At 70.2% G+C, this 55,061-nt stretch carries 56 protein-coding genes, 4 pseudogenes and 1 riboswitch (2 of these 61 running past the window's edge); of the genes and pseudogenes, 36 read left to right on the top strand and 24 right to left on the bottom strand.

What is annotated here, in order from left to right; genetic code table 11:
• From OG595_RS37605 to OG595_RS37590, 4 genes are all read right to left on the bottom strand, one after another.
• A protein-coding gene (locus OG595_RS37605; RefSeq protein ID WP_329280048.1) for an urease subunit alpha crosses the window boundary here: on the bottom strand, positions 1-220 show its 5' portion. 1,502 nt of this gene lie to the left of the window's left edge; the window shows 220 of its 1,722 coding nt (coding positions 1-220); the start codon lies at positions 218-220; the stop codon falls past the left edge of the window.
• Positions 213-524 carry an urease subunit beta gene (locus tag OG595_RS37600; protein WP_329280047.1) on the bottom strand — a complete coding sequence of 104 codons (312 nt, stop codon included), beginning with the start codon at positions 522-524 and terminating at the stop codon, positions 213-215. The genes OG595_RS37605 and OG595_RS37600 overlap by 8 nt, the downstream gene beginning before the upstream one ends.
• 14 nt (positions 525-538) lie before the next feature.
• Positions 539-841, bottom strand: a complete 303-nt coding sequence (locus OG595_RS37595; protein WP_055535472.1) for an urease subunit gamma — start codon at positions 839-841, stop codon at positions 539-541.
• Between the two features lie 111 nt (positions 842-952).
• Complete coding sequence (locus OG595_RS37590; protein WP_329280045.1) at positions 953-1,603, bottom strand: TetR/AcrR family transcriptional regulator; 651 nt, start codon at positions 1,601-1,603, stop codon at positions 953-955.
• Between the two features lie 108 nt (positions 1,604-1,711).
• On the opposite strand from OG595_RS37590, the gene OG595_RS37585 reads away from it, so the two are divergent.
• Positions 1,712-2,749: an ABC transporter permease gene (locus tag OG595_RS37585; RefSeq protein ID WP_329280043.1), complete on the top strand. Its 1,038-nt coding sequence runs from the start codon at positions 1,712-1,714 to the stop codon at positions 2,747-2,749.
• Between the two features lie 114 nt (positions 2,750-2,863).
• Here OG595_RS37585 and OG595_RS37580 read toward each other — a convergent pair whose 3' ends face one another.
• Positions 2,864-3,139, bottom strand: a complete 276-nt coding sequence (locus OG595_RS37580) for a type II toxin-antitoxin system Phd/YefM family antitoxin (RefSeq protein ID WP_329280041.1) — start codon at positions 3,137-3,139, stop codon at positions 2,864-2,866.
• A gap of 310 nt (positions 3,140-3,449) precedes the next feature.
• Between OG595_RS37580 and OG595_RS37575 the strand changes: the two genes are divergently transcribed.
• The 3 genes from OG595_RS37575 (at position 3,450) to OG595_RS37565 (ending at position 5,450) form a co-directional block, all read left to right on the top strand.
• Positions 3,450-4,094, top strand: a complete 645-nt coding sequence (locus OG595_RS37575; protein ID WP_329280039.1) for an ATP-dependent Clp protease proteolytic subunit — start codon at positions 3,450-3,452, stop codon at positions 4,092-4,094.
• Between the two features lie 7 nt (positions 4,095-4,101).
• Positions 4,102-4,410, top strand: coding sequence for a hypothetical protein (locus OG595_RS37570; RefSeq protein WP_006374491.1), 309 nt, complete (start codon positions 4,102-4,104; stop codon positions 4,408-4,410).
• A gap of 383 nt (positions 4,411-4,793) precedes the next feature.
• Positions 4,794-4,973, top strand: a riboswitch (cyclic di-AMP (ydaO/yuaA leader).
• Positions 4,974-4,976: 3 nt separating this feature from the next.
• Positions 4,977-5,450, top strand: a complete 474-nt coding sequence (locus OG595_RS37565; protein WP_329280034.1) for a C40 family peptidase — start codon at positions 4,977-4,979, stop codon at positions 5,448-5,450.
• A gap of 56 nt (positions 5,451-5,506) precedes the next feature.
• Here the strand turns inward: OG595_RS37565 and OG595_RS37560 are convergent, their stop codons facing one another.
• Entirely contained in the window at positions 5,507-6,136 is a 630-nt protein-coding gene (locus tag OG595_RS37560) for a LysE family translocator (protein WP_329280032.1), read from the bottom strand.
• Between the two features lie 116 nt (positions 6,137-6,252).
• Here OG595_RS37560 and OG595_RS37555 point away from each other — a divergent pair, with 116 nt between their 5' ends.
• Entirely contained in the window at positions 6,253-7,185 is a 933-nt protein-coding gene (locus tag OG595_RS37555) for a LysR family transcriptional regulator (RefSeq protein ID WP_329280029.1), read from the top strand.
• A gap of 10 nt (positions 7,186-7,195) precedes the next feature.
• Here the strand turns inward: OG595_RS37555 and OG595_RS37550 are convergent, their stop codons facing one another.
• Positions 7,196-7,657 (bottom strand): ATP-binding protein, encoded by a 462-nt coding sequence (locus OG595_RS37550; RefSeq protein WP_329280027.1) that lies wholly within the window; start codon positions 7,655-7,657, stop codon positions 7,196-7,198.
• A 212-nt stretch (positions 7,658-7,869) separates the two neighbouring features.
• Here OG595_RS37550 and OG595_RS37545 point away from each other — a divergent pair, with 212 nt between their 5' ends.
• Both OG595_RS37545 and OG595_RS37540 read left to right on the top strand, forming a co-directional pair.
• Positions 7,870-8,727: a helix-turn-helix domain-containing protein gene (locus OG595_RS37545; protein ID WP_329280025.1), complete on the top strand. Its 858-nt coding sequence runs from the start codon at positions 7,870-7,872 to the stop codon at positions 8,725-8,727.
• Positions 8,728-8,736: 9 nt separating this feature from the next.
• Positions 8,737-8,961 (top strand): DUF397 domain-containing protein, encoded by a 225-nt coding sequence (locus OG595_RS37540; RefSeq protein ID WP_329280023.1) that lies wholly within the window; start codon positions 8,737-8,739, stop codon positions 8,959-8,961.
• Between the two features lie 121 nt (positions 8,962-9,082).
• On the opposite strand, the gene OG595_RS37535 is transcribed toward OG595_RS37540, so the two are convergent.
• Positions 9,083-10,210: an 8-amino-7-oxononanoate synthase gene (locus OG595_RS37535; protein ID WP_329280021.1), complete on the bottom strand. Its 1,128-nt coding sequence runs from the start codon at positions 10,208-10,210 to the stop codon at positions 9,083-9,085.
• Between the two features lie 197 nt (positions 10,211-10,407).
• Positions 10,408-10,506: pseudogene (locus OG595_RS37530) on the bottom strand (ECF transporter S component); the annotation flags it as partial.
• Between the two features lie 257 nt (positions 10,507-10,763).
• Here OG595_RS37530 and OG595_RS37525 point away from each other — a divergent pair.
• The 9 genes and pseudogenes from OG595_RS37525 to bioD all read left to right on the top strand — a co-directional run bounded on the left by OG595_RS37525 (position 10,764) and on the right by bioD (position 17,259).
• Positions 10,764-11,396 (top strand): glyoxalase, encoded by a 633-nt coding sequence (locus OG595_RS37525; RefSeq protein ID WP_329280019.1) that lies wholly within the window; start codon positions 10,764-10,766, stop codon positions 11,394-11,396.
• A gap of 226 nt (positions 11,397-11,622) precedes the next feature.
• The gene (locus tag OG595_RS37520) at positions 11,623-11,838 is read left to right on the top strand and encodes a hypothetical protein (RefSeq protein WP_329280017.1); all 216 of its coding nucleotides are present in this window, start codon (positions 11,623-11,625) and stop codon (positions 11,836-11,838) included.
• 196 nt (positions 11,839-12,034) lie between these two features.
• Positions 12,035-12,349, top strand: a pseudogene (locus OG595_RS45485) (transposase); the annotation flags it as partial.
• A 117-nt stretch (positions 12,350-12,466) separates the two neighbouring features.
• A pseudogene (locus OG595_RS37510) lies at positions 12,467-12,748 on the top strand (PIN domain-containing protein); the annotation flags it as partial.
• A 50-nt stretch (positions 12,749-12,798) separates the two neighbouring features.
• A complete protein-coding gene (locus OG595_RS37505; protein ID WP_329280015.1) occupies positions 12,799-13,062 on the top strand; it encodes a hypothetical protein in 264 nt (87 codons plus the stop codon).
• A 167-nt stretch (positions 13,063-13,229) separates the two neighbouring features.
• Positions 13,230-13,658 (top strand): annotated as a pseudogene (locus OG595_RS37500) (transposase family protein); the annotation flags it as partial.
• A gap of 427 nt (positions 13,659-14,085) precedes the next feature.
• Positions 14,086-15,267 (top strand): biotin synthase BioB, encoded by a 1,182-nt coding sequence (bioB, locus tag OG595_RS37495; RefSeq protein WP_329280013.1) that lies wholly within the window; start codon positions 14,086-14,088, stop codon positions 15,265-15,267.
• Positions 15,260-16,543 (top strand): adenosylmethionine--8-amino-7-oxononanoate transaminase, encoded by a 1,284-nt coding sequence (locus OG595_RS37490; RefSeq protein WP_329280011.1) that lies wholly within the window; start codon positions 15,260-15,262, stop codon positions 16,541-16,543. Before bioB ends, OG595_RS37490 begins: the two co-directional genes overlap by 8 nt.
• Positions 16,544-16,545: 2 nt before the next feature.
• Complete coding sequence (bioD, locus tag OG595_RS37485; RefSeq protein WP_329283505.1) at positions 16,546-17,259, top strand: dethiobiotin synthase; 714 nt, start codon at positions 16,546-16,548, stop codon at positions 17,257-17,259.
• A gap of 47 nt (positions 17,260-17,306) precedes the next feature.
• Here the strand turns inward: bioD and OG595_RS37480 are convergent, their stop codons facing one another.
• Entirely contained in the window at positions 17,307-19,673 is a 2,367-nt protein-coding gene (locus tag OG595_RS37480; RefSeq protein WP_329280009.1) for a helix-turn-helix transcriptional regulator, read from the bottom strand.
• Positions 19,674-19,788: 115 nt separating this feature from the next.
• On the opposite strand from OG595_RS37480, the gene OG595_RS37475 reads away from it, so the two are divergent.
• The gene (locus OG595_RS37475) at positions 19,789-20,475 is read left to right on the top strand and encodes an esterase/lipase family protein (RefSeq protein ID WP_329280007.1); all 687 of its coding nucleotides are present in this window, start codon (positions 19,789-19,791) and stop codon (positions 20,473-20,475) included.
• A gap of 107 nt (positions 20,476-20,582) precedes the next feature.
• Positions 20,583-21,332 carry a class I SAM-dependent methyltransferase gene (locus OG595_RS37470; RefSeq protein ID WP_329280005.1) on the top strand — a complete coding sequence of 250 codons (750 nt, stop codon included), beginning with the start codon at positions 20,583-20,585 and terminating at the stop codon, positions 21,330-21,332.
• Here OG595_RS37470 and OG595_RS37465 read toward each other — a convergent pair.
• Positions 21,327-21,665 carry a fic family toxin-antitoxin system, toxin component gene (locus OG595_RS37465; RefSeq protein ID WP_329283504.1) on the bottom strand — a complete coding sequence of 113 codons (339 nt, stop codon included), beginning with the start codon at positions 21,663-21,665 and terminating at the stop codon, positions 21,327-21,329. The two genes, OG595_RS37470 and OG595_RS37465, sit on opposite strands and share 6 nt — an antisense overlap.
• Positions 21,666-21,702: 37 nt before the next feature.
• Positions 21,703-21,954, bottom strand: coding sequence for a toxin-antitoxin system HicB family antitoxin (locus tag OG595_RS37460; RefSeq protein ID WP_329280003.1), 252 nt, complete (start codon positions 21,952-21,954; stop codon positions 21,703-21,705).
• A 166-nt stretch (positions 21,955-22,120) separates the two neighbouring features.
• Here OG595_RS37460 and OG595_RS37455 point away from each other — a divergent pair, with 166 nt between their 5' ends.
• The 6 genes from OG595_RS37455 (at position 22,121) to OG595_RS37430 (ending at position 29,492) form a co-directional block, all read left to right on the top strand.
• Entirely contained in the window at positions 22,121-22,981 is an 861-nt protein-coding gene (locus OG595_RS37455; RefSeq protein WP_329280000.1) for an ABC transporter ATP-binding protein, read from the top strand.
• A 6-nt stretch (positions 22,982-22,987) separates the two neighbouring features.
• The gene (locus tag OG595_RS37450) at positions 22,988-25,555 is read left to right on the top strand and encodes an ABC transporter permease (protein ID WP_329279997.1); all 2,568 of its coding nucleotides are present in this window, start codon (positions 22,988-22,990) and stop codon (positions 25,553-25,555) included.
• Between the two features lie 306 nt (positions 25,556-25,861).
• Complete coding sequence (locus tag OG595_RS37445; protein WP_329279995.1) at positions 25,862-26,356, top strand: hypothetical protein; 495 nt, start codon at positions 25,862-25,864, stop codon at positions 26,354-26,356.
• A 142-nt stretch (positions 26,357-26,498) separates the two neighbouring features.
• Entirely contained in the window at positions 26,499-27,182 is a 684-nt protein-coding gene (locus tag OG595_RS37440; protein ID WP_329279993.1) for a class F sortase, read from the top strand.
• Between the two features lie 76 nt (positions 27,183-27,258).
• Positions 27,259-28,353, top strand: coding sequence for a right-handed parallel beta-helix repeat-containing protein (locus OG595_RS37435; RefSeq protein WP_329279991.1), 1,095 nt, complete (start codon positions 27,259-27,261; stop codon positions 28,351-28,353).
• A gap of 71 nt (positions 28,354-28,424) precedes the next feature.
• On the top strand, positions 28,425-29,492 hold the full coding sequence (locus OG595_RS37430; protein ID WP_329279989.1) for a methyltransferase: 1,068 nt from the start codon (positions 28,425-28,427) through the stop codon (positions 29,490-29,492).
• A 71-nt stretch (positions 29,493-29,563) separates the two neighbouring features.
• Here the strand turns inward: OG595_RS37430 and OG595_RS37425 are convergent, their stop codons facing one another.
• The 7 genes from OG595_RS37425 to OG595_RS37395 form a co-directional block, all read right to left on the bottom strand.
• Entirely contained in the window at positions 29,564-29,899 is a 336-nt protein-coding gene (locus tag OG595_RS37425) for a TcmI family type II polyketide cyclase (RefSeq protein ID WP_329279988.1), read from the bottom strand.
• 25 nt (positions 29,900-29,924) lie between these two features.
• On the bottom strand, positions 29,925-30,401 hold the full coding sequence (locus OG595_RS37420; RefSeq protein ID WP_329279986.1) for an SRPBCC family protein: 477 nt from the start codon (positions 30,399-30,401) through the stop codon (positions 29,925-29,927).
• Positions 30,402-30,403: 2 nt separating this feature from the next.
• A complete protein-coding gene (locus OG595_RS37415) occupies positions 30,404-30,664 on the bottom strand; it encodes a phosphopantetheine-binding protein (RefSeq protein WP_164323487.1) in 261 nt (86 codons plus the stop codon).
• Positions 30,665-30,690: 26 nt separating this feature from the next.
• Entirely contained in the window at positions 30,691-31,974 is a 1,284-nt protein-coding gene (locus OG595_RS37410; RefSeq protein ID WP_329279982.1) for a beta-ketoacyl synthase N-terminal-like domain-containing protein, read from the bottom strand.
• Entirely contained in the window at positions 31,971-33,239 is a 1,269-nt protein-coding gene (locus OG595_RS37405) for a beta-ketoacyl-[acyl-carrier-protein] synthase family protein (protein ID WP_329279981.1), read from the bottom strand. Before OG595_RS37405 ends, OG595_RS37410 begins: the two co-directional genes overlap by 4 nt.
• Entirely contained in the window at positions 33,236-33,718 is a 483-nt protein-coding gene (locus OG595_RS37400) for a cupin domain-containing protein (protein WP_329279978.1), read from the bottom strand. The genes OG595_RS37405 and OG595_RS37400 overlap by 4 nt, the downstream gene beginning before the upstream one ends.
• Positions 33,719-33,804: 86 nt before the next feature.
• Positions 33,805-34,929, bottom strand: a complete 1,125-nt coding sequence (locus OG595_RS37395; RefSeq protein WP_329279976.1) for a SchA/CurD-like domain-containing protein — start codon at positions 34,927-34,929, stop codon at positions 33,805-33,807.
• A 305-nt stretch (positions 34,930-35,234) separates the two neighbouring features.
• On the opposite strand from OG595_RS37395, the gene OG595_RS37390 reads away from it, so the two are divergent.
• Both OG595_RS37390 and OG595_RS37385 read left to right on the top strand, forming a co-directional pair.
• Positions 35,235-36,914 (top strand): FAD-dependent oxidoreductase, encoded by a 1,680-nt coding sequence (locus tag OG595_RS37390; RefSeq protein ID WP_329279975.1) that lies wholly within the window; start codon positions 35,235-35,237, stop codon positions 36,912-36,914.
• 381 nt (positions 36,915-37,295) lie between these two features.
• The gene (locus OG595_RS37385; protein ID WP_329279973.1) at positions 37,296-37,481 is read left to right on the top strand and encodes a hypothetical protein; all 186 of its coding nucleotides are present in this window, start codon (positions 37,296-37,298) and stop codon (positions 37,479-37,481) included.
• A 973-nt stretch (positions 37,482-38,454) separates the two neighbouring features.
• Here the strand turns inward: OG595_RS37385 and OG595_RS37380 are convergent.
• Complete coding sequence (locus tag OG595_RS37380) at positions 38,455-38,733, bottom strand: GlsB/YeaQ/YmgE family stress response membrane protein (protein WP_329279971.1); 279 nt, start codon at positions 38,731-38,733, stop codon at positions 38,455-38,457.
• Between the two features lie 913 nt (positions 38,734-39,646).
• Between OG595_RS37380 and OG595_RS37375 the strand changes: the two genes are divergently transcribed.
• From OG595_RS37375 to OG595_RS37355, 5 genes are read left to right on the top strand one after another with little or no spacing between them, the layout of a single operon-like run.
• Positions 39,647-40,939: a helix-turn-helix domain-containing protein gene (locus OG595_RS37375; RefSeq protein WP_329283503.1), complete on the top strand. Its 1,293-nt coding sequence runs from the start codon at positions 39,647-39,649 to the stop codon at positions 40,937-40,939.
• Between the two features lie 13 nt (positions 40,940-40,952).
• The gene (locus tag OG595_RS37370) at positions 40,953-41,708 is read left to right on the top strand and encodes a toll/interleukin-1 receptor domain-containing protein (RefSeq protein ID WP_329279969.1); all 756 of its coding nucleotides are present in this window, start codon (positions 40,953-40,955) and stop codon (positions 41,706-41,708) included.
• Positions 41,705-43,699 carry a hypothetical protein gene (locus OG595_RS37365; protein WP_329279967.1) on the top strand — a complete coding sequence of 665 codons (1,995 nt, stop codon included), beginning with the start codon at positions 41,705-41,707 and terminating at the stop codon, positions 43,697-43,699. The genes OG595_RS37370 and OG595_RS37365 overlap by 4 nt, the downstream gene beginning before the upstream one ends.
• On the top strand, positions 43,696-44,784 hold the full coding sequence (locus tag OG595_RS37360) for a hypothetical protein (protein WP_329279966.1): 1,089 nt from the start codon (positions 43,696-43,698) through the stop codon (positions 44,782-44,784). The genes OG595_RS37365 and OG595_RS37360 overlap by 4 nt, the downstream gene beginning before the upstream one ends.
• A 9-nt stretch (positions 44,785-44,793) precedes the next feature.
• A complete protein-coding gene (locus OG595_RS37355; RefSeq protein ID WP_329279963.1) occupies positions 44,794-45,243 on the top strand; it encodes a hypothetical protein in 450 nt (149 codons plus the stop codon).
• A 187-nt stretch (positions 45,244-45,430) separates the two neighbouring features.
• Here the strand turns inward: OG595_RS37355 and OG595_RS37350 are convergent, their stop codons facing one another.
• Positions 45,431-45,979: a GNAT family N-acetyltransferase gene (locus tag OG595_RS37350; RefSeq protein ID WP_329283501.1), complete on the bottom strand. Its 549-nt coding sequence runs from the start codon at positions 45,977-45,979 to the stop codon at positions 45,431-45,433.
• Positions 45,980-46,737: 758 nt separating this feature from the next.
• Between OG595_RS37350 and OG595_RS37345 the strand changes: the two genes are divergently transcribed.
• From OG595_RS37345 to OG595_RS37330, 4 genes are all read left to right on the top strand, one after another.
• On the top strand, positions 46,738-47,157 hold the full coding sequence (locus OG595_RS37345; protein ID WP_329279961.1) for a GNAT family N-acetyltransferase: 420 nt from the start codon (positions 46,738-46,740) through the stop codon (positions 47,155-47,157).
• 453 nt (positions 47,158-47,610) lie between these two features.
• Positions 47,611-48,972 carry a hemolysin family protein gene (locus OG595_RS37340; RefSeq protein ID WP_329279958.1) on the top strand — a complete coding sequence of 454 codons (1,362 nt, stop codon included), beginning with the start codon at positions 47,611-47,613 and terminating at the stop codon, positions 48,970-48,972.
• A complete protein-coding gene (locus OG595_RS37335) occupies positions 48,969-50,015 on the top strand; it encodes a hemolysin family protein (protein WP_329279956.1) in 1,047 nt (348 codons plus the stop codon). Before OG595_RS37340 ends, OG595_RS37335 begins: the two co-directional genes overlap by 4 nt.
• 70 nt (positions 50,016-50,085) lie before the next feature.
• Positions 50,086-50,865 (top strand): SGNH/GDSL hydrolase family protein, encoded by a 780-nt coding sequence (locus tag OG595_RS37330; RefSeq protein ID WP_329279954.1) that lies wholly within the window; start codon positions 50,086-50,088, stop codon positions 50,863-50,865.
• 82 nt (positions 50,866-50,947) lie between these two features.
• On the opposite strand, the gene OG595_RS37325 is transcribed toward OG595_RS37330, so the two are convergent.
• The 3 genes from OG595_RS37325 to OG595_RS37315 form a co-directional block, all read right to left on the bottom strand.
• Positions 50,948-51,415 carry a hypothetical protein gene (locus OG595_RS37325; protein ID WP_329279952.1) on the bottom strand — a complete coding sequence of 156 codons (468 nt, stop codon included), beginning with the start codon at positions 51,413-51,415 and terminating at the stop codon, positions 50,948-50,950.
• Between the two features lie 240 nt (positions 51,416-51,655).
• The gene (locus OG595_RS37320) at positions 51,656-52,885 is read right to left on the bottom strand and encodes a GNAT family N-acetyltransferase (protein WP_329279949.1); all 1,230 of its coding nucleotides are present in this window, start codon (positions 52,883-52,885) and stop codon (positions 51,656-51,658) included.
• Between the two features lie 606 nt (positions 52,886-53,491).
• Positions 53,492-54,046, bottom strand: a complete 555-nt coding sequence (locus tag OG595_RS37315) for a hypothetical protein (protein WP_329279947.1) — start codon at positions 54,044-54,046, stop codon at positions 53,492-53,494.
• A 112-nt stretch (positions 54,047-54,158) separates the two neighbouring features.
• Between OG595_RS37315 and OG595_RS37310 the strand changes: the two genes are divergently transcribed.
• Positions 54,159-55,061, top strand: the 5' portion of a protein-coding gene (locus OG595_RS37310; protein WP_329279946.1) for a hypothetical protein. It continues 177 nt past the right edge of the window; 903 of the gene's 1,080 nt are visible here — the first part of the coding sequence; the start codon lies at positions 54,159-54,161; the stop codon falls past the right edge of the window.

Here is a 55,061-nt window from a genome sequence, read left to right as displayed (position 1 = left end):
CCGTGTCCGGGGTGCCGTCTGCGCGCGTAGCGCGGGCCTGGCCCATGGATTCACGGATGACCTTGCCGCCGCCGAACACCGCCTCGTCACCGGCGAGTCCGGGGCCGCCGCTGCGGTCCTCCTCGATCTCGATCAGCAGGTCGGTGTCGGCGAGCCGGATGCGGTCGCCGGTGGTGGGGCCGAACAGGTCGGCGTACGCGGCACGCGAGATCTCAGGCATCGAGGGCACCTCCGGTCTCCCCGCGCAGTCCGGGCACGATGCGCGCGCCGGCGAGCGGAACGAGTTCTACGTCGACGGGGATCCCGGGTTCGAAGCGCACGGCGGTGCCGGCGGCGATGTTGAGCCGCTTGCCGCACGCTGCGGCGCGGTCGAACTCCAGGCCCGGGTTGGCCTCGGCGAAATGGTAGTGGGAGCCGACCTGGACGGGCCGGTCGGCGGCGTTCAGCACGGTCATGGACGTGACCTCGCGGCCCTCGTTGTACACGACGGGCCCGTCGGCGAACAGGATCTCTCCGGGAATCACGGCAGCCCCTCCCCTCAGACGATCGGGTCGTGGACGGTGACGAGCTTGGTGCCGTCCGGGAAGGTCGCCTCGACCTGGACGTCGTGGATCATCTCGGGGATGCCCTCCATGACGTCCTCCCTGGTCAGCAGCTTCCGTCCGGAGGACATCAGCTCGGCGACCGTACGTCCGTCACGGGCGCCCTCAAGGATGTGCGAGGTGATCAGCGCGACCGCCTCGGGATGGTTCAGCCTGAGCCCGCGGGCCCGGCGCTTCTCGGCCACGTCCGCCGCCACATGGATCAGCAGCCTCTCCTGCTCGTGCGGGGTCAGTTGCACGGCTTCCCACCTCACATCCTCGCTCCGGACCGTGCGGGGTCCGGTTGCCCGATGCCACCAAAACCGCTGGTGGCGAGATGGGCACGCTAGTTGGCCGGGGTTTCAAGGACGTTAACCGGCCTGTGACCCACCCGGGTCACACGGAGCGGGCCCGCCCAAGCTCATCAGACCGCGCAGACCGTCCTGAAGCACTTCCACCGGCGCGTTGCCGAAGAGGGCCATCTGCGCGACGAATCCCTGGGCCGCGGCGATCATGGTCCGCGCGACGCTCTCGGCCGGTACGTCGGCCCGCATCATGCCGGTCTCCTGATAGCGCTCGACCAGCCGCACCCAGGCCTCCCGGACCTTGGCGTAGCCCTCGTCGAGCACCTTCGACAGTTCGTCGTCGCGCAGCGTCTCGGCCCACACCTGGACGATCAGGCGGGGGAAGACGGCCACCCCCTCGTGCGCCAGCCCGGGGCGCAGGCCCAGCATCCTGCCCATCACCTCGCCCAGGATCACGTCCGGCGCCGGAGGCGGGCTCTGCTCTCCCGCCGCCTCGAAGGCGTTCCCGACCTCCTCCAGCACCTCGGTGACGATGGCGGCGATCAGCTCCTCCTTGCCACTGAAGTAGCGGTAGACGGCACCGGCGGAGAGGTCGACCTCCTTGAGCACGTCCTGCATCGACGTGGCGTGGAAGCCGTTGCGGGCGAAGCAGAGTGCCGCCCCGTCGAGGATCTGACGGCGTCGGGCGTCGAGGTGTTCCTGGGATACGCGGGCCATGCCCCACAAAGTAAAACGAACATTCCTTCTTGACAAGGCAGGCCGCCCACGGGACGGTGGTGACACCCCTAAAACGAACGATCCTTCTTTTTAGATTCGAGGGAAGCCATGCCCACCACGTCCGCCGCGAGCGCCCAGGGGCACCACCGCCACATGATCGCCGTCATCGTCCTGGTCCCCGCCCTGGTCGCGCTGGCGCTCTGGGCCTTCGCCTGGCCCGCCGCCCGCACCGCCCCCCGCGACCTGCCGCTCGGCGTGGCGGGCCCGGCCACCGCGGTGACACAGGTCGAACGGCAGCTGTCCGCCCACGAGGGCGCCTTCGAGATCCACCGCTACGCCGACGAGGCCGCCGCCCGGGCCGCCATCGAGAACCGGACCGTATACGGTGCCGTGGTCGTCACCGCCCAGGGCCCCGAGCTGCTCACCGCGTCGGCCGCGAGTCCCGTCGTCGCCCAGCTCCTCCAGCAGGCGGTGACCGAACAGACGGCGCGGTCCGGCGGATCCGACGCCCGGGCAAGGACCGTCGACGTGGTCCCCGCCGCCGCGAACGACCCTCGCGGCGCCGCCTTCGGCGCGAGCGTGCTGCCGCTGGCACTCGCCGGTGTGGCCGCCGGTGCCGTGGTCACCCTGCTCGGTCTGCGCGGAGTGCGGGCGGCCGGCGCGCTGCTCGCCGCCGCCGCGCTGGTCGGCGTCGTCGCCACCTCGCTCGCGCACAGCTGGCTCGGCGTGCTCACCGGCGACTGGTGGGCCGAGGCAGCCGCACTGGGGCTGACGACGCTGGCCGTGAGCGGCGCGGTCGCCGGACTCGCCGCGCTGCTGGGCACCGCGGGAATCGGCGTCGGCGGTCTGACCGTGGTCCTGCTCGGCAACCCGTTCTCCGGCGCTTCCAGCGCCCCGCAGCTGCTGCCCGACCCGGTCGGCACGATCGGCCAGTGGCTGCCGCCGGGCGCGGGCGCCTCCCTGCTCCGCTCGGTGTCGTTCTTCGACGGCGCGGCGGCCCTGGGGCCCGCCCTGACCCTGACCTGGTGGGCGGCGCTCGGCCTCGGCGCGGTACTGCTGGGCAGCGCGCTCAAGCGCCGCAGGGAGGACGGGAAAGGTGAGCCGGTGGGGGCAGCCACCGAGCGGGAGCCCGCTCTGCTGACCTGACCGCCGCCCGCGCCGGAAGCGGGCCCGGGCCCGGCCGGGTGCTCCCGCCGCACCGGATGGGGACACCCGGCCTTCTCGTGCCGCGCACCCTCGCCGGCCGGTCCGTCCGTCGGCTCAGCGCGCTCCGGACCCGCGATGCTCCGCCGCGATGCCGAACCTCTGCCGTTCGACGGGCGCGGCGGCGACCTCCCTGACACTGGAGACCGCGCTGACGACCTGTTCCTCCGCCGCGTCCAGTTCGTCGAGGCGCTCCAGGTCGGCCGCGGAGACCAGGGCGACGAGGGGCTTGCCGTGCCGCGTCACGACGACGCGCTCACCGCCGTACACCACCTTGTTGATCAGGTCGGCGAGTTCAGCCCTGGCTTGCGTCACCGGAATCTCGTAGGCCATGTGTTCCAGCCTAGAGCCTGCCCGGCGCATCGGGCCGCGGACGTCGGGCCGATCGGCGCCCGGTTCCCGGTCGGCGCCCGTACGTCCCCGGGCCCGGCGCCTCGGCGCGGAACCGCCACTCACCTCACCCTCGTCGCCGGACCGGCCGAGGCCCCGCCCACCCGGCCTCCACCCGAAGACGGCCCGGAATCCCCGTGGAACAGCCCGCTCCCCGGGGTTTTCGCCGTCAGCGAGCACCTCGCGGATCCCTCGCGCCAGCCTCTGTACGTCCTGTACATTTCTTACGGAAGCCACCGAGGAGGCGCGCGCCATGAAGGACACCGACGACCCGTCAGCCCGCTACGTCCTGCCCGAGTTCACCGAACGCACCAGCGCCGGGAGCCGGACACTCGATCCGTACTCGAAGCTCCTGGAGGAACGGATCGTCTTTCTCGGGACTCCGGTCGACGACACCTCGGCGAACGACGTGATGGCCCAGTTCATGCACCTCGAATACCTGGCACCCGACCGCGACATCTCGCTCTACATCAACTCCCCCGGCGGCTCGTTCAGCGCGATGACGGCGATCTACGACACGATGCAGTACGTCACCTGCGAGGTGGAGACGATCTGTCTGGGGCAGGCGGCCTCCGCCGCGGCGGTGCTGCTGGCGGCGGGTACGCCGGGCAAGCGCAGCGCGCTGCCGGGGGCCCGGGTGCTCATCCACCAGCCCTCGCTGGCCGAGCCGGTCCACGGGCAGGCGAGCGATCTCGCCATTCAGGCCCGGGAGTTGGGCCGGGTCCGTAACCTGCTGGAAGAACTGCTCGTACGGCACACCGGACAGAGCCCGGCGCAGGTCGCCGCCGACATCGAGCGGGACAAGATCCTCGATGCCCGAGCCGCCCTGGCGTACGGCCTGGTGGACCGGATCGTGCCCAGCCGCAAGTCGTCGTCCCCCGCCCCCGGCACGAGGTGAGCCGCCGATGCTTCCGCCCGAACTGCCTCCGCTGCCCGCCCTGACGCGCGCGGAGGGCGAGTTGATCGACCGTTACCTCGAAGTCGCCGATCTGCTCGGCCGTATCAACCCGGCCTACCACGGCGACACGTACCGCGGGCTGCGGGCCGCGCAGGCGCTGGTCGCCAAGGCGGTGGCGCTGCGGGACGCGCTGGAGCTGATGCATCAGCGGGGCGAGGCCGAGGTGCACGCCCATACGCTGGCGCGTGCGCTGCGCGTCCTCGACGGGGAGCGCCGCACGGCGCGCGTCACCGTTCCGCGTGAGCCCGCCAGTTGACCCGTCCGGGCGGCGGACGCGTGCCGGGCGGACCCGTGTGCGGCGGCGCCCGGGTGTCCGGAACGCGGCGGGAAGTGACTGCACCCCATCCCCCGTTTGGAGTAGTCGCCGGTCCCCCGAGCGGCCCGTTCGGCTTGCGCGACGCGCGTAGTTCGTGACCGAAACGAGACCGCTCAAGCGCTGGTCCGAGGGTGCGCGACCCCCTCGAAAGTCGTCCGGGAGTAAGGGTGTCCACCCGAATGGGTCAGCGGTGAGTAACACCACAAAGCCCCGATTCCATTGGGATTTTCCTACTTCCATGAGCCAAGATCCCTTCCTGACGACAAGCCCCCGCCACAAGCGGCGGGGCGATCCGGGCGGACGCCGAGTCCTGCCGCCGCCTGGATGACCGGTCGACAGATGTGCATCGGCAGGAGTGGAGGACCCAAGCACGACGGGTCGCCGGAACGGTCACGCCATGACCGGGCCGAGCAGCCCTTGGGGTGAAGCCGCGTCAGCGGCCGGGCAACTTCGCCAGCCCGAATCCGACAGGTCATCCTTCACAGGCGGCTGACGAAGGGTTGCGCATGTCTGCGCTCAATCGTGTCCCGTCGCTGATGACCCGTGCCGGTACGGCCTCGGCTCTCACCCTCGCCGCCGTCGGCGGCAGCCTGGTGATCCCCGGAGTCGCAACCGAAGCCGCGGCGATCGCCCCGTCGACGAAGGCACTTCAGATCGCGGCTTCGAAGAAGGGTTCGCCCTACAAGTACGGCGCCGCGGGACCGAAGAGGTTCGACTGCTCCGGTCTCACGCAGTATTCGTTCAAGAAGGCGGGCAAGTCCCTGCCTCGTACGGCAGCGGCCCAGTACAACAAGACCAAGCACATAGCCGCCAAGAGCCGCCGGGGCGGAGACCTGGTCTTCTTCCACTCGGGCTCGAACGTCTACCACGTGGGCATCTACGCCGGGAAGGGAAAGATCTGGCACTCCCCGAAGACCGGGGAAGTCGTGAAGCTCCAGAAGATCTGGACGAAGAGCGTCTGGTACGGCCGGGTCAGCTGACCTCCCCGGGGCGGGACGGCGGCCGTAGGCAGGCAGCCGTCCCGGCCCGGGACCCGTCACAGCGGCAGAAGCGACAGCGGTGGCTCCAGCAGGAGCAGCGCGCCGAGGCCCGTCAGCGCGGTGCCGGTGACCGCCTCGACGGCCCGGGCGGCCCGCGGCCGGCGCAGCCACCGGCCGAGCCGGTCCACCAGGAGCGCCACCGCAGGGAACCACACCAGGGCAAGCGCCACGATGATCAGCGCGAGCAGCAGCGTCCGGGGCAGCGCGGGAGCGCCCGCCGGCACGAACTGCGGCAGCAGACTCAGAAACGTGATGGGCGCCTTCGGATTGAGCGCGTTGGTGACGAATCCCTGCCGCCACGGACGTACGGCGGTCCGCGCCTCCTCGGCCACCGCCGCCCGAGGCCCGCGCAGCGACCACAGCGTCCGCGCCCCGAGGTACAACACGTAGGCCCCGCCCAGCAGTTGCAGTGCCCTGAAGAGCGCGGGCACCGCCGTGAGCACGGCTGCGACACCGGCGACGGCCAGCGCGGTGTGCAGGAGCAGCCCGCCGGTGATCCCCAGCGCGCAGGCGACCCCGGCCCGCCGGGAGACGAGGGCGTTGCGCACGACGACGGTGAAGTCGGCGCCCGGCATGGCGACCATGCCCGCGGCGACCCCGGTGAAGGCGATGAGCTGTGCGTCCATGGCGTCCAGCGTGCCCGGGGCAGGCCTTCAACAGGTATGTCGAATAACCTGGGTCTGCCTTAAGCAACCGTTAAGCCTCGATCATGGCCTCCCGTCCCGTTACCTGGAGCAGCCGGATGTACGACCCCACACGCCTCGCCGCTCTCGTGGCGGTCGCGGAGGCCGGGTCCATCACCCGCGCCGCCGAGCGCCTCGGCTACACGCCGCCCGCGCTCTCGCAGCAACTCGCCAAGCTGGAGCGGGAGACGGGCACCGCCCTGCTCGTACGGCATCACCGGGGCGCCCGGCTCACACCCGCGGGCGAGCTGCTGACGGCGCGCGCCCGCCGGGTGCTGGACGAGCTGGACCGCGCCCGGCACGAACTGGCCCGGCTCACCGGCCTGTCGGGCGGCGCGCTGCGGCTGGGCACCTTCCAGACGGCCGGTATCCAGCTGCTGCCGCCGGTACTGAGCGCGTTCCGCCGGGCCCATCCGGACGTGGAGCTGTCGGTCGCGGACTACGAACCGCCCGCCGGGGTGGCAGCCGTGGCCGCCGGGGAGGTCGATCTCGCGCTCACGCACACCTACGAACCGGCCGTACCCGCGCCGCTGCCCGCGTCGGTCACCGCCGAACCGGTCCTCGTCGAGGAGTTGGTCCTGGTGACCGCGCCCGGCCATGTGCTGGCGGGTGACACGTCACGGCTGCCCCTGGCCGGGCTGGCGGGCCAGCCGCTGATCAGCATGGCGCCGGACCATCCGCCCCGCCAGGGCGTGGAGGCGGCCCTCGCCCGGGCCGGTGCCACCCCGTCGGTGCTGGTGGCGACACCGGGGTACGCCCTGGTGTGCGCGCTGGTCAGCGCGGGGCTCGGGGTCGCGGTCGTACCGGAGATGGTCGCGCGCACGGCGGTCACACCGGTCGGGACCCGGCTGCTGGAACCGGGCGACCTCCGCCGGACGATCTCGGTCGTCCGACGCACCGGCGAGAGCGCGCCCGCGGCGGACGCCTTCCGCGCCCTGCTGCGGGGCGCGTTCGGCCGCGCGCACGGCGTCGGCCACGGCAGCGGGACGTAGGGCCGAACCGTTACGGCTCCTGCTGGCCGACCGCCGTCACCGGGGGCCTGGCCGGGACCGTCCACGGGAGTTCGATCGACACCGTCTTGCCGCCCTCGCGGGTGGGGTGGACGCGCAGTCTGCCGCCCGACTCCGCGGTCAGCCAGCGGATGATGACCATCCCGCGGCCGTTGTCCTGCTGCACGGCGGCGGGCAGACGTTTGGGGAAGCGCGGGTGACTGTCGGTCACGCCGATGCGCAGGTGTTCGTCACGGTCGAGGGCGACGTCCACCGTGAAGGTGGGTGACAACCCGAAGGTGTGCTGTACGGCGTTGGTGGCGAGTTCCGAGACGATCAGACGGATGCTGTCGGCTGCCTCGGTGTCACCCGGCAGGCCCCATTCCGCCAGCACGTTGGCCACATACGCACGGGCGGCGGAGACCGAGGCGGGATCGCTCGGCAGAGTGACGGATGCTTCCAGGTGATCTGCCATGGCGACGTCGTCCCTTTCCCACAGGACCGCGGCCCGACACGGAGCGGCTGGTTCGAGTACGGTCCCGGACTGGTGCTTCGCGCCAGACTGCCATTCCCGCGCGGGTCACGGGGTGCGATCCACCAAGATATGCATATATCTGTCGCTCGAAGCGGTGAACTCTGCGACCCCAGATCGTATTTGGGCGGCTCATTAGGAGTAAGGAGTGGCCCATGCAGTACGGTCCCGCGGTGCGCCGCCGAAAACTGGGCGCCGAACTGCGCGCGCTGCGTGCCAGGGCCGGGCTCACGAGCGGTGAGGCGGCCCGTCTGGTGGGCTGGCACCAGTCGAAGGTGAGCCGGATCGAGACGGGCGCGAGCGGGGTGAAGCCGGACGACGTCCGGTTACTTCTCGACGCGTACCAGGTCCCGGACAGCGAGTCGCGCGAGCTGCTGCTCGTGCTGGCGGGCGGCGAGCACGGCGGCCGGCACCACTGGTGGCATGCCTACCGTGGCGTACTGCCTCCCACCTACCGGGACTTCATCAGCCTGGAGTCGCAGGCCAGCACGATGCGCACCCTGGAGACCTCGGTGGTACCGGGGCTGCTGCAGACCCGCGAGTACGCCCGTGCGATGACCCGGGCCGCCGTGGACGGCCTGGAGGAAGCCCGGCTGGACGCGCTGGTCGAGGTGCGGCTGGCCCGGCAGGACGTACTGCGCTCGGATCCGCCGCTGGCGCTGAGCGCGGTCCTCGACGAGGCGGTGCTGCGCCGTGAAGTGGGCGGCCCGGAGGTGATGACGCGTCAGCTGGGACGCCTCATGGAAGCGGCCCGGCTGCCCCAGGTGCAACTCCAGATCCTGCCGTTCGCCGCAGGGGCATATATCGGCATCACCGGCCCTTTCGTTATCTTCTCCTTTCCGAGCACTTCTGACTTGGATGTGGTTGTTCTCGACCAGATGGTGAGTAGCCTCTATCTCGAACGGAAAGAAGACCTCCAGGCCTACAGCGAGGCCTTCAACACCCTTCAGATCCACGCCCTTTCGCCCGAGGACTCGTTGGATTTCATCGCCGGTCTGCATCACGGCGTGTAAGGAGGCACCATGTCAGCACTGCCTCGGAACGTACTGTCCGTCGTCGAACCGCCCGGTGCGCAATGGCTGCGCAGCAGCTACAGCACCGGCGCGAACAACTGTGTGGAGACGGCCCGTCCGGACACCGGAGTCCGGGCCGGACTGCTCGCCGTACGCGACTCCAAGAACGCGACGGGGCCCATCCTGCTCTTCTCTCCCGAGAGCTGGGAGGGTTTCCTCACCGCGCTCCGGTGATCGCCCCACGACGCACGGCCGCGGTTCGCCGACTCATGGTCGCGTGTCACTGATCACCCGCATCACCACGGATCCACAGTTCTACGGATCTACGGATCTACGGATCTACGGATCTACGGATCTACGGTCGGTTCTCGCCGATCACCTGTACCGCCCGCGCGATCTGTTCCTCGGCCAGGTCCGCGCGGGCGGTCAGCCGCAGCCGGGACACTCCGTCGGGCACGGACGGCGGGCGGAAGCAGCCCACACCCACTCCCGCGGCCCGGCAGTCGGCCGCCCACCGCACGGCCCCCTCCGGTGACGGGGCGCGCACGGAGACGACGGCCGCGTCCGGCCGCACCGCCGCCAGCCCCTGAGCCGTCAGCCGGGTGTACAGATCACGCGCCACCGCACGCGCCCGTGCGGCCCGTTCGGGCTCGCGGCGCAGCAGCCCGAGGGCCGCGAGGGCCGCGCCCGCCGCAGCGGGGGCGAGGCCGGTGTCGAAGATGAACGTACGGGCCGCGTTGACGAGGTGCTCGATCACCGGGGCCGGCCCCAGCACCGCACCCCCCTGGCTGCCGAGCGACTTGGACAGCGTGACCGTCACGACGACGTCCGGCGCGCCCGCCAGCCCGGCCGCGTACGCCGACCCCTGCCCGCCCTCACCCAGAACCCCCAGCCCGTGCGCGTCGTCGACGACCATCCCGGCGCCGAACTCCCGGCAGGCGGCGGCCAGTTCGGCCAGCGGTGCCGCGTCCCCGTCGACCGAGAAGACGGTGTCGGACACGGCCACGGCGGGCCCGGTGTGCGTGCCGAGAGCCTTGCGGACTGCGTCCGGGTCGGCATGCCCGACGACCTGGGTCGTGCCCCGGGCCAGGCGGCAGCCGTCGATCAGCGAGGCGTGGTTTCCCGCGTCCGAGACGACGAGGGAGCCGTGCGGTGCGAGCGCGGTGACCGCGGCGAGGTTGGCCGCGTAGCCGGAGGAGAAGACCAGGGCGGCCTCGAAACCGCAGAAGTCGGCCAGTTCGCGTTCGAGTTCCGCGTGCAGTTCGGTGCTGCCGGTGACGAGCCGCGAGCCGGTGGCGCCCCCGCCCCACCGCCGGGCGGCCCGCGCCGCGCCCTCGGTGACCTCGGGGTGGCGGGCCAGGCCGAGATAGTCGTTGCTCGCGAGGTCGAGGAGCGGGGAGTCGGCGGGGCGGGGCCGCAGGGTCCGCACGAGTCCCGCGCGGCGTCGCGCCTCGGCCTGCTCGTCGATCCAGCCGAACGCCATGGGTCGGTCCTCCCGCGCAGCTACACGTTTGTAGGCAGTGAACAGACCCTAGCTGGACCCTCTGACACCCCGGATGTGGCAATACCCACAGCGGGTTTTATCAAGCAAGGATAAAGACCACGTCAGAGGCCGTATCACGCCCTGGATCGAAGATCGTTCCTCACAGTCTGTCGAGCAATGCTCAAGACCTAACAGCACTGCTTGGTGGAGGGCAGGCCGGGCAGATAGGCGACAGGGCTGTTCGGGTCGAGGGCGAACGGCCAGAAGGAGAGGGTGAGGAGGAATCCGAAGAAGTGCGCCACCGGACGATGCCGAAAGCGCGTGACGCCAGCCAGAGCGTCCCGAGCGGTAACTCTCCGTGCTTGTCCGGTACGGGGAAGGCGCCGACTGACAGGGGCGCGAGCGCGTCGCACCAGCCCGGCTGCTCAACGCCGACCACGGCTCGGGTAGGCGGGGCGGCGGTCCGAAGGCCGCTCGGGCCCGGGGCCCCAGCGGGCCAGACCGAGCAGTTTTCGAGAAGTATCGGCGACTCGGCCGCCCTACCGTCGAGGACATGAACTCCATCGACTCCGTCACCCTTGAGGTGGCCGACACCACAGCCGCCGCCCGCTTCTACTCCACCGCATTCGGACTGGTCCCGCCGCCAGTGCGACTGCGTGCCTCCGAAGCCCCCACGACCGGCTTCCGCGGTTTCACCCTGTCGCTCGTGGTGTCCCAGCCGGGCAACGTCGACGCGCTTGTCGGCGCCGCCCTCAACGCCGGCGCCACCGCCCTCAAGCCCACCTCGAAGTCCCTGTGGGGCTACGGCGGCGTCGTTCAGTCCCCGGACGGCACGATCTGGAAGATCGCGACATCGGCGAAGAAGGACACGGGCCCGGTCACCCGGGACTTCGACGAGCTCGTGCTCCTGCTGGGCGTCGAGGACGTGAAGGCCAGCAAGCAGTTCTACATCGAACAGGGTCTCACTGTGGGAAAGAGCTTCGGCGGCAAGTACGTCGAGTTCGCCACCGGGCCGGGCCCCGTCAAGTTGGCTCTGTACAAGCGCCGCGCCCTCGCCAAGGACGCGGGTGTCCCCGCCGTCGGCACCGGATCGCACCGGCTGGTGCTCTCCAGCGACGCCGACCCGTTCAGCGACCCGGACGGGTTCCTCTGGGAAACCATGACTCCTCTGACCGTCACCGCCTGACCCGAGTGACCTCCGATTACAGGACGGCACTTACAGAGGAGGCCCCCCTATGGCCTACGGCTGCATCGCATCGCCGAAGACCCGGACTGGTCCCCGCGCCGCCGACGGCCGGACGAAAGGGATTTCACCACGGCGGGGCGGCCGACATCCCTGAGGACCGCGCTATCCACAGAGCCGCGCGCACAGGATCCGACAGCACTCGCATATCTGCGGGCCGGACAAATTCATGGCCCACGTCGCCAACCAGACGGCCACGGCGGGCCGGCACGCCAACCAGCTCCACCTGGAACGCTGCACCCAGGCCGCCCGCGAACCCGACCCCGTGACCAATAGCGACTTCCGCGTCCGCGTCACCGGCTTCAAGTCTCTTCGGCGATGCACGGCGGCCCGCGGTCAAGGCCTCGCGCTGCAGACGCGGACCCTGCGCGATCTTGGTGGTTAATTCCAACTGCCCTGCTTTGGAGCCGAGTTGGCGGGCGTCGTGATGACTGGCGGAGTCGGTCGTGGGTCTGCCCGTGCGCCAGGGGTAGCAGCGCGACGAGCAGGCCGTGGACCATGAGCGCTGGTCATCACTCGTGGGTCTTCTCGGATCGGAGCGTGTCGTGTCGGTGCAGCCTTGGCCTCAGCCGGATCCGCAGATGGTGGCGACGGTCCGGATGACGCACTCGGGCAGACGGGAGGCCCCGCTGGCGGTGCAGGTCCGCGACCGGCTGGGCGAGCTGTTCCCGGACGCCGCCTACGCCGACGGGTTCGGGCGGGCGGGCAAGCCGGGCTGGTCGCCGGGCCGGCTCGCACTGGTCAGGGTGCTGCAGAAGGCCACGAACCTCACCGACCGGCAGGCCGCGGACGAGGTCCGGGAGAACCTGTCCTGGAAGTACACGCTCGGCCTGGCCCTGGAGGATCCGGTCTTCGACCACAGCGTGCTGTCGGAGTTCCGCTCCCGTGTCGTCGCCCACGGCATGGAGGAGCGGGGGCTGGAGCGGCTGCGCGAGCTGGGACTGGTAGCGGCAGGTGACAACCAGCGCACCGACTGTACGCGGCAACGCCGAGCAGAACGACTAGGACGAACAGCCGAGCGCGCCCGCCGCACGGACATTCTCCAGCGCGCCGAGAACGAGTTCGACCCCATCCCCTTCGACGCGGAAGCCGCCCGCATCCACGGCCGCGTCCGCGCCGCCGTCATCAGCACAGGACGCCAACCTCGGCGCCGCATCGCCGACCTGATGATCGCCTCCATCGCCGTCGCGGAAGACCTGCCCCTGTTCACCACCGACCCGGACGACTTCAAGGGCCTGGACGACCTGCTCACCGTGGTCCCCGTCACCCGCCCGAAGGTGCTGCACGACCGGTAGGCCGCCACGGCACCAACCGCTCACGCCCTCCGTGAGCCGGAGTGGGCGGCATGCCAGACCTCCCAGACCTCGGCACGGAGCCGCCCCCGGCACGGCACATCCATGCCCCGCTCGCGGCCCCAGGCCCGTACCTCGGCCACACTCGCCCCCACAGCCACCGGCTGTGGGGGCCGACCCGCCGGGCGGTCACCGAGGGCGGCGGACCGGTCGGGAAGGCGAAGGGGGTCCGGTTCCTCCGGATGGAGAACGGGGCCGCCGTGTTCGAGGTCGGGTCGGGCTCCTACCGCTTCGGCGTCCGCGCCTCTCACAAGTAGACCGCTGCGGCGCGAGGTCCGACCGGGACCTCGCGCCGCAGCGGAAGCGGGCGACTTGGCCGTGGTCAGCCCCTGCTGCTCTCCCGACACCGGCCAGGCCGAGGTCCTCACCGGCACACCGTCCGCCTGACCGAGGGGCGATGCGTCGGAGCCGTGTGCCGAGCGGCGTCGGCGTCCGGCGCGCAGACTGTTCGACGAAGCACAAGCGGCACGGTGTGAACGTGCAGGTCATCACGGACCCGGCCGGTCGCACGCTGTGGCTCTCACCCGCCCTGCCCGGCCGCACACCCGACCTGACCGCCGCCCGCACCCACAGGATCATCAGAATCGGCGAGCGCCAAGGCGTCCCCGTCCTCGCCGACATGGCCTACATCGGCGCGGGCCAGTGGGTCACCACCCCCAAACGCCGACCGCCCCAAGGCGAACTCACCACGACCGAGCGGACGGTCAACCGGGCGCTGTCCGCCGCTCGCGTACCTGTCGAACGAGGAATCGCCCGCCTCAAATCCTGGCGAATCTTCCGCAGAGCCCGATGCGGCCCGAACCGCATGACGTCAATCGCCCAGGCCGTCCTCGCCCTGGAGCGGCACCGCTGAAAACCCTCAATCACTCGATTTCGAGGGGGCACCCGTCCAGTACGCTGCGGAGCGCGATTGTCGCGTCCATGGCCTGTTCGCTCATGACCCTGTCGTGCGTCTCGCGGTCCCCCACGGACGGAGCGTGAGGGATGTCGAGAGCTTCTGGAACAGCCCGCACCACGTCACGGACGGCACTTGAGGGAACAGCCCCTTCGGGGGTGTTGTAGGAACCCTCCATACTGATCCGCTGACCCTTTCGTCTCACACATGTCTCTCACCAAATCGGCGGTGAGATGCGGACTTTGGGCCTCTGACCCGGTCTTCCATGCTCTCTGTTGACCCTGCGTACCGGGGCGGACGTGTTACATACCCCACACGTCGAAGCGCCTCTGTTGTACGAACCCTCCTTTCCCTCAGCCGGTCGGATACGTCAGGATCGGCTTCCATGGACCTGCTGACGACGCTGGTGGACAAGGGGCTGCGGCGCGAGCTGCCGACCCGCGAAGAGGCGCTGGCCGTGCTGGCCACGTCCGACGACGATCTCCTCGATGTGGTGGCCGCGGCCGGGAAGGTGCGCCGGCACTGGTTCGGGCGGCGGGTGAAGCTCAACTATCTGGTCAACCTGAAGTCGGGCCTGTGCCCGGAGGACTGTTCCTACTGTTCGCAGCGCCTCGGCTCCACCACCGGCATCCTGAAGTACACCTGGCTCAAGCCGGACGAGGCGTCGAAGGCCGCGGCGGCCGGACTGGCCGGGGGTGCCAAGCGGGTCTGCCTGGTGGCGTCCGGGCGCGGTCCGACGGACCGGGACGTGGACCGGGTGGCCGGCACGATCAAGGCGATCAAGGACCAGAACGAGGGCGTCGAGGTGTGCGCCTGCCTGGGCCTTCTCTCCGACGGCCAGGCGGAGCGGCTGCGCGAGGCCGGGGCGGACGCCTACAACCACAACCTGAACACGTCCGAGGCCACCTACGGCGGCATCACCACCACCCACACCTACGAGGACCGGGTCGACACCGTCCAGAAGGCCCACGCGGCCGGACTGTCCGCCTGCTCGGGCCTGATCGCGGGCATGGGCGAGAGCGACGCGGACCTCGTCGACGTCGTCTTCTCGCTCCGTGAGCTCGACCCGGACTCGGTTCCGGTCAACTTCCTCATCCCGGTCGAGGGCACCCCGCTGGCCAAGGAGTGGAACCTCACCCCCCAGCGGTGCCTGCGCATCCTGGCGATGGTCCGGTTCGTGTGCCCGGACGCGGAGGTGCGTATCGCGGGCGGTCGTGAGGTCCATCTGCGGTCGATGCAGCCGCTCGCCCTGAACCTCGCCAACTCGATCTTCCTCGGCGACTACCTCACCACGGAGGGCCAGGCCGGCCAGGCCGACCTCGACATGATCGCCGACGCCGGTTTCGAGATCGAGGGCACCGACCAGGTGACGCTGCCGGAACACCGGGCGGCGGTGCGTGGCGGATGCGGGTCCCACGAGTCCGCGGGCGACGGCTGCGGGTCGCACGAGGGCGGCGGTGTCTGCGGTACGGCCGCCCCCGCCGCACCGACGGTGAGCGAACCCCGTACGGACCTGGTCACCGTACGCCGCCGAGGTGCCGGGACGGACCTCGCGCCCAATGCCTGACACCCTGCCCCTGCCCGACCTGCTGGACCTGGACCGGCGTCACGTCTGGCATCCGTACGGGCCGATGCCCGGCCGGGTCGAACCGCTCGTCGTGGAGTCGGCGAGCGGGGTGCGGCTGCGGCTGGCGGGCGGGGCGGGTGAACTGGTCGACGGGATGTCGTCCTGGTGGTCGGCGATCCACGGCTACAACCACCCGGTGCTCAACGAGGCGGCGCGCGAGCAGCTGTCGCGGATGAGCCACGTCATGTTCGGCGGGCTCACCCACGAGCCCGCCGTACGGCTGGCAAAGCTCCTTGTCGACTTGTCGCCGGAGGGGCTTGAGCATGTCTTCCTCGCCGACTCGGGGTCGGTGTCGGTCGAGGTCGCGGTCAAGATGTGTCTGCAGTACTGGCGTTCGGTGGGCCGTCCGGCGAAACAGCGTCTACTGACCTGGCGCGGCGGTTATCACGGCGACACCTGGCAGCCGATGTCCGTGTGCGATCCCGAGGGCGGCATGCACGAGCTCTGGCAGGGCGTCCTGCCCCGCCAGGTGTTCACGGACGCGCCTCCCACGGAGTACGAGGAGTCGTACGCCGACCGGCTGCGCTCGACGATCGAACGGCACGCCGACGAACTGGCCGCCGTGATCGTCGAACCGGTGGTGCAGGGCGCGGGCGGGATGCGGTTCCACTCCCCCGCCTATCTGCGGGTGCTGCGCGAGGCGTGCGACGCGTACGGCGTGCTGCTCGTGTTCGACGAGATCGCGACCGGGTTCGGGCGCACGGGCGCGCTGTTCGCGGCGGAGCACGCGGCGGTGACCCCGGATGTGATGTGCGTGGGCAAGGCGCTGACCGGCGGCTACCTGACGATGGCGGCGACGCTGTGCACGCCACGGGTGGCCGACGGCATCTCGCGCGGCGAGGTCCCGGTACTCGCCCACGGCCCGACCTTCATGGGCAACCCCCTTGCCGCGGCTGTCGCCTGTGCCTCGATCGGGCTGCTGCTCGACCAGGACTGGCGGGCGGAGGTCAAACGGATCGAGGCCGGACTGCGGGACGGACTCGCCGGGGCGGCGGACCTTCCCGGCGTCCGGGACGTACGCGTGCTGGGTGCGATCGGGGTGGTCCAGCTCGACCACGAGGTGGACATGGCGGCGGCCACGGCGGCGGCCGTGCGCGAGGGCGTCTGGCTGCGGCCGTTCCGCGACCTCGTCTACACCATGCCGCCGTACGTCACCGGCGACGCCGACGTGGCCCGGATCGCGCGCGCGGTGTGCGCGGCGGCCGAGGAGGGATGAGCATGCCGATCCTGGTGATCACGGGGACGGGCACGGAGGTCGGCAAGACGGTCACGACGGCCGCCGTCGCCGCCACCACCCTCGCCGCGGGCCGCACGGTGGCCGTGCTCAAGCCCGCCCAGACGGGGGTACGTCCGGACGAGCGCGGCGACGCCGACGAGGTCGCGCGGCTCGCGGGCGCTGTACGGACCCTCGAACTCGCCCGTTTTCCGGACCCGTTGGCCCCCGCGACCGCTGCCCGCCGGGCCTCGCTGCCACCGGTAGGGCCGGCCGAGGTGGCGGAGGCCGCCGCGAAACTGGCCGCCGAGTACGACGTGGTCCTGGTGGAGGGCGCGGGCGGACTGCTCGTGCGCTTCGACGAGGAGGGAGGAACCCTGGCGGACGCGGCCCAACTGCTCGGCGCTCCGGTACTGGTTGTCGCTTCGGCCGGTCTGGGCACCCTGAACGCGACAGAACTGACGGCTCGTGAACTGTCCCGCAGGGGCGTCCACTTGACGGGCGTCGTCATCGGAAGCTGGCCCGACTCCCCCGATCTGGCGGCCCGTTGCAACGTGGCCGACCTGCCGGTGGTCGCCGGGGCACCCCTGCTGGGGGCACTGCCGGAGGGGAGCGGGACGCTGCCCCCGGCCGACTTCCGCGCGACGGCGGCGAGTTGGCTGGCCCCGACGCTGGGCGGAACGTGGGACGCGTCGGACTTCCGGTCGCGAGTCCTCTAGGGGCGCGGGGGAACCGCGCGACGGGCCCCGGGGGCGGCGAAGCCGACTCACAGCCCCTCCTGCCCGAGCAACCGCACCAGTTCGATCCGGGACCGAATCCCCAACCGCGAGAACACCCCCCGCAGATGGTGATCGATCGTGCGCGGACTCAACGCCAGCCGAACGGCGATCTCCCGATTGGTCGCCCCCTCCGCCGCCATCCGCGCCACCATCAACTGCTGCGCCGTGAGACGAGCGGTGAGATCCGCCGACGCCGACGTGACGGTCACCGGCGCCCCCAGCGCCCGAAGTTCCGCCCGTGCCTGCGTCGCACAGTGCGGCGCCCCGAACGTCTCGAACGCCTCCAGGGCGCTGTGCAGCCGGTCGCGCGCCTCGGTCCGCCGCCGGAGCCGACGCAACGCGCTGCCGAACAACAGCTCCGTACGGGCGCGTTCGAAGTCGCGCGTGCCGTGGCCGTGCAGGTCGAGCGCCGTGCGGTAGTGATCGACCGCTTCTCCGCCGGGGGCGAGCAGGGCGCGGCAGCGGGCGCTGAGGGCCAGGTCGTCGGGGCTGCGGACGGCGGTGGCCCAGCGGTCGTAGTCGGCGTGGGCGGCCTGTGCGACGCGGGTGTCGCCGGTGCGGACGGCGGCCTCGACGTAGTGCGGGGTGGCCAGGTGCCGGATGGCCCGGTGGCCGTGACCGGGGCCGAATCCGGCGAGGGCGCGCAGCCGGGCTGCCGCGCTCTCGAAGCGGCCGGTGGAGAGGTCGAGGAAGGCGAGCGCCCACAGGGCGAGCGCGGCGGGCAGGCCCAGGCCGTGGGCGCGGGCGTGGGTACGGGCGGCCTCGGCGCGTTCCCGGCAGACCTCGCCGTCGCCGGTCACGGCCGCGAACATGGCGAGGGCGGCCTGCAGATGACAGGCGCCGTTGTCCTGGCCGGTGGCGTACGCCTGCCAGAGTGCGTCGGCCGCGGCGGCCTCGGCGGCGCGTGGGCGTCCGGTCCAGAAGTCGGCGTAGGCCCGGAACTCCAAGGCCTGCGGGACGGTCACCGTCTCGCCCCGGGCGCGGGCGGAGGCGGCGGCCCGTACGGTGGCGCGTTCGGCTCCGGAGTGGTCACCGAGGAGCAGCGCGGCGATGCCGGAGTGGATGAGCAGGGTGGGGTCGCCACCGGGACCGCAGCGCCCGGCGGCGGCCTTCAGGAGGTTGCGGGCGTCCTCGTAGCGTCCCTCGACGGCGGCGGCGAGTCCCGCGAGGGTGCCGGGCGGGATGATGCCGAGCCGTGCGGCCACGGTGGCCGCCTCCCGGCAGCGGCGGAGGTCGCCGGTGTAGACGGCCGCCTCGGTGGCACGTGCCAACAGGTGCACGGCGACATCCAGGGCGGGGTTCGGGACGCTGCGCGACGACTGTGAGTCCGGGTGCGGATACCGGGTCGCGTACGGATACGCGTAGGGGTCGTCCGGTGCGGCGCATCGTTCGGGCGGGCCGGAGCTGGGCCCCTGATCGGCGGCGGAACGATTCAGCACGCGCGCTCCGATCCCCGCGTTCCCCTGCTCCAGCGCGGCCCTCGCATGCCGGACCGCTGCCGTCAGCAGTGAGTCGAAGGCCTCCGTCGCGTTGCCCGAGCGCAGGGCCAACATGCCGTTGAGCGCGCTCTCGTCCGAGGACGCCACCAGACCGCGGGCCCGGTCCCCGTCACCGCGGTGCCAGGCGTCGGCGGCGGCCCTGGAGAGCAGCCGGGACCGTTCACGCGGGTCGGGCGTCAGGGCGGCGGCGCGCTCGCCGAGGGCGCCGGCCAGGAGGTGGTCGCCCAGTGCACGGGCCTCGTGCGCGGCGGCGCCCAGTTCGGCGGCGAGCCGTGCGCTGGGGCCGAGGGCGCCGGCGCCCCGGTGCCAGGAGCGCCGGGGCGTCTCACCGTCGCCGTGCAGGACGCGGGCCAGCAGCCGGTGCATGTCGCGCCGGTCCGCCGAGGATCCGGACTCGTAGGCCGCGATGCGCGTCCACGCGTCGCGGAAGACGACTCCGGTCGCCGTCGCGTGGGCGATCCCGGCCGCCTCCGCGGCTTCGAGGGACCCGGTGTCGAGGTGGGCCGCGGCGACCGCGCGCAGGAAGGCGTGGGTCTGCACCGGGTACTGGTCGGCCGCCGCGAGGAGCAGCAGCAGCCGGGTGTCACCGGGCAGGGCACGGATCGCCCGGCGGTGCGCCCGCAGCAGTTCGGGGGCGAGCGCGGCGGGGTCCGCCGGGAGCGGGTCGAGCCCGGCCGCCTGCCGTTCGGTGAGGAGCGGTACGAGTTCGGCGGCGGCGCGCGGATCGCCGTACGCGGCACAGAGGACGCGCACGCGGACGCCTTCGGGAAGCGGCGGGCCGAGCTGCTGCCACGCGTCCGGGAGCTGCGGTGGCGAAATGCGCGGGAGAGGCGGGGGATTCACCGAGGTCACCACACCACTCACGTTACTGGCGAGTTACAAGGCACGTAAAGACCGGCGATTTCACCGATGCGGCGCGCGTAGACCCGGCCTGACACTCCAGCCAACCCCACCCATATCAGGAGGCACCATGCAGCGCCGTATGCGACGCATCACAGCAGCCGTCTCGGCCGTCGTGTCCTCGATGCTCCTGTCCCTCTCGCTCTCCGCGGCTCCCGCCCAGGCCGCCACCCACAATCCGGTCGTCTTCGTGCACGGCATCAGCAGCTCGTCGAGCAGCTGGAACGACTGGGTCGCCGACTTCAAGGCCGACGGCTACACGGCCTCCGAGCTGGACGCCTGGTCGTACTCCTGGTCCCAGTCCAACGTCACGACGGCCCAGCAACTGGCCACCGAGGTCAAGAGAGTTCTGGCCGCAACGGGCGCCTCGAAGGTCGACCTCGTCGTCCACTCCATGGGCACGCTCAGCGCTCGCTACTACCTCAAGAACCTCGGCGGAACGGCGTACGTCGACGACTTCGTCTCCACCGCGGGCACCAACCACGGTACGACGGTCGCCTCGTGGTGTGCGTGGCTGTACACCTCGTGCTCCGAGATGTACACGGGAAGTTCGTTCCTCACCGCGCTGAACTCGGGCGACGAGACACCGGGCAGTGTGTCGTACGCCAGTTACTGGTCCAACTGCGACGAGGCGCTCACCCCGGACACGACCGCGATCCTGAGCGGAGCCACGAACGTGGAGGTCGGCTGCATCTCGCACGACGAGATGAACAACGACTACGGCGTCTACACGCAGGTCCGCAACTTCATCGCCTGATTCCGCCGGACACGGCCTGATCCCGCCGGTTCCCGGCGGGAGGGAGGGTGCGCGGGCCCCGCAAGGGGGACAATCGCGGTGAGGCCGTTCCTCCTCGGGAGGTCCCCATGCCGCTACGGTCCACCGCAGGCTCCGGCAAGGTGCCGCGGGGCCCCGTGCACCATCCGCTGTTCGCCCGCTACTACGCCCGGTTCAGTGTGGCCGCCGAGACCGGCATCGGCCTGGGCGCGCTGCGGCACCGGCTGCTCGCCGGACTCTCCGGGCGGGTGATCGAGATCGGCGCCGGCAACGGTCTGAACTTCGCGCACTATCCGGTCACCGTCTCGGAGGTCGTCGCGATCGAACCCGAGCGTCTGCTGCGGCAGTTGGCCGTGGAGGCGGCGATGCGTTCGGAGGTGCCCGTCCCCGTCGATGTGGCGCCGGGCGTGGCGGAGGCGCTGCCGGTGAAGAGCGAGGCCTTCGACGCGGTCGTGCTCTCGCTGGTGCTGTGCGGCGTCCGGGACGTGTCCCGGGCGCTCGGTGAGGCACGGCGGGTACTGCGTCCCGGCGGCGAGGTGCGGTTCCTTGAGCACGGCGTCGGGGGCGGCCCCGCGATGCGGTTCACTCAGCGCGCCCTCGACCGCACGGTGTGGCCCGCGCTCGCCGGCGGCTGCCGTACGGCCCGGGACCCGATCGCCGCGCTACGGGACGCCGGGTTCGAACTCGGCCCGTACCGGCGGCTGTTGCTGCCGGAGAAGGGACCGCGGCTGCCCGTCTCGTACTGCGTGCTGGGCAGCGCGTGGCGTCCCCTCCAGCCGGAGAAGGAGCCCCAGCCGGAGAAGGTGCCCGGGCCGGAGCAGGCGCCGGGCGCCTCATAGGCTCCACTGGCGCAGTTCGTGCGCGATGTCGTGCACCGAGGCGTTGCCCGTCTTCACCAGCCGGGCCAGGTCGCGCACCTGCTCGGGCGAGGTGACGACCTTGACCCCGCTGGCGATGAGATAGGCGTAGGCGACCGCGGACGCGAACAGCGCGTTGGAGCGCTCCAGCGCGGGCACGTGCAGCAGGAGCTGGAGCAGGGCGGCGGCCCGGGCGTGCGGGTTGTCGTAGACGGGGATGTCGAATATCTCGGCCTCGTGGCGGGCGACGGCGGCGACCAGGGCGCCCCAGTCGGATACCTGGGGGTCTCCGGGCGTCTTCCGTTCGGCGATCATGAGGAGCCAGGCGAGGTCGATCCTGAGGTTGCCGGAGTTATCCAAGGGGTCGGTGACGACCTTCGCGCTTGCCTTCACGATCCGTGCCGAACTCTTCGGCGAAGACCGACTCGTACTGCTTCATGAAGTCGGCGGCGGCCTCGACGAAGGTGTGGCCCGCCTCGCCGGTGTCCTGCTGGACCAGCTCTTCTATGTAGCGGTTGACGCTCATTCCGCGGGCCAGAGCCCTTTCCCGCGCCGCGCGGGCGGTGCCCTCGTCCACCCGGACGTTCAGCTGAGTCTTAGCCATACCTCGAAGCTAGCGCGCAAGTGCTAGCACCGGCAAGGGCGCCCAGGATCGAAAAGGGATACCGGGTGTGCGCCTGGTCACACTACGCTCGGCCGGGACAAGGAACGAGGGACGTCGGCACGACATCGGGACGGCCACGACCGGCACGCCAGCGAAGGAGGCAGCCTTGTCCACACCTGCTGCGGAGCACGCCCCGGGGCACTCGGAGGCAGACGGGACCGCGGCCCGCGCCCGCGCGCTGACCAAGGCGTACGGCTCGGGCGAGACGGCCGTGCTCGCCCTCGACTCGGTCGACGTGGACATCGCGCGCGGGAGCTTCACCGCGGTCATGGGGCCGTCGGGGTCGGGCAAGTCCACGCTGATGCACTGTCTGGCGGGGCTCGACACCGTGTCCGCGGGGCAGGTGTGGCTCGGGGACACGGAGATCACGGGGCTCAAGGACCGCGAACTGACCCGGCTGCGGCGGGACCGGATCGGGTTCATGTTCCAGTCGTTCAACCTGATCCCGACCCTGAACGCCGTCGAGAACATCACCCTGCCGATGGACATCGCGGGCCAGAAGCCCGACCCGAAGTGGCTTGACCAGGTCATCGACACGCTGGGGCTGCGCGACCGGCTGAAGCACCGGCCGGCCCAGCTCTCCGGCGGGCAGCAGCAGCGCGTGGCCTGTGCCCGGGCGCTCGCCTCGCGCCCCGAGCTGATCTTCGCGGACGAACCGACCGGCAACCTCGACTCGCGTGCCGGGCTCGAAGTCCTCGGCTTCCTGCGCGAGGCCGTCGACGACCTCGGCCAGACGGTCGTCATGGTGACCCACGACCCGGGCGCCGCCGCCCACTCCGACCTGGTGCTCTTCCTCGCCGACGGCCGGATCGTGGACGAGATGCCCCGGCCCACCGCGGAGGCGGTCCTGGAGCGCATGCGTCTCTTCTCCGGCGGACCGGGGCAGGGACAGGCCCCGGCGACCTCCACCGGCGCTCCCGACGACTCCGACACCCCCTCCCTCACCAAGCCCACCGACGAGGACTGACACCCCGTGCTGAAGGCAACGCTCAGGAGTTTCCTCGCCCACAAGGGCAGACTGCTGCTCTCCGCGCTGGCCGTCGTCCTGTCCGTGGCGTTCGTCGCGGGCAGCCTGATCTTCTCCGACACGGTCACCCGTACCTTCGACCGGCTCTTCGCCTCCACGTCCGCCGACGTCACGGTGAACCCCCGGAAGGACTTCGAGTCGTCGGTGCCGTCCGGCGAGGTCCTCACCCTGCCCTCCTCGCTGGCCGGGCGTGTCGCCGGCGTCGCCGGCGTCGAGGACGCCCACGCGGACGTGTCCGTCAACAACCTCACCGTCGTGGACGACCGGAACAAGTCGGTCTCGCCGACCTCGGGCGCCCCCACCATCGCCACCGACTGGTACCTCACCGACCGCAGCCCCGTCGAACTCACCTCCGGCCACGTCCCGCGGGGCGACGGCGAGGCACTGCTGGACGCGGACACCGCCGACAGCAAGGACGTGGGGATCGGCGACACGCTCACCGTCCAGGCGCAGCCGGGGTCGTTCAGGGTCCGGATCGTCGGGATCGCCACCTTCACCACCACCAACCCGGGCGCGGCGCTGCTGTTCCTGGACCCGAAGACCGCGCCGACCATGCTGCTGGGTGCGCCGGACCGGGCCACGAGCATCTCGGTGACCGCCGTCGGCGGGGTGACCGACGCCGAGCTGAAGAGCCGCATCGCGAAGCAGATCGGCACCACCGACTACGAGTTGCAGACGGCCGCCGAGCAGGCCGAGTCCGCCGCGGACCAACTCGGCGGATTCCTCGACGTGATCAAGTACGTGATGCTGGGGTTCGCCGGGATCGCGGTGCTCGTCGGGGTCTTCCTGATCGTCAACACCTTCTCCATGCTGATCGCCCAGCGCACCCGCGAACTGGGCCTCTTGCGGGCGCTCGGCGCCGACCGGCGGCAGGTGCGCCGGTCCGTGCTGACGGAGGCGGTACTGCTCGGCCTGGTCGGTTCCACGCTCGGCCTCGCCGCCGGGATCGGGCTCGCGGCCGGGCTGATCCAGCTGATGAGCGCGTTCGGCATGAACCTCAGCTCGGCCGACATGGTGGTGGGCTGGGCGACCCCCGTGTCGTCGTACGCCGTCGGGCTCGGGGTCACGTTCCTGGCGGCCTACCTGCCGGCCCGGCGGGCCGCGGTGGTCTCCCCCATGGCCGCGCTCTCGGACGCCGAGATCGCGGGCGTGGGGCGGCCGTTGCGGGTCCGGGCGGTGGTCGGCGCGATCGTCGGGGCGCTCGGGGCCGCCGCGCTCGCGGGCTGTGCCACGGCCGGTCAGACATCGGCCGCCGCCTCCCTGCTGGGACTCGGCGTCGTCCTCACGCTCCTCGCGACGGTCATCGCGGGCCCGCTGCTGGTCCGGCCGGTCATCCAGGTCCTCGGCGGCGCGTTCCCGGCGGTCTTCGGTCCGGTCGGCATGATGAGCCAGCGCAACGCCCTGCGCAATCCCCGCCGTACGGGCGCCACGGCCGCCGCGCTGATGGTGGGCCTCGCCCTGGTCGGCGGGATGTCCGTGGCCAGCGCCTCGATGACCAAGTCCTTCGACGAGCAGATCGACCGGACGCTCGGCGCCGACTTCGTCGTGCAGAACGACAACTTCGTGCCGTTCTCCCGGGAGCTCACCGACAGGGTGCGGGCCACGGACGGTGTCGGTCTCGTCGTACGGCAGCGGTTCGTGCCGGTCGCGGTGCGGTTCCCGGACGGCAAGCGCCTGGAGACGACGGCCGCCGGGTACGACGCGCGGCTCGACGACGTCGCCCATGTCGCCTACGCGCAGGGTGACACGGCCGCGGCGCTCGCGGACGGCCACCTGGCGTTGTCCGCCGACTACGCCAAGGACCACGACGTACGGGTCGGCACGGTGCTGCCGGTGGAGTTCCCGGACGGCGGCCGGACCCAGCTGACGGTCGGCGCCCTCACCGACCAGGACAGCGCCGAGGGGTTCGGGACGCAGGGCGGCATCTACTTCGGGATCGCCGTCGCCGAGAAGTACGTGCCGGGCGGCCAGGACTCCGCGCTGTACGTCAACGCCTCGGACGGCACGAGCGCCGACACGCTGCGTCCCGCGCTGGAGCGGACGCTCACCCCGTATCCGCAGGTCAAGGCCCGCGACCAGGCCGACTACAAGGAACTGATCCGCAACCAGATCGCCGTACTGCTCTACCTCGTGTACGCGCTGCTGGGGCTCGCGATCGTCATCGCGGTGCTCGGCGTGGTCAACACCCTCGCCCTGTCGGTCGTGGAGCGCACTCGCGAGATCGGACTGCTGCGGGCCATCGGGCTGTCCCGGCGGCAGCTGCGCCGGATGATCCGGCTGGAGTCGGTGGTGATCGCCGTCTTCGGTGCGGTGCTCGGGCTCGGGCTGGGGCTGGTGTGGGGCGTGTGCATCCACCGGGTGCTGGCTCTCCAGGGCATGGAGGCGCTGGCGATTCCCTGGGGCACGATCGTCCTGGTCGTCGTGGGCTCGGCGCTGGTCGGCATCGTGGCCGCCCTGCTGCCCGCGCTGCGCGCGTCCCGGATGAACGTACTGGCGGCGATCGCGCACGACTGACACGACAGGACTGACACGACATGCGGGCGATGCGTGCAGTCGTGTCGCCGCCGATCGGGTTGTGCGTACGGCGTGGCGCGGGCCGGGAAGTGACTGCCGGTCAGCCGATTAAATACCTGGTCAGAGCTTTGTTGTTCGCGCCGGTAGCGGTCGGCCGTCCGCTCCCGGTTCCGCCGTGCGGGTCAGTCGGGCGGGTGGTTCGAGTGGTGGGGCGGGCCGGTCTGGCTGACGGTGGATCACGTCGGGGCCGGGTCTCGTCAGCTGACATCGCGTCAGCGCCCCAGCCGCGGCGGAAGGACTTCGACCATGCGCTCTGCCCGCCTGCTCCTCGCTACCGCGACGGCCACGGCCGCTCTCGCGATCGCCGCGCCCGGCGCCTTCGCCGCCGACGGCGGCGACTGGGACAACGGTGACTCTTCCTACAGCAAGGAGCACGACAAGGACAGCAAGCACGACAAGCCGAACGGCGGGATGCACACGGGTGGCGGTGCGCTCACCGCGGTGAACGAGGGCGACTGGAGCAAGGGCGACAGCTCGGACGAGGGCAAGAAGGGCGACTGGAGCAAGGACGACAGCACGGACGAGGGCAAGAAGGGCGACTGGAGCAAGGACGACAGCGCCGACGAGAGCAGCAAGGGCGACTGGGGCTCCAAGCACGAGAAGCCCAGCGGTGGCATGCACACCGGCGGTGGCGCACTCGCGGCCCCGAGTGTCACGGCCGGTGGGCTGGCGGCCCTGGCGGTCGTCGGCGCCGGCGCGTTCGCGATGCGTCGTAGGAACGCGGCCGACGGGGCGTCCTGACCGATGCCTGACATAGCAGCCGGGGCCGTCGCGTGCGCACATCCGCCTGTGCGCACTGCGGCGGCCCGGCCGGTTCACGTCCCTCCCGGCCCCTCCCAGTCCCGCTACGCGCTGTGCCCGTGTTCCAGTGAGGTGGTTTCCGATGGCAACCCGGTTGCCTTCCCCTGTCGAGTCCCCATCGGTGTCGCCCCGGCGGCGCCTTTTCGTACGTCTGATCGCGTGGACCGTCGTTCTCCTGATCCCGGCGCTCTTCCTCTTCTCCGGGAACGACGAGTCGACCGGAGACGCCCGCGCGCCGCGCGCCGCCGCGGCCCATGCCCCGTCCTCGTCGGCAGCGCCGAAGTCCTCGGCCGTGCCGCAGGCCGGGAAGCGGCTGCCGCGGGCCCGGCCGACGCGCCTGCTCATCCCGGCCATCGACGTGGACGCCCCCTTCGTCGGCCTCGCCATCGGCGACTCGGGGCAGCTCGAACCCCCGCCCGCCGACGACGTGAACCTGGTCGGCTGGCAGGCGGACGGCGTGTCCCCGGGAGAGGCGGGTACCGCGATCATCGCCGGGCACGTCGACACGGCGACCGCCCCCGCCGTCTTCGCGGGGCTCAGCGAGCTGAAGAAGGGGGACCGTTTCTCCGTCAACCGGTCCGACCGACGCACGGCCGTCTTCGTCGTCGACAGTGTCGAGACGTTCGCGAAGGACGACTTCCCCGACGAGCGCGTGTACGCCGACACCCCGCAGGCCCAGGTCCGGCTCATCACCTGCGCCGGTGACTACGACCACTCGGCGCGGGACTACACGGACAACCTGGTGGTCTTCGCGCACCTCGTCTGACCCGCCGGCGTCCGGCGGGGGCCCACCTGGGGGATCAGCGGTGGCGAGCCGGAACACCCGCTCCTAGCTTCGGCATATGACCAGACGACAGATCACCCACCTCGTATGCACCGCGGCTGTCGTGGCGTCGGGGCTGGGTGCCGCCGCGCCGGCGGACCACCGTACGGCGCATCAGGTGCTCCGCATACACCGGGTACAGCCCGGCGAATCGATCCAGCAGGCGGTGGACGCCGCCCGGCCGGGGGACACCGTTGTCCTCTCCCCCGGCACCTACCACGAGAGCGTCCGCATCACGGTCTCGGACCTGACGCTGCGGGGCTCCCTCGCCGGGCCCGCCGTGATCGTCCCCGGCCCGGCCGCCACTGCTGTCGCCGGCGCCGACGGCACCTGTGCCGCCGCGGGCAACGGCATCTGTGTGAACGGCACCAGGAGCAGTCCCGTCAAGCGCGTCACCCTGCGCTCGCTGACGATCCGGGGCTTCGCCAAGAACGGCCTGTGGGCGTCGTGGACCGACCGGCTGAAGGTCCAGGACGTGATCTCCGAGAAGAACGGTCAGTGGGGCATCGCCCAGGAGAGGTCCGTACGCGGTGTGTTCACCCGCAACACCGCCGAGCGCAACGGCGACGCCGGACTCTTCGTCGCCAACACCGTCGACCGCGAGGACGGGGCCCAGGACTCCAAGGGCACCGTGATCAGCCACAACCGGCTGGCCGGCAACCGCATCGGCGTCACCGTGCGGCGGCTGCGGAACCTGACCGTCGAACGCAACGAGGCGACCGGCAACTGCGCCGCGGTGTTCGTCGTCGGCGACGAGGGCACACCCCGCGCCGGGGCGATGACCGTACGCCGCAACCACATCCACGCCAACAACAAGCTGTGTCCGAAGACCCCCCGGCTGCCCTTCCTGCAGGGCTCGGGCATCGTCCTCACCGGCACCGAGAAGACGCTGGTGACGAAGAACAGGGTCGAGGACAACGTGGGCGCCTCCCCGCTGTCGGGCGGCATCGTGCTGTTCAAGAGCTTCGTGGGCGCCCCCAACGAGAGCAACGAGATCCGCGACAACGTGGTGCTGCGCAACAGCACGGCCGATCTCGCCGACCGGGACACCGGCAGGAACAACACCTTCCGCGGCAACACCTGCGGGGTCTCCGAACCCGCGGGACTGTGCTGACCGTCCGACGCACCAGCCACCGCACCCGCCCCACTCCCCCACACGGCACAACCACAGAGGCGAGGAAACACATGACGACCGTCGACCCGGCTCCCCCCACCGCCACGGCTCCCCCGGCTCCATCGGCACCGCAGGCTCCGATGCGGCTGAGGGAGCTCGTGTTCGGGGCGGCCTGCGCCGCCGCCGTACGCGCCGCCGCCCGGCTGGGCGTCGCGGACGCCCTGAACGACGACACGCCCACGACCGTGGAAGACCTGGCGGCGGCGGTGAAGACCCAGCCCCACACCCTCAGGCGGCTGCTGCGCGCGCTGTCCTGCCAGGGCGTCTTCGCGGAACGCCCCGACGGCACCTTCGTCCACACGGAGATGTCCCGGCTGCTGCGCGAGGACGATCCGCACAGCCTGCGGTACATCGCGCTGTGGTGCACCGAGCCGTGGACGTGGAGCGTCTGGCCTCAACTGGACGAGGCGGTGCGCTCCGGCCGCAACGTCTTCGAGGACATGTACGACAGGGAGTTCTTCTCGTACCTCAACGAGGAGGCCCCCGAGTCGGCGTACGTGTTCAACCGGGCCATGACGACATCCAGCGAGCAGTCCGCTCGGGACGTCGCGAACCTGCTGGACCTGACCGGGGTGTCCTCGGTCGCGGACATCGGCGGCGGCCAGGGCCGGGTCGTGGCGAGCCTGCTGGAGAAGCACCCCCGGATGCACGGCACGCTGCTCGACCTGCCCGGAGTGGTGGAGAACGCCGATCCGCGGCTGTGCGACGGAGGTTCACTGGCCGCGCGGGTGAGCATCGTGGCCGGGGACTGCCGGGAGGACATCCCCGTGTCCGCGGACGTGTACATCATCAAGAACATCCTGGAGTGGGACGACGAGAGCACCCGCAGGGCGCTGGCGAACGTCAGGAAGGCGGCGCGCCCCGGTGCGCGGGTCGTCGTGATCGAGAACCTCGTGGACGACACACCGTCGATGAAGTTCACGACGGCCATGGACCTGCTGCTGCTCCTCAACGTCGGCGGCGCGAAGCACACCCGGCAGAGCATGGTCGACCGGCTCACGGACGCGGGCCTGGTCATCGGCGAGATCCGCCCGGTCAACGCGTATCTGCACGCGTTCGAGTGCACCGTCCCCAACTGACCCCGCATCACAGTCGAACCCCCGAGGCCGGTACCGCGAACGTCGCGGTACCGGCCTCGGGGGTTCGGTGCTCAGGAGCCGGAGGCGTCCCGCTCCCACTGGTAGAAGCAGCGCGCCATGGCGTCCTTGGGGCTGCGCCACGTCAGCGGGTCGTACGCGGAGACGTACGCCGACAGCTTGTCGCTGACGCTCCGGAACTCGGGGTGGCCGGCCACCTTCGCGATGGCGGGCGCCGGGTCCTGGTCGGCTTCGATGAAGTGCAGGTACACGTCGCCGTACTGGAAGAGACTGCGGCGGGTGACACCGACGAGGTGCGGGAGTTCACCGCTGTCGGAGGCGGCGAACAGGTCGGCGATCGCCGGCGCCGACTCGGGTGCCATGCGGGCGACGATCAGGGCGTGGTGCATCGGATGTCCTTCCTGGGCCGGTGGCTCAGCGGGGCAGGGGCGCGTTCTGGCGGTCACGGGCGACCTGCTCGATCCGGTCCCGGATGAGCGCCATCTGCGTACGGGAGTTGCGGTTGATGTTGTCCGTCATCCACTCGTCGTCGACCGGGGCGTCGGGCTTCATCGCGAAGTCCTGCGTCCAGCGCATCTGGGTGCCGCCGGGCAGCTCCGTGTACTCCCACAGGATGTTCATGTGGGCGAAGGGGCCCGTCTCCACCCGGCGGGCCCGGACGATCCGGTTGGCACGGTCGACGGTGCGTTCCGAGACCCAGCTCCAGACCTTGCCGTTGTCGTCCGGGTACATGGTCAGGCGGAAGGCCGTCGTGTCGCCCTCGCGGGAGAGGACTTCGAGGGACGAGTACTCGGTGAAGAGCCGGGGCCAGTTCTCGATGTCGTTGGTGATGTCCCAGACGAGGTCGAACGGGGCGTCGACGGTGATGCTGTTCTCGGTGTGTCCGGACACTTTCAGGCTCCAGCCTTGAGGGTGCTGTTGACGAGGTCGAGGAACTCCTGGGGCGTCCTGCAGCGCTCCGAGTCGGGGGGCAGCGAGCGGCCGTACTGGTTCTCCAGCTCGCCGACGATGCCGAGCAGGCCGAGCGAGTCGAGGCCGAGGATCCCGAACGGGGTGTCCGAGGCGCGCTCCAGCTCGCCGGGGTCGACGGTGACTCCGGCTCCCCTCTTCATGAGGGCGGCCAGCTCGTCGTAGGTCACTTGGGTGGTGAGCATGCGGGTGTCTCCTTCCCGCCCGGTGGTCATCGGGCGGAGTCGTCTCCACGGCGCACTACCAGCGCCGCGTTGGAACCCATCAGTCCCCGGCTGAGGACCAGGGCCGTGCGCGGCTCGGCGGGGCGAGCGCGGGACATCACCAGGTCGAGGTCGTGGCAGATGTCGAACACGTTGGGGGTGGGCGGGATCAGGCGGTGCTCCATGGCGAGCACCGCGGCGGCGATGTCCAGCACGGGCGCCCCGCAGTAGGCGCGCCCGATGCCGGTCTTGGGCGCCGTGACGGGGACCTTGGCACCGTGCGTCCCGAGGGCGTCGGCGATGGCGCCGGCCTCGGCGCGGTCCGCCTCCGGCACGCCGAGGGCGTCGGCGAACACGACGTCGATCTCCTCGGGGGCGCACCCGGCCTCGTCGAGGGCACCCCGGATCGCCTGGGCGAGTCCCTCCCGGGACCGCTCCCAGCGTGAGGCGCCGGTGAAGGTCGCGGCGTGACCGGCCACAGTGGCCCGGACGGTCGCCCCTCGCTCCCGGGCGCGGTTCTCGTCCTCGACGACGAGCATCGCGCCGCCCTCCGCGGGCACGAAGCCGCACGCGCCCTGGGTGAAGGGCCGGTAGGCGCGGGCCGGGTCCTCGGCCGTGCTGAGTTCGGCGTAGCCGAGCTGGCAGACCATCGAGTAGGGGGCGAGGGGTGCCTCCGCGCCGCCGACGACGACCGCGCCGGTGCCGCGCCGTACGGCCCGGGCGGCGTGCGCGACGGCGTCCAGACCGCCGGCCTCGTCGCTCGCGACCACCCCGCACGGCCCCTTGAAGCCGCCCCGGATGGAGATCTGGCCGGTGCTGGCGGCGTAGAACCAGGCGATGGACTGGTACGGGCCGACGTACCGGGAGCCCTGGCCCCACAGCTTCTGGAGTTCCCGCTGCCCGAACTCGCCGCCGCCGGATCCGGCCGCGGTGACCACACCGATGTCGTAGGGCTCCGCGGGCACTCCCCGGCCGATTCCGGCGTCGTCGAGGGCGAGGGCGGCGGCGGCCATCGCGAAGTGGCTGAACGGGTCGGTCTGGACGAGGAAACGTTCCTCGATGAGGCCCGCGGCGTCGAAGCCCCGGACCTCCCCGGCCACCCGGAGCGGGAGGTGTCCGCAGCCCTCGCGGGTGATCCCGTCCAGGACGACGAGGCCCTCGCCGACGGCCTTCCAGTACGCGTCGGTCCGCAGGCCGTTGGGCGCGATCACCCCGATCCCGGTGATGGCCGCGCGCGGGGTGCGCCGAGTGGGCCGGGTCTGTCCTGTGCGCTGAGTCTGCCGTGTCGTCATCGGGTCCTCCCGCCCGGCCCGGTCAGCAGCACGGCCGACTGGAAGCCGCCGAATCCGCTGCCGACGGAGAGCACGTTCCTGAGCCTGTGCTGGCGCGCCGTGCGCGGCACGTAGTCCAGGTCGCACTCGGGGTCGGGTGTCTCGTAGTTCGCCGTCGGCGGTACGACCTGGTGCTTCAGCGCCAGGACGCACGCGACGATCTCGATCGCGCCGATCGCGCCGAGTGAGTGGCCCACCATGGATTTGATGGAGCTCATGGGTGTGTCGTAGGCGTGTGCGCCCAGGGACCGCTTCACGGCGGCGGTCTCGTGCCGGTCGTTCTGTTTGGTGCCCGAGCCGTGCGCGTTGACGTAGTCGATCAGCGTGGGGTCGAGGCGGGCCTGGTCGAGCGTGGAGTCGATCGCCCGGGCCATCTCCAGTCCCTCGCTGGTCAGACCGGTCATGTGGTAGGCGTTGCCGAAGGTGGCGTAGCCGCCGACCTCGCAGTAGATGTGGGCGCCGCGGGCCCGGGCGTGCTCGTACTCCTCCAGGACGAGCACCGCCGCGCCCTCGCCCATCACGAAGCCGTTGCGGCGGGCGTCGAAGGGCTTGGAGGCGTGTTCGGGGTCGTCGTTGTTGTCCGACGTCGCCTTGATGGCGTCGAAGCAGGCCATGGTGATCGGCGAGATCGGCGAGTCCGCCGCGCCGGCGATGCAGATGTCGGCCCGGCCCTCCTCGATGGTGTGGAAGGCGTAGCCGACCGCGTCGATCCCGGAGGTGCAGCCGGTGGAGACGGTCTGCACCGGGCCCTGGGCGCCGAACTGTTCGGCGACGACCGAGGCGAGGGTGCTCGGCGAGAACGCCCGGTGCAGTTGCGGGTCGGCTGCGCGGTGGTCCACGTCCCAGCGCTGCCCGCCCTCGCTGACCTTGACGTAGTCGTGTTCGAGGCGGGTGGTGCCGCCGACGGCGCTGCCCAGGGAGACCGCGACGCGCCACGGGTCCTGCGCGCCGGTGTCGAGGCCGGAGTCACCGACGGCCTCGGCGGCGGCGACCATGGCGAACTGGATGTAGCGGTCGGCGTGTTGGCTCAGCTCCGGGTCCAGTCCGTGCGCGAACGGGTCGAAGTCGCATTCGGCGGCGATGCGCGAACGCAGGCCCGCCGGATCGAACAGCGTGATGCCCCGGGTCGCGGTACGGCCGCCGGCGAGGAGGTCCCAGAACGCCGTGGCCCCGGTGCCGCCCGGAGCGACCACACCGATACCGGTGACAGCCACCCGCCGGGTCACCGTATGGCCCCGCTCCGCTCGGACCGCTGTCCGTGGTCCGGAGCGAGCCGGTCCGGCCCGCCGACGGCGAACTCCGTGCCGGGTACGGCGGTCTCGGTCACCTCCGTGTCGACGTGCCCGAGGCTCGGGCGCGGGGCGAGCGGGCCCAGGTGGAAGACCATGCGGGCCTCCACGTCACCGACGTTGCGGAAGCGGTGGCGCACGTCGATCGGGATCAGGAGGCCCTGATCGGGCCTGAGGGCGTGCGTCTCGCCGTCCAGGTCCACTTCGAGTGCGCCTGAGACGACGTAGACGAACTCCTCGGAGTACGGGTGGTAGTGCTCGCCGATGCGCTCGCCGGGCTGGACGATCGCCAGGCCCATGAAGCCGCTGGTGGAACCCACCGTGGCGGGCGTGAGCATGGCGCGCAGGTCACCGCCGCGTCTGCGGTTGGGTTCTGTCTCGCTCAGGTCCACGATGCGTGGGTGCTGCTTGTTCATGGTTGAGACCTCCGGGTGGGGCAGGGACGTCGTCCGGGCGGGGCGGGGCGGAGTGGGTGCGGCGCGGTGAGCACCACGGTGATCCGTCAGGCAGGCGCCGAGCTGCGGTCGGTGACGGGCATCATGTCGGCGTGCGAGAGGAGGCGGTTGAGGTTGCGGTCCGTCTCCAGGGAGCCCTCGACACCGATCGCGGCGCCGTCCAGAAGAAGTTCCAACTCCGCTGCCTTCCCAGGCCCCTTGAGGCCGAGGGAGGACATCGGGTCGGCGTCGAGCTCACCGGTGACGTCGACGAGCCTGACAACGATGTCATCACGCTGGAAGACGGTGCTTCCGTACACCGGGCCGGCCGGGTCGTCCGCCGCGGCCTCGTCCTGGTGGGCGAGCAGCCGCGCCAGGTCCATGCCGCGGCCTTCCTTCGCCGGGTAGTACAGCGCGTGCCGCCGCAGCCCGGCGGGGGCCTCCCTGCCGGAGACCACGTGGTGGACGGCCGGGAGCGCAGCCCGGGTGAAGAAGACCCGCGCGGAGTCGGGGTCGCTGAGGTCCCGGTCCTGCTCCAGGTAGGGGTTGATGGCCTCCTCGACCGCCCGCACCTCGGGCTGGCGGGCGACGTGACGCAGTGCGGCGAGGAGATCGCCCTCGACCTCCACGGCCCGTACGACGCGGTTGCCGTGCATGAAGAGGGAGGTACGGCGCAGCCGGGTGGTGTCGTCGACCTGGGCCTCGGGCGACGTGTAGCCGGCCAGGATCTCGGCGACCTTCGACTCGGAGCCGGGCTTGACGGTGAAGGTGAGGGCGTGGCGCGCGACCCCGTCGCCCACGCGGGCCGCCACCTGCGTGCCCGCTGTCGCCGAAACGGGAGGGAGCGGGGCGTTGGGGGTGGTCTCCCGGAGGATGCTGTAGCGCATCGACCGGGTGTCCCGGACGCAGCTGTGCATCGGCCGTACGGTCTCGACGTGCTCCTCGCTGTTCACCCAGGCGAGGAAGGGCGGGGCGCTCTCCCACTCGCTGGTGATGAGCCACTGCGAGGGGTTCTCGATCGACTGGCAGAGCTGGTCACTGAGGTGACCGGGCACGGACGCAACCTGGTTGCGCATGTGTTCGTACGCGTCCAGGAACTGCTGCTGGGCTCCTTCGTACAGGTCGAGCAGCAGGATCACCCGCAGCCTGGAGCCGTCGAACGCCGACTGCGATATGCGTCCCGAGATGGTCATCCGGCGCACCTCTCCTCTTCGTCGTTGAAGTTCGCCTTCGTCCTGGAAGTCCGTCGTGGAAGTCCGTTGCGGAAATCCGTTGTGGAAGGCGGGGAGCGACCGCCGTGTCCGAAATGCCGGGGCCGCCATGAGCCGATCGTTGACGCGAGTCGCGATGTGCGCGACTCCCGCGGGGTCGGGCGAGTGAACCGTGCGCCATCCGGGTGCCTCCGGCGGGCGGAACGGTTCCCGGGGAGGCACTGTGCAGGGGCATCCCCTCGCTGACCCGCGTCCCGGCCACGACCGGCAGACACTGGAGGCATTCAATGAACCGCGCGGAAGAGGCCGACGGCGGAGTCGGCCACCACACACCCGTCCTGATCGTCGGCGGCTCCCTGGTGGGGCTGTCCACCTCCCTGTTCCTCGGACGCCTCGGGGTGCCCCACACGCTCGTGGAGCGTCACTCGGGCACCTCGATCCATCCGCGCGGGCGCGGGAACAACGTGCGCACCATGGAGTTGTTCCGGGTGGCCGGGGTGGAGCGGCGCATCGAGGAAGCGGCGTCGGTCCTGGCGGACAACCACGGAATCCTGCAGACGCCGAGCCTGGTGGGCGACATGGGCGAGTGGCTGTTCAAGGAGATCGACCCCGGCGGCGGGCTCGCCCGGTTCAGCCCCAGCGGGTGGTGCCTGTGCAGCCAGAACGACCTGGAACCCGTCCTGTTGGAGAGCGCGCGGGCACTCGGCGGGGATCTGCGGTTCTCGACCGAGATGATGTCGTTCGAGCAGGACCCCGAGGGCGTGACCGCGCGGGTCAAGAGCCGTGAGACCGGTGAGCACACCACCATCCGGGCGGACTACCTCGTCGCGGCGGACGGTCCGCGCAGCCCCGTCCGCGAGCAGCTCGGCATCGGGCAGAACGGCCCCGGCGACCTGTTCCACAACGTGAGCATCACCTTCACCTCCCGCGGCCTCGCGGACGTCGTCGGCGACCGGCGCTTCATCGTCTGCTACCTGACCAGCCCGGACGCCGACGGCGCCCTGCTGCCGGTCGACAACCGGGAGCGCTGGGTGTTCCACGCACCGTGGCACCCCGAACAGGGCGAGACGATCGAGGAGTTCACCGACGAGCGGTGCCGGGAACACATCCGGCGGGCCGTCGGCGTACCGGATCTGGACGTGGAGATCACCGGCAGGGCCGCCTGGCACGCCGCCGAGAGGGTCGCCGAACGGTACGCGGACCGCAGGGTCTTCCTCGCCGGCGACTCGGCCCACGAGATGTCCCCCACCGGGGCGTTCGGCTCCAACACCGGTATCCAGGACGCCCACAACCTCGCCTGGAAGCTGGCCGCCGTGCTCGGCGGCTGGGCGGGTCCCGGCCTGCTGGGGTCGTACGACATGGAGCGCAGGCCGGTCGCGGAGGCGACGAGCGCCCGGGCCTCCGCACGGTCGGTCGAGCACAGCCACCCCGGGTACACACCCGCTCCGGGAGCCGGCGGCCCGGGAGGCCCTGGCGCCCCCGGCGGCAGAAAGGGCGGAATCCTCAACGTGGCCCTCGGCTACCGCTATCCGCGGGGCGCCGTGCTGGGCGCCGATCCGGCGGTACCGGTCGTGCCCGAGGGCGTACGGCTGACGGGTGAGCCCGGGAGCAGGGCTCCCCACTTGTGGCTGAACCGCGCCGGCACCCGGATCTCCACGCTCGACCTGTACGAGAACTCGCTGGTGTTCCTCAGCTCGGCGGGCGGCATCGGCGGCTGGCACGACGCGGCGACTGAGGTCGCACACCAGTTGTCGGTGCCGCTCGACTCGTACCGGATCGGCACCGGGCCGGACGCCGAGCTGTCCCCGGCGAGCGACCTGGAGTGGGCGGAGGCCCATGGCGTCAGCCCGGAGGGAGCGGTGCTGGTGCGCCCCGACGGATTCGTCGCCTGGCGCTCCGAAGGCCCGGCGGCGGACCCCGGGGCGGTGCTGCGGGAGGCCCTTTCGGCGTTGCTGGACCTGGGCTGACGGCTCGGCCGACCGTGCACGGACACCTTCGCGCTCGTGCGTGGTGGCGGTGTTGCTCGATGTGTTACCGCCCCGGCCCCGTCCGACACACCAACTCGGACGGGGCCGGGGCTCTTGTCCTGCTGGTACAGCGCACCCACGGGACGGAGGCGCGCAGGACCGGGCTCATCCCCCTACGCCCACACCTATACCTATACCTGCGCCTGCGCCTGCGCCTGCGCCTGCGCCTGCGCCTGCGCCTGCGCCTGCGCCTGCGCCTGGCACGATAGATCGGCGCAGACGATGCGCATTGGGCAGCACCGATCAGCCCGTAACGTCGCGACCTTGGGTAAAACGCCAACGGTCCATGCGGACCGGCGTGTTGGATGTAGCTTCGCCGGCATGAGCGATGACATCCGCATAGACCGTGCCCCGTCGGCCGGGGGCGGCATCCAGATCACGGTCAGCCTCTCCCCCACGGTCCTGGCGAAGCTCCAGAAGGACGGCTCCTGGACGGAGTCCATCAGTGAAGGCCAGGTCACCGGAGACGGACCAGTCATCACCCAGATCGAGTTCAAGGTGCCGTAGGCCTCGCAGCTCGCGAACGACGCCGCCGCTCCCCTCTGGGTGGGCATCTCGTCGGAACAGATCCCGAAGCGGGTGTGGTGACTTCACTGACACCGCTCAGCGGAGCGCAGCACATCGACTTCGGTACGCACGAAAATCTACTTTGGCAAGAGTAGACATTGAAGGGTCGACGTGGTTAGAGTTTCTGTCGTAGCCGAGATCAACGGGGCCTGGCAGAGACGAACTGCCGGCCAGCAGCACCAGCAGTACACGTAGTTGCAGGGCGCAGGACGGTGTGGTGGTGGAGTTCCGAAGCCAGGGTTGTCGCAGGACGGCGACGGGACTGACGACCGGACCGGGTGGCCCGAAGTGATCAGGGGCCGCCGTGAGCAGTGCCGTATGGGCAGTACCCGTTGGTGCAGTTCGCACCATGCAGCAGTGAGGTCAGTGAGCAGCACCTCGGTGAAGGCGTCGGCTGCGGACGCGCGCACCGGGAAGTTCGGCAGTGGGGTTCCAAGCCAGAGCAGACGCAGGACGGGCGACGGGGCTGGCTGCCGAAGCGTGGCGCTTCCCCAGGCCACTGGGCAGTTCGCATCACCGGCAGTACGCAGTACCCGCTTGGTAAGTGATCAATCCCAGAGGGAAGAACGGAGGAGCCAAGCGCCATCAGGATCGCCCGGGCCGAAGCCTTGAACCCGGGTACCGCAGGACATCGACAGTGAGGTGGTCTCCGGTCGAGCAACCGCGATCCCAGCACACCCGACAGCGTTTCGGTCGGGTCTGCGGAAACAGAGGGCCGGCGCAGTCGCAGGGCCGGCAGATGGTGTAGCAGTTCCTTCGGGGCCCTGGTGCGATTGGCACCAGGGCCCCTCCATACGTTCCATGGAATTCACCAGCGTTTGTTGCCTGTTGCTCCCCGACAGCTGGACGGCTCCCGTCCTGCGAACAGGAAGGGAGCCGTCCAGCGGGTCGCACGCCTATTGCCTTCAGCGGGTCATGCGTGACGACGCGAATGCCGGTTGCCGGTGACGACGCGGTAGAGCGCGAGCAGGAGGAAGGAGCCGACGATCGCGGCGATCCACGTCGAGATGTCGAAGAATCCGTCGATGGAGTCGACGCCGAATATCACCTTGCCGAGCCATCCGCCGAGCAGACCGCCGACGATGCCGATGAGCATGGTGATGATGATGCCGCCGGGGTCCTTGCCCGGCATCAGGGCCTTGGCGATGGCGCCGGCGAGCAGGCCGATGATGATCCACGCGATGATGCCCATCGTTTTCTCCCTCAATAAAGACAGTGTCAGCTCACCGTCTGCACCGAATACGCGCGAACAAACGTCTTCTCCGTATCGCAGCCCCGTCAGCCTTTGATCCAAGCGATCGGTCCGGCAACTGGTGGGGCTTAAGACTCACTTTGCGTTCGGCGGGCAGGATGTCGCGGTGGCGGGCATTGGGGTCGCGCCATCGCGGGCAGGCGCGCAGGGGCCAGGCCGCGCTTGTGGTTGGGGTGGTTCGGGGAAACGATGGCGAACTGCTGCAGCGGTCCAAAGCGGGCTTCGATGGGGGGGGCCGCCCACACACGGCGTAGGTCGGGTCACCGTCGGGCCGTGCGGCACGGATCGCCTTCAGCGCAGCCAGCGGGTTCGCGACACGATCTTGTATTCGTGCGCTGGAAGATGACACCGTGCCGGGTGGGCAGGCTGCGCAATGCCTCGCGGCCTCTGTGGCTGATCCAGAAGTGGAATTTGCCCAGGTGGGCGATAACTTTTCGCAGTGCCCAGCAAGTGAAGGACCGCTGAACTTGGCACCGGGCAGGTGGCGGCCATCACGCTGACGAAGTCCGTCCCCAGACTTGAGCGCGCCACAACTTCCTCCCGCCCGCGGAGGATCCAAGCAGACCCGGCCGATCCCATCGAAGTGGTGGATGCAATCGCGGGCCCGAGTCCTCGGTCACCTCGGTGGGAGTGGTCTATTGACCGCCGCTCCCACGGACGTGACCCAACCTGGTGGGGCATGACTCGCCCGGCTCTGTGACCGACACAAGTGCCATCCCCGATGAGTGCTGCACCCCGCCGTCGGAGAAGGAAACGGGAAACAGCATCGATCGCCTTGTCCGTCCAGGCCGGGTTGCCGCACTCTTTCGTGCAGCGCCACCCCGGCCTGGACGGATGGGCTTTGGAGGTTTCCGTGCAACAGCCGTCCACCGAGTTCGGCGAAGAGCTGAGGAAACGGCGTCTGGAGGCCGGGCTGAGTCTCACGGCCTTGTCCGGCGCCGTGCATTACAGCAAGGCGCAGTTGAGCAAAGTCGAGCGAGGCATCAAGGCACCCAGCCGTGACCTCGTTCGGCTGTGCGACGCCGCCCTCGACGCCAACGGAGCACTGAATGCCCTGGCCACCCCGGTTGTTGCTGACACATCAGCCGAACCGGCGCCAGGCCAAGTCGATGAGGAGGACTGGGTCATGCAGTTGTCGCCGGACGGCGCGAACCGGTTCCAGCCCATGGGTCGGCGAGAGGTGATGAGCGCCGGTGTCGCATCGCTGATGACGTGGCGACCGGACGGCACCGGTCCTGCCTCCCCGGCCTCGGGTGCCGGCATGCTGGAAGCCTCCCGCTCGCTGTTCACGCATTACCGGAAACTTGGCCAGACCGTGGAGCCCGGTCTGCTCCTTCCCGTCCTGATCGCGCAGACGCACACGCTGCGGGAACTGTCCGCGCAAACCGACATTGGCACGCGTCGGCAATTACTGGCGCTCGGCTCCCGGTACGCCGAATATGTAGGCTGGCTCGTGCAGGAAACCGGGGACGAACGTGCGGCACTGTGGTGGACTCAGCGCGCGGTCGATCTGGCAGCAGCAGGCGGCGACGAGGCACTGGCTGGTTACGCACTGGTCCGCAGAGCTTTGGTCACCTTGTACCGGGACGATGCCGAGCAGACCGTTGACCTGGCCCGTCGCGCGCAGAGCAGCAAGCTGCCACCACGGATCCGCGGGCTGGCCGCACAACGTGAGGCACAAGGACACGCCCTGGCGGGTGATCTCAATGCGTGTCTGCGTGCCTTGGAGCGCGCTCGTATACTCCTCGCCCTCCGGGACGACGGCTCCGACGAGCCGGTGATCGGCACCATGCACCTTCCCGACCCGGTCGGCATGGCCACCGGCTGGTGCTTGGTCGATCTCGGGCGGCCGAGGGAGGCGAGCGAGGAACTCGATCGGCAACTCGCCCTGGTCGGCCAGGACGCGGTGCGCACGCAGGTGCGGTACGGGGTGCGGCGTGCGCTCGCCTACGCATCGGCGGGCGAGATCGACCACGCGTGTGCGCTCACGGCATCGTTGCTCGACGGCGTGGCGGCAGTGCGTTCAGCGACCGTCACGACCGATCTGCAGCGTCTCGCCCGGATTCTGGCGCGCCATGCAAATCTGCCGTCCGTACGTCAGCTCGGGCCGCGACTCGGCACATTGTCGCGCTCGTCCACTTCCTGAGGGGGACATAGCCGTGAACGAAGTCTTCATCAACTACCGCACAGGCGACGGGGAGAAGACCGCTGCGTTGATCGATCAAGAGCTGTCGCGTCGCTTCGGATCTCAGCACATCTTCCGTGCATCAAGGTCAATCGCCCCCGGCGAGGCCTACCCCGACTCCCTGCTGGACGCGCTGCGACGCAGTTCCGTCCTGCTGGCCGTTGTAGGGCCGGACTGGACGAACTTTCGAACCCGACTGCACGACCCGGAGGACTGGGTGCGTAGGGAGATCGAGGAGGCGTTCAGTTGTGAACTTCCGGTCGTTCCCATTCTGGACGGCCGTAAGACGAACCGGCTGAGCAAGGCCGACCTGCCCCACGAACTGGCACGGCTCGCCGACCTCCAGTCCATTCCGTTCGACACACACGACACCGAGAACGGTGTCAGGCGCATCGGCGATCTGGTCGCCGAGATGGTCCCCGGACTGAACGACCTGTCCCCAGCCCAGGAGACGTCGTCAGCGTCCGACACCGTGACCAACTCGATCGGAGACGTGAGCGGAACGGCGGTACAGAGCCGTGACTTCACCGGCGACGTAGGCGGCACCATCGTGAAGGGCTCTCGTGGCCCCGTCCACACGGGCAATGGCCACATCTACCAGAACTCCCGCCACGTGTCGGGCGACCGGCACCTCTCGGGCAACGGGATGACCTACGTCGAAGGTGACAACCACGGCAGCGTCCAGCATCGGTTCGGTGAGCCGGACCGACGCGAGGACGACAGTCGGTGAGCCTGCACGGCAGTACACGAGTCGAGAACCCGCAGGGCTTCACCCATACCGGTGCCGGCAACATCTACGTCAACGTCGGTGCCCACGTGCAGGACTATGACAAGCCGGCCTTCCGGCGGATCGCCGAAGACCAACTTCGTTGGCTGCGGCGCGTGCTGGTCAACCCTGACGAGATGGGCAAGGCCCGCGCTGTGCTCGCCGACACCGGCACCGTCATTCTGGGAGGTCTCCCGGGCAGCGGCCGCACCTCCGCAGCCCGCGTGCTCCTGCGCGAATGCCGCTCGGACAGCGGCGACTTCCACGAACTTCTGCCGGGTGAGGAAGACGAACTGGCCCTCCACGATCCTGCTCTGGTCGCAACCGGTGACCAGTTGCTACTGGATCTGTCGGCTTCCGACGACCGCCAATGGTCCGCGGCGCTGGCCGATCTCCCCGCGCTCCGCAAGGCCGTACACGACCAGCACGCACATCTTGTAGTCGTGATGCCGCACGGCGGCACCCTCGATCCCGATCTCCAGTCTTACCGGGTCGAAATCGGGCGGCCTCCAGGTCTGCAGGTTCTCCGGCGGCACCTTCGCATGCACGGCATGCCGTACGAGCAGTACATGCAGTCCGACGTCACTGTTGACGAGTTCGTGCGCGGGAAACGGCCGATGCGGGAGATCGCGGACTTCGCCGATCTGGTGCGGCGTGCCCGCGAGGCTGCTCGGCCGGACGAAGGGTTCACACAGTGGTGCGCGACAGCCAAGAGAGCACGGAACGACCGACGGAAGGAAGTCGCCACGGTCGTCGCCGGATTACGCGAGGCTCCTCAGCGCGCGCTGCTGATCGCCGTCTCGATGCTCCACGGGGCGCACGCCGACGTCATCCACCGTGCGGCCCAGCTTTTGCTGCGCACTCTCGACTCCCCGTCGGACGGGGTACCGCTGCTCCAGCACAAGGACCTCGCTGAGCGGCTTGCGGAAATCTCCGCCGAAACTGGTCCGGGCGGATACGTGCGCTTCAAGGAGTTGGACTACGACTCCGCCGTGCGCGCACATTTCTGGGACCACATGCCTGACTTGCGACCCCATCTGGCCACCTGGACTGCAAGCATCGTGGACCTGAACGATCGGCACGTCATCCCGACCGTTCGTGACGGTCTGGTGGCGCGTCTGGCCGGTCAGTACCTACGGACCGGGCGCGGGGACGGTCTGGCTTCTCTCGCCGAACTATGGAGTACCGGGGCGGCGGGCAGAGCGCGGCTGGAAGCCGCTGTCCATGCGCTCACCTGTGGTCTTGACGACCCTGCCCACAGCAGGGACTTCCGCGAACGGACCTACCAATGGTGTGCTCACCGCAAACTCAGTGGAGAGTTCGCACAGGTACTCGTCCGGATCTGCGCCGATGTGCTCGCAGCCAGCCATCCGGATCAGGCTCTGCTCCGGCTGTACTACCTGGCTCGGCGCGAACGCGGCACCACACTCGCCCTGCAGGCGTTGCACGACCTGGCTGCTGGCAGCCGCCGACTGCGCCGAAGGCTGCTCGACCGCCTTGCCCGATCCGACCTCTCACCGCCCGACCTGGGCATCTTCCTGCGAGCCTGCGATCCGGTGGCGCTGACGGACTCCTCCGACATCCCACGCGCGCTGGTCGAGGAAACCGGGGTACAGCGCTCCTTGACCACCTGCTGGCATGCGGTACTGGCCGAACTACCGCGCGCGACGTGGCAGCCGCACGCGGAACGCTGGCTCCACCGCGCGGCCGACAACACCGGACCCCAGAGCGAGCTTCTGCTCGACCTCCTCGTCAACGCGGCCGAACGGTGCGCGGAAAGACGCGGTGAGGTCTTCGCCGCTCTGTATGCGAGCGCCCGCGAAGCCGAGCGCGGTGCTCCGGGCGGCCCAGCGCGCTCCGTCAAGACCACAGAACTGCTACTCCACAAGATCAGCGCGGCCCAGGGCCTCGGGCTAGTCGCGCCGCCAGCATCAGCCAAGGGGAGTCAACCGTGACGACCGCACGCAAGACGACAACTGTCTTCCTCACCGTCTTATGCGGCCTACTGCTGACCATCGTCGGCCTGACACAGCGGTGGCCCACCTGGATATGGCCGGTGTTGGCCGTGCTACTCCTCACTGTTCCCGCAGCGGCCTTCCGAATCGCTTCACTGCGTCGCGGCTCCGTGCCAGTCAGCTTCGAGGAACAACTCACGGCGGCCCCCGTTGAACGCACGGAGTGCCACGTCAGCCGAGTGGCGCTGCCCAGTCAATGGGCGGACTACAACTTCGTGTTCTCGGCGACCGTACGGTGGTACCTAGTCGAATCACCCGGAAATGCCCCCGTCCTCAATCCGGCAGGACTCGCAGTCGAAGCAATCCTTAGCCGCGCCCGCGCCGTCACCGAGAGACGGGAGCCGGGCCAATTCTCACTCGTGCAGCACGAGCTCAGCGGCGTTCTCAGCCGTATGTGTCCGGACTCCACAGACTATCTCCAGGCTATGGCGGAAAACGTCAGCCTCACCTTGCTGGAACAGGACCAGGAGCGCTTGGACAGACTCGCCGACGTGCGCAAGGACAAGGCGGTCTGGGAGCACCAACGCAAGTACGAACAAAGCAAGCGCCAGTACCTGGGCGAGGACGTGCTGAAGGACACCGGCAGTGCGGTGGTCTGGTGGCTCGCCAAGAACGACGAACACGTGGAAAAGACAGTGGCAGACCTGGCCCTTCTCGCGCAGCTCACATCCGCAGCCAACGACACCGAAATTCCTGAGCGACTTCAGAACCTCCTGTCTCAGCAGCCCGGCGAGCAAAACGCTCCGGAATTTCTGGAGAAGGATCCGGCCCCCGCCCCAAAGGAAGGAAATGCTGCAGATCATCTCTCGGGCTTCTTCGACGCCATGGGATTCACGGAGGGAGACGTCCGGCGGGCGATGCTGGCCAAACAGATCTCTGTGATCATCACGCAGCAGAACCGACACGAGACAGCCGAGGACGTGCTACGCCGGTTCGATCCGCCGACCTTCGCCCCGAACATCGATGAGGAGCCGAATTCAAATTCCGACGCGCCCGATGAACCATCCGGGTCCCCAGTCATTTAGGAGAAGGCAATGGACAGCGAGTTGGCCGCTCTCGCAGCGTCGGGAGCAACCACACTGGTTTCCCTCATGGTCACCGACTCCTGGGCACATGCCCGAGAACTTGTCAGACGGTTCCTGGCACGTACCGGTTCGAATGCCACCGCAATCACCGACCTGGACAATGCGAGGACCCGGCTGCTCAGCACCGACGCTACAGGTGACGAGCCGACCACCACCGACGTCAGAACTCAGTGGCACGGTTACCTACAACAACTCGTCGAATCCGGGTCTGTCACCAACGGCGAACTGCGCATCTTGCTGACTTCGTTGCAGCAACTTGCCGCTACCTCCGTGACCTGTCATGGAGCCGTGCGGAACGAGATCAACGGCGGCGTTCAGCACGGTCCCGTCATCCAGTCAGGCCGAATCACCGGGCTTACCTTCCACACCCACCAATCCTCAGCCTCCAACCAGGGCTGAGTACAGACCCGCTGAATTCTGCCCTCAGCCGGCAGGCCGTAGGGTCTCTCCCTTCTCGGCAGCAGCGTCAAATCGAACGTCCCGACCGAGCTGTGTGCCGACTTGTCGGCTGCTACCGAACTTGAATGCGTGATGTCGGGGCTGGCGCTCGGTGGTGACAGAGCGGCTCGCGGCAACGAGCGCGCGCTCAAACGGACGGCATGATCGGGGACCAGACGCCAAGCCACTGCTCGGCGCCGTAGTCCTCGAAGCGCTCCACCTCGGTGAACCCCAGCTTCGCCGCGAGGCGCATCGAGCGGTCGTTGGCGGTCTGGGGAGTGAGCACGACTGGTTCGCCGGGAAGCGTGTCGGCGAACCAGTCGAGTGCCGCTGCGCATGCCTCGGTGGCGTACCCGTATCCCCACGCGTGGGGCAGGAACATGTAGCCGAGCTCGGCCTCCCCGCCTTCCGGTCGGACGTGCCCCGGACGGTCTGGGTCACGCCGATCGAGCGTGACGATGCCGACCATCGCTCCGTCGAGCTCGACCACAAAAAAGCCGGGACGTTGCCCGGGCACCTCAGGAACCTCGCGCTCCAGCTCATCACGCGGTCGTGGGCCACCGATGTAGGTGCCCACCTCTGGCGAGGCGAACAGCTCGATCAGCACCGCACGGTCCCGGGCCTCGGACTCGCGGAGCACGAGGCGCTCGGTCCTGATCGGGGCAGGTGGCCAGGCAACCGGTCCAAGTTCAATCACGGCGGGCAAACTACCCCACGCCCGCCGGGCAGGAGCCTGAACGACCGACAGGGGCAGCAGCTCCTGACCCACCAGACGGGTCTCGATGCCGGTGTCCGTGGCTGGGCGGGTGGAAGGACCCGAAACCGCACATGGGCCGATCAGCGAGGGCAGGGGCCCTTCATCTCCGCGTGCTGAGCCTGTTCGTCGGACGGGCGCGCTTCGACGTCCATTCTCCCGCCGTATCCCCATATGATCCTCGAACGCCAAACATCACACTGTTCAGCACCTTTACCAGTGGCCGAATCTAGAGTCGGTGGCACATTCGCATGAGACAGCCGGTGGACGTGAACCAGTTGGGGTTGGCGGCAGGGCCGACAAGGCGCGAAACCTCTAGCGGGCTGGGGGACCACACTGCGGGTGGCGAATCTTCCCGCAGGCAAGGTCTCTGCGATCCGGCGGGAGCCCCCGGCAGGGTATCGAATTCGAGGTCGCCGAACCGGACGGCCCCTGGCGGGAACAGGCCAAGGATGTGCCCCTCAGGGGAGTGGAGCATCGTACGGGTCGGAAAGAGCCCTACGGCCGTCAACGACCACCTCGAAGTGAACAAACGGGTCCGGCTCGTGCTGTCGACCGGTTGACCAAAGCCGGACGACTCGGCCACCCGGGCTCGGGCCACGGCGGCTCTCGCCCAGTTCGAGGAGACCCTCACAGCGCCGACTCCCCCCACAGCGACAACCCGTTCGCCAGACAGGCAACCACGCTGCTTGACTCACCCCATGAGCGATCTTCACATCCGCTGCGCCACCCTCTCGGACGTCGACGCCGTGCTGCAGTTCTGGCGCGGTGCCGCGGAGGGAACGAGCATCAGTGACGACCCCGACGGAGTGGCCCGACTCATCGCACGAGACCCCGAGGCCCTGCTCCTCGCAACGCGCGACAACCTGCTCGTCGGAACCGTCATAGCCGGTTTCGACGGATGGCGATGCTCCGCCTACCGGCTGGCCGTACACCCCGACCAGCGCCGACAAGGCATCGCCACCGCCCTGCTGCGGGCCGCCGAACAGCGCTTCTCCGCCCTCGGCGGGCGACGCGTCGACGCGATGGTCCTGGAAGCCAACGAACAGGCCCATCACGCCTGGGCCGCGGCCGGATACCATCGCGAGGACCACTGGCGACGCTGGGTCAAGCCGCTGTAGACACTGCCCGAGAAGCTTGTACGCAACCAGGATTCGACCGCTGGCGAAGATCCAGCCGCTCGCGCCGACGCTGCCACTTCTCCCCGCTCGCGGTGCATAAGTAGCAGCGCCGCCAGGGCACCGCTCTTCGGCACTGTCCGTTGTGGGCCACCGCCGAAGAGCGGTGCGTACGACCGCGCGGGCCGCGCGCGGACAGCCTGGTGCCGAAGCGCGACGAGAGCGGCCGGCATGCGTGGCGGGCTGGCGGGTACGGGCCTCAGGAGCGCGGCGGCGCTGGGTGAAGCCCCTCACCGGCTGGTCAACTTTGCGCATCCTTTACTATAAGTGGACCAGTTACTTCTCCGAGGAAAGGTGTGAGCGTCCGCCCATGGGCGAGCCTCCCAGTAGCAACAGCACCACTCGACGTCGAGCGATCCCGCCGGCCCTGACCGATCATGGGACGGAGGTGAACCGATGACAGAAGTGCTCCTCCTCCTGGTGGCGATCCTGCTCTCCCTGGCCTGCGGCGCCTTCGTCGCGGCGGAGTTCTCCCTCACCACGGTCGAGCGCGGTGAGCTGGAGCGCGCGGTGGAGCGCGGCGAGCGGGGTGCCGCCGGCGCCCTGAAGGCCGTACGGAACCTCACGTTCCAGCTCTCCGGCGCGCAGCTCGGCATCACGGTCACCAATCTCGTGGTCGGCATGCTCTCCGAGCCGTCGATCGCCGCGCTGATCGCGGGCCCGCTCGAATCGCTCGGCGTCTCGGCCTCGGCGTCCTCCTCCCTCGCCCTGGTGATCGGTACGGCGCTGTCGACCGTCTTCCTGATGGTCGTCGGCGAGCTGGTGCCCAAGAACTGGGCGATCTCCGCGCCGCTGGCCGTGGCCAAGCGGGTGGCGACGCCGCAGCGGCTGTTCAGCGCCGCGTTCCGGCCGTTCATCACGCACCTCAACAACACGGCGAACCGCATGGTGCGCCTCTTCGGCATCGAGCCCGCCGAGGAGCTGGCCTCCGCGCGCGGACCCCAGGAACTGGCCGCGCTGGCCCGGCACTCCGCCAAGTTGGGCGCCCTGGAGCCCGACACCGCGGAACTGTTCGTACGGACCCTGAACCTCGCCGACCTCACCGCGGAGAACGTGATGACACCGCGCGTCCAGGTCGTCGCCCTCGACGCCCAGGCGACCTGCGAGGACGTGGCGAACGCGACGCGGGCGACCGGGCTGTCCCGCTTCCCCGTCTACCGCGGCAACCTCGATTCGGTCGTCGGTGTCGCGCACATCAAGGACTGCCTCGCGGTACCCGCGGAGCGGCGTCCCCGGGTGCCCGTATCCGAACTGATGCGCGAGCCACTGCTCGTCCCCGAGTCACTGACCGTCGACCGGCTTCTCGACCGGCTCTCCGGCAAGCGCACGATGGCCGTCGTCATCGACGAGTACGGCGGCACGGCGGGCGTGGCGACGCTGGAGGACATCGTCGAGGAGGTCGTCGGCGAGGTACGGGACGAGCACGACCCGCACGAGACGTCCGACCTCGACCCGGCCGGCGTGGACGACGAGGGCCGCACCCTCTACTCCGCGGACGGCGCCGCCCGCACCGACCAGCTCGCCCGCGTCGGCCTCCGGCTGCCCGAGGGGCCGTACGAGACGCTCGCCGGCCTGATCGCCACCGAACTGGGCCGTATCCCGCAGGCCGGCGACACCGTCGAGGTCGCCGACTGGCGCCTGGACGTGGTGGACGCCTCGGGCCGCAGGGCCGCCCGCGTCCTGCTGCACGCGCCGCTCGTGAAGGAAGAGACCGGGACCGACAAGGCCGGGACCGACAAGGAAGGGGAGGCCAAGTGACGACCGTCCAACTGCTGATCGGGCTGGCGACGCTGGTCGTCAACGCCTTCTTCGTGGGCGCCGAGTTCGCGCTGATCTCCGTACGCCGCAGCCAGATCGAGCAGCACGTCGAGGAAAGCGCTGGAGGCGCCGACGGGGACCGCGCGGACGGCGACCGGCGGGCGAAGAGCGTGCTGTGGGGCCTGGAACACGTGTCCGCGCTGATGGCCGCGGCCCAGCTGGGCATCACGCTGTGCACGCTGATCCTCGGTGTGGTCGCGGAACCGGCGATCGCGCATCTGCTGGAGCCGGTGTTCCACGCTGTCGGCGTCCCCGAGAGCGCGGGCCACGCGGTGTCCTTCGTGATCGCCCTCGCCCTGGCGACGTATCTGCACATGCTGCTCGGCGAGATGGTGCCGAAGAACATCGCGCTCGCCGAGCCGGTGCGCAGCGCGCTGCTGCTCGGTCCGCCCCTGGTGGCCCTGGCGCGGGCGCTGAAGCCCGTGATCTTCACGATCAACGCCTTCGCGAACACCCTCCTGAAGCTGATGCGCGTCGAGGTCAAGGACGAGGTCACGGCGACCTTCTCGGACGCCGAACTGGCCCGTCTGGTCCGGGACTCCGGCGAGGCGGGGCTCATCGACGACCGCGCGCGGGAACGCCTTCACGACGCCCTGGAACTGGGCCGCCGCCCGGTGCGTGACGTCGTGCTCCCGCTGGAGAGCGTCGTCTACGCGCGCGTGGGCGTCACTCCGGAGGAGTTGGAGCGGCTGTCGGCCGAGTCGGGCTTCTCGCGCTTCCCGGTGGTGGACGACGAACGCCGGATCGCCGGGTACCTGCACGTCAAGGACGCGCTGGACGCCACGCCCCGGGACCTCGCCTTCCAGGTCCGGGACATGCGACCCATCGCGAGCGTACGGGCGGACACTCCCCTGGACGACGTCCTCACGGCAATGCGGCGCAGCCGTACGCATCTGGCGGCGGTGCAGGGCGATGACGGGCTGCTCGCGGGCATGGTGACGATGGAGGACGTGCTGCGCGAGCTGTTCGGACAGCCGGTGTAGACCACTGCGAGACGCCTCCCCGAGGCCGACCGACCGCCGGGTATGTGTTCGGGTTATCATCTCTGTCGCCATGCAGACGAATGCCTCCTACACCAGCCTTGTCGCGGTCGGCGACTCCTTCACCGAGGGCATGTCGGACCGGCTGCCGGACGGTACGTACCGCGGCTGGGCCGACCTTCTGGCGGCCCGGATGGCCGCCCGCACGCCCGGCTTCCGGTACGCGAACCTCGCCGTGCGCGGCAAGCTGATCGGACAGATCACCGCCGAGCAGGTGCCCGTCGCGGTGGCCATGGAGCCCGATGTGATCACGCTGGTGGGCGGGCTCAACGACACCCTGCGCCCCAAGTGCGACATGGGGCGGGTACGCGGGCTCCTGGAGGAGGCCGTGGAGCGCCTGGCCCCCGCGTGCAAGCAGCTGGTGCTGATGCGCAGCCCCGGCCGCCAGGGCCCGGTCCTGGAGCGCTTCCGGCCACGCATGGAGGAACTGTTCACCTGCATCGACGACCTCGCGTCCCGGCACGACGCACTCGTGGTCGACCTGTACGGGGCCGCCTCGCTCGGCGACCCCCGTATCTGGGACGTCGACCGGCTGCACCTGACGGGCGAGGGTCACCGCAGGGTCGCGGAGGCGGTCTGGCAGACCCTCGGCTACGAGGCCGAGGACCCGGAGTGGCATACGCCGATGCCGGCCACGGCACCGCCCGGCTGGGGCGCTCGCCGGGTCGCGGACGCCCGCTTCACCCGGCAGTACCTGCTGCCGTGGATAGGCCGTCGGCTGACAGGGCGCTCGTCCGGGGACGGAATGCCCGCGAAACGACCGGAACTGTCGCCGTACGAGGACCTGTCGTAGCTCCGTATGCCCCCTCCCCCGTTCAAGGTCGATCCCCTCCAGATCGGGTGTTCCGGTGGCGTTACGGACCCCGTCCTGTGGATCAGTGAATCTGAATAGCGGCGGCAGCGATGAACGCGTTGAGGGCGTCCTGCAGCTCTTGTTCACGTTCAATCAGCTCGGCTCTCGTCGATGCCCTACGGATCGGGCCGATGGCGTCGGAGGCCGATGCGGCAAGCGCGACGAGCACGTCGTCCTCGGCTAGGAGCCTGACCCTGAACTGGGCGTTCTCGGTGGCGGCGCCGAGCCGGTCGCACTCGGTGAAAGCTTGTCGTGTCTCGGGGCTGTCGGCATCTCCCTGTAGACGGAACCAGAGAGCAACTGTCCCTTGTTTGAGGGCAGTTACAGCTCCCGCGTAGGCGCTGTAGGTCGTCAGACGTTCCTGGCGCAGTTGCAGGGAGCGGGCGAAGATTTCCGCCTGCACACTGGAACGGCGCTGGAAGACAAAGGTGATGATGGATCCCAACAGGGTTCCGGCGACTGCGATCAGACTGGCCAGCACAACCTCCATATCCACATCTCACCACCCGGACGCACTCCCGCACAGGCCGGCCGAGGCGAGATCGACAACCGAAGCGCCGCTGCCGTGAGGCGCTTCGAGTCGACCACGGAATCCGCGCGGTCGGCAGAGCCTGTGCCCTGAGCGTCAGCCGGCAGGGCGTCCCGCTCCGTCCCCGGCTACGTCACCGTTGCCGGGCGACCAGGTTGTCGCCCGGCTGACGAGCCTCGTGCAGGGTCGGTGAGTGCGCGGTCAGAACCAGTGCAGGCAGTGTGGGGAGCGCTCGGCGCGGAAGAGGGCGTCGGCGAGGGTGGCCGCGCCCGGGTGGTGGGCCCGGATGTGTCCGGCACGCACGACCGTGCTCGGGGCGGTGCCGCCGAGGTAGACCGAGCCCAGGTCCCGTACGTCCAGGGACAGGTCGGGGTTCCGGTCCGTCGGGACGCAGTCGGCCTTGCCGTCCCGGACGGTCAGCAGGTAGCGGCCGTGCTCACCGAGAAACGGGTCCTCGACGTCGAGGACGAGTTCACCGTCCGTGAACCAGCCTCGCGCGGTCAGCGCACGCGGGATGTCCAGCAGCCGCACCCAGAGCCAGTCCATGACGCCGCTCACCTCGCCGGCGCGGAAGTCCTCGAACTGCCAGCGCAGCGGGTGCTCGGGCGGGAGCTGCTTGAACACGACCTGGGAGACCAGGTCGTGTCCGAGTACGAACCGGGCCAGGGCCGTGAAGACGGTGTCGTCGGTGGCGATGGTCTCGTCGACCGTCAGGGTGCCTGACTCGACCGAATAGCTGGCGTACCCGTCCGGCACGCCGTCGGCGTCGCGGTGGACGGCGATGTAGCGCGGCGCCGGCGAGATCGGGGGCTGCCCCGCGCGCAGGGCCCACCAGCGGTGCGGCCGGGACAGCGCGCCGGGCTGGGCACGGCGGTACCCGTCGTAGACCTCTTCCAGGATCTCGCCGCAATCGGCACGGCGCAGCACCTCGACCGAGCCGTTCTCGGAGCCGGTCGCCGGTGCGTCGGCCACCGCGCGTGCCCGGGGAACGGCGAGAGCGGCCTTGTGGCGCGGCACCGTCAGTCGTGCCGTGTAGGTCGCCGGTCCGTAGCCGAACCTGCCGTAGATCGAGGCCTCGGAGGACAGCAGTACGGAAAGGAACTCCCCGTCGGCCCGCAGTTCGGCGAGCTGGTGCCGCATCATCGCGCTGAGCACGCCCTGCCGTCGGTGCGAGGGCAGGACGCCGACGGCGGTCACCCCGGGAGCCGGGACGAGGATCTCACCGGGAAGGGTGAGCTCGAAGGAGTACGTGGCGGCGGTGCCGACGGGCCGCCCGTCCGCCGCCAGGGCGAGCAGACAGCGGTCCGTTTCGAGCGCCGACCACCAGAGCCCGCCGCCCTCGACCGGGGTTTCCGGGAAGAGCCCGAACGCGGCGTGGGCTGTGTCGACGAAGACGTCGAAATCCTTGTCCGTCGTGGAACGTATCTCCATTGCCGCCACTGCCTCCCCGGAATTCCGGCACCACGACTCGTGGTGTCCGGCCACATTGGAGCGTTGCCCCGTGGTCAGGGCAAGCGAATTACGGCCGCGCCCTCGGCCAGTCACAGCACAGACCGGTCCCGGCGCCGCCCGGCCCAGCCCGGCCGGGCCCGGGGCGAGTCGCCATGGCCGGGCTCGACAACGGTGACCACTCCCCGACGCCCCGTCGTGGACGCCGTCACACGAAGCGTGATGCCCGCGGTGTCGACGGTCCTGCTCGACCTTCCCATCGGCTCGCACGGGGCACCGACAGGCCTGATCGGTGGATGCGCGTTCGGGAGAGGCCGCCCCGGTCGACCAGTGGCCGCCGTCCCGTGAGCCTGGACGCGCCCAGTCGGCGATGCGGCAGAGGAACTCCAGCTCACGCACGCCCACCCAGGCGAGCTGATCCTGGGTGTCGGCTGCGAGGAGGGACGCGCATCGCAGCGGCCAGGTGCGCGGGTTTCCGTCACCGAGGATGTTCATGCCTGGAGGAGCGCATCTCGTGGCCGTCCCGCGATGACCGCGGATCCAGGCGCGGAGCCGTATGACGAGCCGTGTGACGAGCCGGCGACGTGCTCAGTCCCTGGCTCGCGGAGTGTCCATGGACCGGGCGAAGTCGGTGAGCGCGTGGAAGTCGCTCTCGCGCAGTCCGATGCGCGGGTTGACGTGGTGGAGGAGCGCAGGGCCGGGGTGCTGGGCGGTCACGTACGCCTGGTCCGGATCGCTCTGTTCGTCGTCCACCCAGGCGAAGGGACGGCCGTCGGCGTAGTCCACCAGGGGGCCGGTCTTCCAGTGGACCCCGTCGGGGCGTGCTTGGAACAAGGCGTCACCGAAGTCGACGAAGGGGAGTTCGGGAAGGCCGAGCACCGGGGCGATCCACCGGTTGGCCTCGTCCATCCAGGTGGTGGCCCAGCACAGTTCGTAGCCGAGTTGGAGCAGGGGTCGCCCCTGCTCCGGATTGAGCCACACCCGCAGGGGTCGCCGTCGGGCCGAGAGTCCTCTGTGTTCGTCCGGGGTCCCGCTGTCCTGGGGCACTCTGAGTGTGATGTAGCCGGCGGGGCGCCTCTCCGGCTGGGCCGCATAGGGGTTGAGCGGCCCGTCCACGTCGAGGAACAGCAGTGGTCGGTTCACGGTCTCCCCCGGCCCGGCTCGGTATCGGCTGCGCCGTGGAAGCGTAACCGCAGGAGATCCGGACGGCCTTGGCCCGATGACGCAGGACAAACCTCGGGCCTAAGGTGTGCCAGTGATCTTCAGGAGAAAGCGGGAGGCCTCGGGCCTCACCGCCATCGTGTCCGAGCTGGAGGACGCGGTCGCCGCTCGCGATGGCGACCGCACCGGGCGTGCCTTCACCGCCGTGATGGACGGTGTGCGGTCGGCGTCGGACGCTGAACTCGTCCCGGCAGGGCCCCGGTTGGCGGCGCTGCTGCCCGCGTTCCCGCCCACCGGCCCGCGTCCGATGCTGGCGACGGCGGCCGGTTTCTGCGTCGAGCGCGGGGCAGACCCGGCGGCCTGCGCCGAACCCGTTCTCGGCGGTGTCCTCCAGGACCTGCTCGACGCCCTGGAGTTCGCCCGCCGCTGGACGGCCACCGGCGCGGCCGGGGACGAACTGCCTGAGCCGGACGAGAAGAACATCGACGACGTCCTGCTGGCCCGCCTCGGCGCCGACAGACACGAGGCCACACGACTGGCGCTGGCCTGGTGCTCGGTCGAGGAGTGGCAGCCGCCCGCGCTGGCCGTGCTGTGCCGCAGCGTCGAGGTGCGCCGCCGGCACGCGTCCGCAGTCCTCCCCGCCTGCCGCGACCTGGCGGTTCTGGAGCGGCACGACCTCAAATGCCTGGCCTACGCGCTGGCGGTCCTGGACGACGAGCTCCTCATCGTGCTGCACAGACCCACCGGAACCGGGTTCGAGGTGCGCATCAGCGGCATCGGGGACAACTTCCAGTTGCACACACTCCTCGCTCACGTTCTTGTCGGCGGCGGTCACGTGCCCGGCTCGACGCCTTCCGCGGAGAGCGTTCGCCTCGCCACTGCCCCCGAGCCCGCCCAGGGACGCACACGAACCGTCGCGACCGGAGTCTTCGAACTCCTCGGTCCGGACGGCGAGCGGATCTGGAACGAGGGGTTGCCCGACGACATCCCCATATTG

This window comes from Streptomyces sp. NBC_01451, from assembly GCF_036227485.1.
Classification (GTDB): Bacteria; Actinomycetota; Actinomycetes; order Streptomycetales; family Streptomycetaceae; genus Streptomyces.
Note: the sequence above shows the minus strand (reverse complement) of the source record. Positions and strands in the feature narration are given on the sequence as shown.

What these genes read in the sequence shown, in the direction of transcription:
- OG595_RS37440 (WP_329279993.1), top strand. Translation starts at nt 26,499, where the DNA reads ATGGCAACCCGGTTGCCTTCCCCTGTCGAGTCCCCATCGGTGTCGCCC.
- OG595_RS37505 (WP_329280015.1), top strand. Translation starts at nt 12,799, where the DNA reads ATGCCAGACCTCCCAGACCTCGGCACGGAGCCGCCCCCGGCACGGCAC.
- OG595_RS37535 (WP_329280021.1), bottom strand. Translation starts at nt 10,210, where the DNA reads ATGGCGTTCGGCTGGATCGACGAGCAGGCCGAGGCGCGACGCCGCGCG.
- OG595_RS37580 (WP_329280041.1), bottom strand. Translation starts at nt 3,139, where the DNA reads ATGGCCTACGAGATTCCGGTGACGCAAGCCAGGGCTGAACTCGCCGAC.
- OG595_RS37490 (WP_329280011.1), top strand. Translation starts at nt 15,260, where the DNA reads ATGCCTGACACCCTGCCCCTGCCCGACCTGCTGGACCTGGACCGGCGT.
- OG595_RS37525 (WP_329280019.1), top strand. Translation starts at nt 10,764, where the DNA reads ATGAACTCCATCGACTCCGTCACCCTTGAGGTGGCCGACACCACAGCC.
- OG595_RS37385 (WP_329279973.1), top strand. Translation starts at nt 37,296, where the DNA reads ATGAGCGATGACATCCGCATAGACCGTGCCCCGTCGGCCGGGGGCGGC.
- OG595_RS37445 (WP_329279995.1), top strand. Translation starts at nt 25,862, where the DNA reads ATGCGCTCTGCCCGCCTGCTCCTCGCTACCGCGACGGCCACGGCCGCT.
- OG595_RS37460 (WP_329280003.1), bottom strand. Translation starts at nt 21,954, where the DNA reads ATGGCTAAGACTCAGCTGAACGTCCGGGTGGACGAGGGCACCGCCCGC.
- OG595_RS37330 (WP_329279954.1), top strand. Translation starts at nt 50,086, where the DNA reads ATGCAGACGAATGCCTCCTACACCAGCCTTGTCGCGGTCGGCGACTCC.
- OG595_RS37545 (WP_329280025.1), top strand. Translation starts at nt 7,870, where the DNA reads ATGCAGTACGGTCCCGCGGTGCGCCGCCGAAAACTGGGCGCCGAACTG.
- bioB (WP_329280013.1), top strand. Translation starts at nt 14,086, where the DNA reads ATGGACCTGCTGACGACGCTGGTGGACAAGGGGCTGCGGCGCGAGCTG.
- OG595_RS37470 (WP_329280005.1), top strand. Translation starts at nt 20,583, where the DNA reads ATGCCGCTACGGTCCACCGCAGGCTCCGGCAAGGTGCCGCGGGGCCCC.
- OG595_RS37565 (WP_329280034.1), top strand. Translation starts at nt 4,977, where the DNA reads ATGTCTGCGCTCAATCGTGTCCCGTCGCTGATGACCCGTGCCGGTACG.
- OG595_RS37395 (WP_329279976.1), bottom strand. Translation starts at nt 34,929, where the DNA reads ATGACCATCTCGGGACGCATATCGCAGTCGGCGTTCGACGGCTCCAGG.
- OG595_RS37320 (WP_329279949.1), bottom strand. Translation starts at nt 52,885, where the DNA reads ATGGAGATACGTTCCACGACGGACAAGGATTTCGACGTCTTCGTCGAC.
- OG595_RS37355 (WP_329279963.1), top strand. Translation starts at nt 44,794, where the DNA reads ATGGACAGCGAGTTGGCCGCTCTCGCAGCGTCGGGAGCAACCACACTG.
- OG595_RS37425 (WP_329279988.1), bottom strand. Translation starts at nt 29,899, where the DNA reads ATGCACCACGCCCTGATCGTCGCCCGCATGGCACCCGAGTCGGCGCCG.
- OG595_RS37415 (WP_164323487.1), bottom strand. Translation starts at nt 30,664, where the DNA reads ATGCTCACCACCCAAGTGACCTACGACGAGCTGGCCGCCCTCATGAAG.
- OG595_RS37520 (WP_329280017.1), top strand. Translation starts at nt 11,623, where the DNA reads ATGGCCCACGTCGCCAACCAGACGGCCACGGCGGGCCGGCACGCCAAC.
- OG595_RS37575 (WP_329280039.1), top strand. Translation starts at nt 3,450, where the DNA reads ATGAAGGACACCGACGACCCGTCAGCCCGCTACGTCCTGCCCGAGTTC.
- OG595_RS37410 (WP_329279982.1), bottom strand. Translation starts at nt 31,974, where the DNA reads ATGACGACACGGCAGACTCAGCGCACAGGACAGACCCGGCCCACTCGG.
- OG595_RS37570 (WP_006374491.1), top strand. Translation starts at nt 4,102, where the DNA reads ATGCTTCCGCCCGAACTGCCTCCGCTGCCCGCCCTGACGCGCGCGGAG.
- bioD (WP_329283505.1), top strand. Translation starts at nt 16,546, where the DNA reads ATGCCGATCCTGGTGATCACGGGGACGGGCACGGAGGTCGGCAAGACG.
- OG595_RS37475 (WP_329280007.1), top strand. Translation starts at nt 19,789, where the DNA reads ATGCAGCGCCGTATGCGACGCATCACAGCAGCCGTCTCGGCCGTCGTG.
- OG595_RS37435 (WP_329279991.1), top strand. Translation starts at nt 27,259, where the DNA reads ATGACCAGACGACAGATCACCCACCTCGTATGCACCGCGGCTGTCGTG.
- OG595_RS37430 (WP_329279989.1), top strand. Translation starts at nt 28,425, where the DNA reads ATGACGACCGTCGACCCGGCTCCCCCCACCGCCACGGCTCCCCCGGCT.
- OG595_RS37345 (WP_329279961.1), top strand. Translation starts at nt 46,738, where the DNA reads ATGAGCGATCTTCACATCCGCTGCGCCACCCTCTCGGACGTCGACGCC.
- OG595_RS37380 (WP_329279971.1), bottom strand. Translation starts at nt 38,733, where the DNA reads ATGGGCATCATCGCGTGGATCATCATCGGCCTGCTCGCCGGCGCCATC.
- OG595_RS37550 (WP_329280027.1), bottom strand. Translation starts at nt 7,657, where the DNA reads ATGGCAGATCACCTGGAAGCATCCGTCACTCTGCCGAGCGATCCCGCC.
- OG595_RS37560 (WP_329280032.1), bottom strand. Translation starts at nt 6,136, where the DNA reads ATGGACGCACAGCTCATCGCCTTCACCGGGGTCGCCGCGGGCATGGTC.
- OG595_RS37465 (WP_329283504.1), bottom strand. Translation starts at nt 21,665, where the DNA reads ATGATCGCCGAACGGAAGACGCCCGGAGACCCCCAGGTATCCGACTGG.
- OG595_RS37400 (WP_329279978.1), bottom strand. Translation starts at nt 33,718, where the DNA reads ATGAACAAGCAGCACCCACGCATCGTGGACCTGAGCGAGACAGAACCC.
- OG595_RS37555 (WP_329280029.1), top strand. Translation starts at nt 6,253, where the DNA reads ATGTACGACCCCACACGCCTCGCCGCTCTCGTGGCGGTCGCGGAGGCC.
- OG595_RS37540 (WP_329280023.1), top strand. Translation starts at nt 8,737, where the DNA reads ATGTCAGCACTGCCTCGGAACGTACTGTCCGTCGTCGAACCGCCCGGT.
- OG595_RS37590 (WP_329280045.1), bottom strand. Translation starts at nt 1,603, where the DNA reads ATGGCCCGCGTATCCCAGGAACACCTCGACGCCCGACGCCGTCAGATC.
- OG595_RS37585 (WP_329280043.1), top strand. Translation starts at nt 1,712, where the DNA reads ATGCCCACCACGTCCGCCGCGAGCGCCCAGGGGCACCACCGCCACATG.
- OG595_RS37325 (WP_329279952.1), bottom strand. Translation starts at nt 51,415, where the DNA reads ATGGAGGTTGTGCTGGCCAGTCTGATCGCAGTCGCCGGAACCCTGTTG.
- OG595_RS37390 (WP_329279975.1), top strand. Translation starts at nt 35,235, where the DNA reads ATGAACCGCGCGGAAGAGGCCGACGGCGGAGTCGGCCACCACACACCC.
- OG595_RS37340 (WP_329279958.1), top strand. Translation starts at nt 47,611, where the DNA reads ATGACAGAAGTGCTCCTCCTCCTGGTGGCGATCCTGCTCTCCCTGGCC.